Here is a 41,135-nt window from a genome sequence, read left to right on the forward strand (position 1 = left end):
GCAGACGCGCGTGGAGCGGGCGATGATCGGCACCGAGCGGGCGCTCGTCTCGCTGGCCCGTGGCCGGCTGACCCAGGCCAAGGAGCAGGCGCTCGCGGCCTTCGAGCTGGCCGGGGCGAAGCACGAGGAGGTCTTCACCCTGTCGTCGATGACCCTCGCCGCCTGCGCGATCCTCACCGGCGACCACCAGCTCGCCGACCGGCTGATCGCCGTCAAATACCGGGCGGAGGAAGATCCCTACGTGTGGTCGGGGCTGGCCATGCTGAAGGGGCAGAGCGCGGCGCGGAAGGGCGATCTGGACGCCGCACTGGGCTGCTTCCTCGACGCCGGGCGCCGTCTTGAGCAGTGCGGATGGCTCAATCCGGCGCTGCTGCCCTGGGCCTCGGCCGCCGCGTTCCTGCACCTCTACCTCGGCGATCACAAGCAGGCCAGGGAGCTGAGTGCGCTGGAGGTGGAACGGGCCCGTGCCTGGGGTGCGCCGGGACCGCTCGGCCGGGCGCTGCGCGTGCACAGCCACATGGTCGAGGGCCCGGGCAGCGTCGAGGTGCTGCGGGAGGCGGTGGACGTACTGCATGTGTCCGCCAACCGCTTCGAGCTGTGCCAGGCCCTGCTGGATCTCGGCGAGCACCTCGGCCCGGCCGACGCCCGTGGCCGTGCGGCGCTGCGTCAGGCCCACGCGGAGGCGGTCGGGTGTGACACCCCCTGGCTGGCCCGCCGGGCGGAGGAACTGCTCGCCGGCGCACCGCCGGACCCGGAGACCGCACGCGGTCAACTCACCCCCGCGGAGTGGAAGGTCGCCGAGCAGGCCGCCTCGGGGCGGACGAACCAGATGATCGCCGACGAGTTGAACATCACGTGCCGCGCCGTGGAAAAGCATCTGACGAATTGCTACCGCAAGATGTCAATTCCGGGTCGCGCGCATCTCGGCGCCGTATTGGAAGAACTCGACCGGCAGCCCGACTCGTCCGGCGCGGCGGCCCCTTCCTGACCCGCCCCGCCCTCGTCTTTGTGGTATCGGCCGGCGCCGCCGAGCGGCGCCGGCCTCTCTCAACAATCCGGTCATGACAAAGAGTTATTGCTACCGCACCGTATTGACACCGAACCACCGAACCCAGACACCACAGTGTTTTGCTATTTGCCACATGTCGCGTTGACTCCCGGGATGTGGCGTTCCTAGGCTCGGAGCAGCGGAATACCAATGCAAAGAAAGGCACTTCGCTCCGTGGACCGAAGGAGCGGGGACGACCAATGCCTCATTCGACGGCGTATTTTCCGGCGCGTCGACCGCAGAAAGACGGTAGCTCCCTTGACATCCCAGCACTACGCCGACCCGATGCCTCTGGCGGCGGCCCCTCACCCCCCGACCTCCCACACGCCGCGCGGGCCCGATCAGCCTGCCCTCGCGGCGGGGCGGCGCCCGCTTGAGCACCAACAAGCCTGTATGGCCAGCCTCGACGCCACGCTGGCGATCGTGGCCGCCGATGCGGAGTTCTTCCGGCTCTTCGGCCAGGACTCCACCGAAGCGTGTGGACGCAGCCTCTACTCGCTTTTGCACCCCAGCGCTCCCGCTCTGCTGAACCGGCACTTCGCCCGCCTGGCAGAGGGGCACCGCGCACGGTTCGTGGAACGGATGGTGGGCATCCGTGGCGAGGAGGTGCCGTTCTCGGGCGAACTGACCGGCATAGCGGTGCGCAGCGAATCGGAACAGGCACCGTCCTTCGTCGTGGTCGTGCGGCCCGACGACGAGTCGGCCTCGCCCACCGGCCAGGATGACGCGCCGGCCGGCCGCAGGCAGTTGCTCACCCAACTCGACGCGCAGATCCTCGAAGGCGTCGCGAGCGGCGCCTCCACCGTCCAACTGGCCGCCCGGCTCTACCTCAGCAGGCAGGGCGTGGAGTACCACGTCGGCCTGATGCTGCGTCGGCTCAAGGCGCCCAACCGCGCCGCGCTGGTCGCCCGGGCGCACTCCATGGGGATGCTCACCATTGGCAGTTGGCCGCCCAGGGTCCTCCCCGAGTTCGTGAAGGACACCGACAACCGCCGCAGCCGCAGCCGCCGGGCGGACGCTCCCCGGCCGCGCACCGCGGCCGCCTCCCGACGCGAGGCCTCGGTGCCTCGCACATCGCCGACCGTACCCGGCGCCCGGACCGCTCCGGGCATGCCCAACTCCCGGGCCTCATAAGGCTTCAGCACGGCCGGCAGCACAGTGGGGCGTCCCCGATGGGGCGCCCCCTCTCTGTTCCCCCGGCGCCCGATCTCCGTGCACCAGGGCGGCCGTTCCTCCTCCCCGCGCGGGAACCACTCCTCGGATGTAGGGAATTCCTCAACTGCCTTTGACGACAATGGAAATGTCGCCGACGCCGCCCTCGGGACCCGGGCCCCCGCGCTCCGAGGGCCTTGCTGGGACGGCGACGAGGCCGGCCTACGCCTCCGGCCGGAAGCACACCGGCTCCGTGTGGACAATCCCCCTCCTCACGGAGCCGGTGTTGCGTTGCGGGTCGGTGTTGCGTTGCGACGACCGGCGACTACGCGCGGTAGCCGGCCCATTCGCCTTCTCTTCACGGCCAGTTGTTGCAACGTCAAGTTCTTTCGCGCCCTGGTCGGCGCCGCCCCCGCCGCTGCGGCCGCAGAGCACCACTGGCGTCACCGCAGTCCGTCGAGCCGCACCGTGCACGGGTCTCACTCCTGGCCGGGCGCTCGGGCTAGAGTCAGCTCAGCTGGAAAGCGTCGTCGCCCGGGCTGACGTCACCGCCGGCCCGGGCACATTCCCCCGAGGGGAGATGTCCCGGCCCAGGTACGGGCAGTCGGCGCGTTGCGGCACGGCGCCCATGTGGCCCCGGGGAGACCTCTTCGCCCAAGCTTCGCCTGCCGGGCACCCGCGGAGGTCTTTTGTTCACCGCATATAGGAGAAACTGGAGAAAGTGTCCCTACGGGGAGAGGGCGAAGACACAGCCATGGACCGGCAGCATTTCTGTGCGCAGGGGCGCCGCCGCGGACCACGCGGGGGCTGTGCGGGGGCGGAGCGGCCGGTGGCCGGCGGCCGCGCGGATGCTGCACCCCTGCCCGTAGGGGACTGCCCGGCACGACCGTGCCGGGTGCAGATGCGGACAGAGGAGACTCCCGATGACCGACGGGATACCCACCGACGCGTTCGAATGCCAACGGGACCGGTTGACGCTCGTCAACCGCGAGGAGGAGATGGCCTCTCTCTCCGCCCTCGTGCAGGACGCCCGCGCCGGATCAGGCGGTATCGCGCTCCTGGAGGGCGTCGTCGGTATCGGGAAGAGTCTGCTGCTGGACAGGCTGGTGGCCACACTCCCCACCGAGAATCTGCACGCACTTGAGGCCCGGTGTGACGCGCTGGAGCGCGACTTCCCGTTCGGTGTCGTGCGCCAGCTCTTCGAACCGCTGCTGGCCACCCTCGACGAACCGCGGCTCTCCCGGCTGCTGGCGGGCAGTGCGCGGTCGGCCGCGCAGGCGCTGAGCGGTGAGACGCTGCCGGGCGACGCCATGCTGTCCAGCGAGGACATGTCGTACGCCGTGCTGCACGGGCTGTACTGGTTCACCTGCAATCTGGCGGCGGAGGCGCCGCTCGTGATCGTGGTCGACGACGCGCACTGCGCCGATATGGCCTCGCTGCGCTTCCTGACCCACCTCGCCCGCCGGATCGAGGGCCTGCCCATTCTGCTGGTGCTGTCCCAGCGCACCGGCGACGAGGCGACGGACGCCGCGCTCCTCGGTGACATCGCGGGACAGCCGCTCTGCCGGGTGCTGCGGCCCGGTCCGCTGGACTGCCACGGGGTCGGCCATCTGGTGAAGACCGTCTTCGGCCATGAGGCGGACGACGAGTTCCACGAGGCCTGCCGGGCGATCACCGGCGGTATCCCCCTGCTCGTGCACTCCCTGCTGAGCGTGCTGCGGCTCGGCGGCCGGCCGCCCACGGTCGACAGTCTGCAGTACATCTCCGCGCAGGACGGCGCCTTCTTGCACGAGGCGGTGCGGGCCGTCCTGCAGAGTCAGCCCGAGTCCACCGCGGCGGCGGCCCTCGCCCTGGCCGTGATGGGCGACGACGCCCTTCCGGAGGTGTGCGCACGGCTGGCCGGGCTGGATGACGCGACCCACTCGGCCGCGATGCGGGCCCTGCGCTCCAACGGACTGGTCTCGGAGGTCGACGACGGCCGGAGATGGTCCTTCAACCACGGGCTGATCAGGGAAGTCATCGTGGCGGACCTGGCGCCCGAGCAGCTCGCGCAGGCGCATCAGCGCGCGGCCCGTCTGCTGCTGGACGCGGGGGCGCGGGTCGAGCAGGTGGCCGGCCATCTGCTGCTGACCACCCTGCCGGCTACCGAGGACTGGGCGGTGAGCGTGCTGCGGGAAGCCGCCCGGGAGGCGTCGTTCCGTGGCGCCCCGGCGCTGGCGGTGGATCTGCTGCGGCGCTGTCTTCCCGCGCAGGGGCAGCCGCCGGAGGACACCTCGGTCCTGGTGGAGCTGGGTCTGGCCGAGGCGAGCGTGGACCCGCAGGCGAGCGTCCGGCATCTGCAGGCCGCACTGCCCCACGTCCATGAGCCGTCGCTGCGCTTCCGTGTGCTCAGTTCGCTGGCCAGCGGCCTGGTCCGCAGTGGGCAGTCCCTCCAGGCGGTGCGGCTGCTCGCCGATCAGGCTCCGTCGGTCCACGACGCCGATCTGCAGCGCCTTCTGGAGGGGCAGCGGCTGATGGCGTCGGCCGAGGACCTCAAGAGCCTCGCGGTGACCCTGCGGGAGTATCCGTTCGACATCAGCCGGCCCGGCAACACCCCCGGTGAGCGGGCCCTGATCGCCGCGGGCGCCGGCCTGTGCTCGGTGCGCGCGGACCGGGCTCAGGAGTCGGCCGCCGCGGCCCGCCGGGTGCTGGAGAGCAGCGTGCCCGGTATCGACTCGCCGTTCTTCCTGACCACGGCGGCGACGGCACTGCTGTACGCGGGGCTGCCGGACGAGGCGGACGCCGCCTATCAGCGCATCCTCGACGCCACCCGGCAGAGCCAGCGGCTGTTGCTGTACGGCCTGTGCCTGTCGCTGCGGGCCGAGGCGCGGTACCGGCTGGGGGCGCTGTCCGAGTCGCTGGCGGCCACCCGGTCGGCGCTGAATGTGGTGCCGCCCAGCCACTGGGGCCGCACGCTGGCGCTGCCGGTCGCGACCCAGGTGCATGCGCTGATCGACTGCGGTGACCTCCCCGGCGCCGATGCGGCGGCCTCCCAGGCCTTCCCGTCGACGAGTCTGGACACCTGGCAGTGGAACGAATTCCTGTGTGCGAGGGGGCGGCTGCGGCTCGCTCATCAGGATCCGAAAGGGGCACTGGCGGATCTCCTGGAAGCCGGCAGACGGCAGCAGGAGTGGACCCGGACGAGTCCCGCCGTGTCGTCCTGGTGGTCGTGGGCCGGCCGTGCCCATCTCGCGCTGGGGGCGCTCTCGCCCGCCCGGGAACTCGCTGAGGACGCGGTGGAACGCGCCCGGAAGGGGCGGCTGACCGATGCGCTGGGTGCCGGTCTGCGGCTCCTGGCGACGACCGAGAGCGGCCCCCGGAAGCTAGGCATGCTGGAGGAGGCGCTGTCCGCCCTCGACGGTTCCCCGGCGCGGCTCGAACTGGCGCACACGCTGGTCGACTACGGCTCCGCGCTCCATGCGTGCGGACACACGGAGTCGGCACGCGAGACGCTGCGCCAGGGGCTCGATCTGGCGTATTCGCTCGGCGCGGCCCGGCTGCGCGTCCGGGCCAATGACGCGCTGCTGGCCACCGGTGCCCGTCCGCGCCGGGTCACGTCGAGCGGGGTGGAGTCGCTGACCCCGAGCGAGGCCCAGGTGGCACGGATGGCCGCGGTGGGGGACACGAACCGGGAGATCGCCGAGGAGCTGTTCGTGACCCAGCGCACCGTCGAGCAGCATCTGACGTCCGTGTACCGCAAGCTCGGGGTGTCCGGGCGCCGGGGCCTGGGTGCGTTCCTCGACCCCGAACGGGCGGCGAAGTGACGTCGCGGCCGTAGGGCGTCCGGGCGCCGTGCCGCGGGGAGCGGTCCGCCCTCTCACCGTGCTCGGCCGTCCCCGGTCCATGGCGGCCGGGGCGCAGCGGCCGGTCACCGCGCGGTGTCCGTAGCGGCCCCGGACCCGTGCGCCGGGCTCGTCGGCCCTCCGTGGGCGGCGGGGACGACGACCGAGGTCACGATCAGGCCCGCCCGCACGGCCCAGCGTCCCTGGAAGCCGGTCAGCACCTCGTCGCCGAGCGGCCATCCGGGCACCAGCAGCCGCGCGGTGAAGGTCCCGTCGTCCGGGTCGAAGGAGAGGAATGCGTCCTCGAATTCCAGCGGGCGCCCGGTCATCGGGAACCACGCCTTGTACACGGACTCCTTGGCGCTGAACAGCATCCGGTCCCAGGGCAACGGCCGTGCACCGGACGGGCCGTGGGGAAGCCCGGCGCGTTCCCCGGGCAGCGCCACGGCCTCCAGGACCCCATCCGGCAGCGGCTGCGCCGGCTCGGCATCGACGCCGAGGGCGCGCACCTGTGTGGACCGTGCGACGACCGCGGCGGCGTACCCCTCGCAGTGGGTGACGGCGCCGACGAGCCCGGACGGCCAGCGCGGTTCCCCGCGCGGTCCCGGCAGGATCGGTACGGGCGGCGCGCCGAGCCCGGCCATCGCCCGGCGGGCACACCAGCGGCCCGCCGCGAATTCGTGTTTGCGCTTGTCGACCGCGCGGGAGACGTGCGACTCCTCCTCGGGCAGGAGCGCCCCGGCCGGCGGTTCACCGAAGAGCTCCACCGCGGAGACCGTCTCCGGCAGTAACTCGTCGATCATCGCGGTGTCTCCTGTCTGTGCGCCGGTGAGGATGCGCCTCGCTGGGCTTCGGCGTGGAGCAGTACCTCACGGCGCTGCAGGGCCCGACACTAGAGCGCGTGGCCGGACGGAACCACCGCACCGACCGGCCACACCTCAAGTCCCGGGGAAATGCCCAGACTTTCCGCGTCGTGCGGAGCCGTTCGGCAGCGCGGGCCGACGGCCGGCGTCGGTGCCGGTGGAGCACACCGGCCGGCGGTGCCCGGAGTCCGGCCCTTTAGGGGTTTCCCGAGCATCGCGCTGCTCCAATGGCGGCAGCGGTTCGTCACCCCGAAAATCGGTCGTTACGCAGTCGGACGGGCTCGAAGAAGGGCAGTTGACCATGCTGATGAACGAAATGAACGCACTGCTTCGTGGGGGCCCCACCACCTACGTCGCAGAAGAGGAGCGGGTGCGCTATGTGCCGGACATGACGTCCCCGCTCAAGCTGCTCTGCGGAAACCGCTATGAGCATTTCGAGCCGACGGCGGAACGGGTCCGGCAGGACGGTCATACGCTCCGGGTATTCGTCTGGACGGGCTGCACCTACGTGGCCGAGTAACTCCGCCGGCCGGAGGCGAGCCGGGTGCCCGAAGGACGTACGGGCACCCGGCTCGCCTTTCCGTGCCGGAACGGGCGGCGGGCGCCGCGGCGCTCCCGTCGCGAAGGGCGCCCGCCGTCCCACGATCTCCTCAGGGGCCCCGACGTCCCAGCAGCTCAGCGCCCATGGCGTCCCACGCGTTCCCTTCCTGGCCGGCGACGGTGTTCCCCCGGCCGCCCCGGCGACATGCTCGGTGGCGAGGTGAGCGGCGAGGTCCGGCTCGTACCGGCCGTCCGATGACGGTCCCCGCGGTGCGAGTCCGGCCGTGCCCGCCTCGAACCGTCCTCATGAAGGGAACTCGATGCTGTCCACACACCTGTCTGCCCGCGGCCGCCTTGCCGCTGTCGCGCTGACCGCGGTCGCGGTCGTCGCGCCCCTCGTCACCGCGGACGCCGCGGCCGCCAGCGGTACGAAGCTGACCCAGGCCCAGGCCGCCCGGAAGCTGCGGGCGGCCGGCATCAGCTGGACCTCCAGCGGTCACTGCTCGGACCGCAACAACCGCCGGTGCACGTCCTTCTCCCGGATCAACTCCGGCACGGTCAACGGGATCATCACCTTCAAGCGTGCCAGTCACTGTGCGGTCACCATCACCGGCGGCACCGAGACCGGTCATGCGTCGGGCAGGCTGAGCCACTGGAACGGCTACAAGGTCGACATCGCCCCGACCGCTTGTGTCACCAACTACATCAAGCACGCCTTCCGGTACGCCGGCAGGCGCGGGGACGGCGCACCCATGTACAAGTCCTCCGCGGGCAACATCTACGCCCGGGAGAGCAGCCACTGGGACATCACCTACCTGTGACGGGAGGACAAGACCTCATGAGCACCCGAATACGCCTCGCGGTCACCGCGGCCGCCGCCCTCCTGATGACCGGATCCCTGACCGTGCCCGTGTACGCGGCTCCCGCCGAGGTCACCGCGCAGTGCTCGGGCAGCGGTTGCGCCGGGAAGAGCCCGTCGAGCACCGGCTGCGACCGTCATGCGCGCACCGTCCGCCGCGACGCGATGCTCGGCCCGCTGCTCGAACTGCGGTACAGCCCCACCTGTCGTGCGGCATGGGTGCGCGTGACCCATGCGCGGGCCGGTGACCGTATCGAGGCGCGGAACAAGCGCGGTGCTGCCTGCCGGCACCCCTCGTGTTACGCGGCGAAGGTGGCCGCCGGCCGGACCTCCGCGTACACCGCCATGGTCAACGACAAGGGCATCAAGGCCTGGGGCTGTCTGGAACGGCGGAACGGCAACATGGTGTGCACGGACTGGTACTGATTCCGACCCTCCGGGCACGAAGACGGGCTCGGTGCCCCTCAAGTGAGGGCGGTGGAGCGGCTGTTGGCCGTGGATGATGCCGGGTGCCGGGGCTTCTGACGCCTCGGCACCCTCCCCTTTTCAGCGAGTTCTGCTTCGCCGAACGGCGTCCGGTCCATTCCGCCCCTGGAGGGCGGCAGGCCCCCGGGCCGACCTGTGAGCATTTCGAAGCGCGTTTGCCCGGTCACGGTCACGGAAATCCGCCGGGCGGGCGCGCCCTTTGTCACGGCATATCCTTTCGTTACACTTCCGCGGGATTGCTGCAATAGTGAGCAGCCACCATCGTGTGTCTCATGACCTTCCCGCTGAACCGACTGGAAATGCTGTGTCCCTCCCCCGCTCCCGGCCGGCTCCCGGTCGTATACGGGTCCTGCCGCCGGTTCTCGGCGTGGCGGTCGGGGGCCTGCTGCTGAGCGGGTGCACGGAAGGGACCGGAGAGCCCAAGAGCGCGGGGCGTACCGCGGCCGCCTCGGCTCCCGCGCGGCTGTGGCCCGACCGCTCGCCGGCCCCGCAGCCCTCCACCGACGAGGTGGGTGCGCGCGAGCGGCCCTCGCCGCTGCGCGGGGTGCCCCGCGTCCGGTCCGGTGACATCCGCACGGTGCCGCTGCTCACCATCGTCAAGGCGCAGGTCCATGCGGGCTCCGAGGTCAAGGGCTCACCGGAGTTCGACCCGGCCGTCACGGAGAAGATCGAGCACTGTGCCACGGACCGGAAGCGGTGCCCCGTACGGGCTCCTCAGTACCGGGATCTGAACGACGACGGCAAGGACGAGCTGATCGTCGGCATCGAAGCCACGAACCACGTCCTGGCGCTGTGGGTCTTCACGCTCAAGGACGGAGTGGTGACCCGGATCATGGACGCCGACACCACACCGCTGTCGGTGGAAGTGACCGGCGGGGACGTGATCCTGCGGGAGCCGACCGGGACGCCCGGCTACGACATGCGCACGGTCTACTCCTGGGACAAGCGCACCCAGTCCATGATCCTCCGGGTCATGGAATTCGATGAGGTCGCTCGGACCGCGTCCCCGAAGAGCGCGTCGTGAGCGCCGGTCGGTCCGCGCGCCGGCGGCTGTTCGCGTGGACGGCGACGCTGCGGTGGAAGGCCGCCTTCTTCACCGTCGTCATGTGCTGTTTCCTCGCCACGGTGCTCGGTGTACTGGTCCATGTCCTGGTCGGCCGGCAGACCGCGGACCAGGCGCGCGAAGCGGTCCTGGTCGAGCTGGACACGGCCGTCGAGGCGTACGTCGACGGTGAGTCCCTCGGCCGCAATGCGGCGGTGAACCCCCCGGATCTGCCGCCGGCGCTGCGCGAGATGGCGCGGCGGGGCGAGCGCGGCACCCAGCTCGGCCGGCACGGCGACCAGCAGGTGATGTGGGCGGTGGCGCCGGCCGACGGCACCGCGCTGGCCGTCCGCCAGGACTACACCCAGCGGGCCGCGGTCCTTCAGGGGCTGGACCGCGCCATCATCGGCTCCGCGGCCGTCGCGATCTTCCTGACGCTGCTCGTCGGGCTGTACGCGGCTTCGGGCGTCACCCGTCGGCTGCACCGCACCGCGCAGGTGGCGCGCAGGATCAGCAACGGGGATCTCGACGCCCGGGTGGACGACCCCCGCGGCCTGCGCCCGGGGTACGCGCGGGACGAACCCGCCGCCGTGGCCGCCGCGCTCGACGCGATGGCCGCGAGTCTGCAGACCAAGCTGAACAGTGAACAGCGTTTCACCGCCGATGTGGCCCATGAGCTGCGCACTCCGCTCACCGGTCTGCATGCGGCCGCCGAGCTGCTGCCGCCCGGCCGGCCCACCGAAATGGTGCAGGAACGGGTCGGGGCCATGCGCCGGCTGACCGAGGACCTGCTGGAGATCTCCCGGCTCGACGCGGAGGTGGAGCGCGCCGACCTCGATGTGCATGCGCTGGGGCCGCTGGCCGAGCGCGCGGTCCGGGCCACGGGGCTGGCGGCCGAGGTGCGGGTCGTGCGGGACACCCGGGTGGAGACCGATCAGCGCAGGCTGGAGCGCGTCCTGGGGAACCTCGTCGGCAATGCGCACAAGCACGGCCGTCCGCCGGTGACGGTGACCGTGGACGGGCCGGTGATCACCGTACGGGATCACGGCGACGGCTACCCCGAGGAGCTGCTCACCCACGGCCCCCAGCGGTTCCGGAGCCGGCCCGGCGGCGGGAAGCAGACCGGGCACGGTCTGGGGCTGACCATCGCCATGGGGCAGGCCCGGGTGCTCGGCACCACGCTGCGGTTTGCGAACGCGCCCGACGGCGGGGCCGTCGCCGAAGTCACCGTCGCCCCGGAGGAACCGGCCGCGCACTGACCGGGGACGCCGCGCGGAGGGGGCGTGCCGCGGGCCGGTCAGCCCGCGGCGGGTCCGGCGGGTCGTCCGGGCGCCGCCCGGTGAAGCTGCGGGAGCCACCGGTGTCGAGAGAGGATGAAGGCACCCCTGGTCTTCAGGGGTGTCGGGTGATCGACGCCAGAGGGGCCGTACGTCGTTGCGGCGGGCGGTATCAGGAGCGGCTGGTATGGACACCGAGGGGATCCCGGCCGATCGCGGCCCGTCCGAGGGCCGCTTCTCGGCCGGGCCGCCGCCGCCCCGTGGCCTGCTGGACGTGCTGGCCGTCGCGGCGGTCGTCCTCGACGCGTCCGGGCGGATCGTGCTCTGGAGCCCGCAGGCCGAGCAGCTCCTCGGCTACACCGCGCGGGAGGCGCTCGGCCGGTACGCGGCCCGGCTGCTGGTGGCCGAGAAGGACTTCGACCGGGTGCTGGAGCTGTTCGCCCAGGTGATGGAGAGCGGGGAGACCTGGGCCGGGATCTTCCCCGTCCGGCACAAGGACGGCAGTACCCGGCTGCTGGAGTTCCGCAATATGCGGCTCACCGATGGCAGCGGCGACGTCTACGCCCTCGGGCTCGCGACCGACCAGGAGACCCTGCGCCAGGTGGAGCGGGATGTGGCGCTCTCCACCCGTCTGGTCTCGCAGTCGCCCATCGGTCTGGCCGTGCTGGACACCGACCTGCGCTACGTGGCCGTCAATCCGGCGCTGGAGCGCATCAACGGCATTCCCGCCGAGGCGCACATCGGCCTGCGGGTCCGCGAGGCGCTGCCCTTCCTCGACGCCGAGGCGGTCGAGGCGGTGATGCACGAGGTGCTGGCCACCGGTGTCCCGCAGGTCGATCAGTCGGTCGTGGGCCGGACCCCCGCCGACCCCGACCACGATCATGCCTGGTCGGCGTCGTACTACCGGCTGGAGGCTCCGGGCGGCACCCTCCTGGGGGTGGCCGTATCGGTGATCGACGTCACCGACCGGCACCGGGCGGCCACCGAGGCGTACCACGCCCGCCAGCGGCTGGCGCTCATCGCCGATGCCTCGGTGCTCATCGGCACCACTCTCGATCTTGAGCAGACCGCCCGGGAGCTCGCCGACATCGTCGTCCCGGACCTCGCGGACCTGGCCGCCGTCGACATCCTCGACACCACCCTGCACCCCTACCCCGGCCCGGAAGCCTCCACGGCCGGACCGTCGGTGTTCCGTGCGCTGGCGGTGGCGGCGGCCTACGACACGGAAGCGGTCGCCGCCGCCGACCCCGTCGGCGAACCCGCCCGCTACGAGGCGGACCGGCTGGTCACCCGATGTGTCACCACCGGCACCCCCGTCCTGGTACCGCATGTCACCCCGGACGAGCTGCCGCGGATCGCCCGCGACGCGGAGGCCGCCGCCCGGCTGGCCCGTGCCGGGCTGCACTCGTACATGGCGGTGCCGCTGATCGCCCGCGGCACCGTGCTCGGCGCGCTCGATCTCAAGCGCCTGCGCAATCCGCTGCCGTTCGACGACGACGACCTCGTGCTGGCCGGCGAGCTGGCCAACCGGGCCGCGGTGTCCATCGACAACGCCCGCTGGTACCAGCGCGAACGCACCACTGCCCTCACCCTCCAGCGCACCCTGCTGCCGCAGCGTCCGGAGTCCCAGCCGGGGCTGGAGATCGCCTCCCGCTATCAGCCCGCCGGAGCGGCCAGCGAGGTCGGCGGCGACTGGTACGACGTGATCCCGCTGGCCGACGACAAGACCGCCCTGGTGGTCGGCGATGTGATGGGCAGCGGCATCAACGCGGCCGCCACCATGGGCCAACTGCGCAACACCACCCGCGCGCTGGCAGATCTCGGGCTGGACCCCGCGCAGGTCCTCCAGCACGTCGACCGCAGCAGCACCGGTCTGGAACAGGCCATCGCGACCTGCGTCTACGCCGTCCACGACCCGCACCGCGGCGAGTGCCGCATCGCCACCGCCGGCCATCTGCCCCCCGTTGTCGTCCGGCCCGGCCGGGCTCCCGAACTCCTGGAGCTGCCCACCGGTGCCCCGCTCGGCGTGGGTGACGTCACCTTCCACGCGACCACCGTCGCCCTGGCCCCGGGTGACCAACTCGTCCTCTACACCGACGGCCTGGTCGAAACCCGGGACCAGGACATCGACACCCGGCTCCAGGTGCTGCTCGGCCTGCTGGACACCCCCCGGCTGAGTCTGGAGGAGACCTGCGACCACCTCCTGCGCACCCTGCGGCACCCCGACGACTACGACGATGCCGCCCTGCTCATCGCCCGCGCCGTCGGCTGACCACGGCCCGGCCGTGGCGGGAAGTGCGCGCCGTACATGGCCGATTGTGGTGGGGCAAGCGTTCTTCTGGTCTTCACTTACCGGACCCGGCCGACAGCCCGCACGGCTTCTAAGGTTACGGCGCCCCACCCCCCGCGCTCGTCACTTCTGTCCAGGAGGACAGTCATGACCGACCACCAGGCTCCCCCTCGCCGTCGTCGCACCCTCACCGCACTGGCCGGGGCCATGGCCCTCACCGCCGCCTCGCTCGGCCTGTGGGCGGCCACCGGCTCCACCGCCCAGGCCGCCGGTCTTCCGGCCCCCGACCACGTCGTGGTCGTGGTGCTGGAGAACCACGCGTACTCGCAGGTGATCGGCAGCTCCAGCGCGCCGTACATCAACAACACGCTCAAGGCGGGTGGCGCCAACCTCACCCAGTCGTTCGCCCTGACCCACCCCAGTGAGCCGAACTACTACATGCTCTTCTCCGGCTCCAACCAGGGTCGTACCGACGACAGCTGCGTCGGCGTCGGTTCGCTGAACGCGGCCAACCTCGGTTCCGAGCTGATCGCCGCCGGAAAGACCTGGGCCAGCTACAACGAGTCGCTGCCCAGCCAGGGTTCGACGGTGTGCAGCAGCGGCCAGTACGCACAGAAGCACAACCCCTGGTTCGGCTTCTCCAACGTGCCGACGAGCACCGCGAAGACCATGACGCAGTTCCCGACGGACTTCACCACCCTGCCGAAGGTCTCCTTCGTGGTGCCGAACCTGTGCAACGACATGCACGACTGCTCGGTGTCCACCGGCGACACCTGGCTCAAGAACAATCTGGACGCCTACGCCACCTGGGCGAAGACCCACAACAGCGTCCTGGCGGTGACCTTCGACGAGGACAACAAGCAGTCGGGCAACCGCATCCCCACGGTCCTGTACGGAGAGCACGTCGCTCCGGGCAGCTCCGTCAGCACCACCTACAACCACTACAACCTGCTGCGCACGGTGGAGGACCTGGCCGGTCTGACCACCCACGCCGGCAACGCCGCGGGTGCCTCCGACATCACCGGCATCTGGAACTGACGCAGGTGGCCGCGGCACGGCCGTCGGCCGTGCCGCGACGCGTCACGCACCGGTCCCCGTACCGGTGTGGCCGGTGCCCCGGCCGGGCATCACTGGAGGTGCCGGGCCGGGAGCTCCACTGAACTCCAGCCGGTGGCAAGCCAGTTGGTGCCACCACCGCTCAACTCGCGGGCTGCCCTCCTGGTGCTCGCCGGGATCGCCACCGTGCCGGCCGCCGGCGCCGTGCGGGCCCGCTCGCGCTCCGTACCGACGATGAGGTGTCCGCATGAACCGCACCACCCGCCTGGTCATCCTGCTGGCCGCCGTTGTCCTGCTCGGGACGGTGGGCACCGTGGCGGTGCTGCGTGCCGCCGACCGGTCCGGCACGCGCGACCAGGACCAGGCGGGTGGTCCGCCGGTACGGACCGGTGCCGTCGCGCTGCAACCGTCCGGCGGGCGTGAGCTGTTGGTGCGCAACCTCGCCTGGGGCCCGCACCGTGACGAGATCGCCGCCGTACCCGCCGACCGGCCGGCGGGGCCGCGCACCGTTTCCGGCGTCAAGTGCCTGCGCTTCCACGCGGCCGCGGGCACCGGCATCTGCCTGCAGGCCGAGCACGGCGCCCTCCAGGACACCTACCGGGCCGTCGTCCTCGACTCCCATCTGCACGAACGCCACCGCTTCCCGGCCGCCGGCATCCCCACCCGCGCCCGGGTCTCGCCGTCCGGCCACCTGGTCGCATGGACCGTCTTCGTCAGCGGGGACTCCTACGCGGGCACGAACTTCTCCACCCGCACCGCCCTCGTCGACACCCGCACCTGGGCGATCGACACCAACCTGGAGTCCTTCGCCGTCACCAAGGACGGCCGGCCGTACCACGCCTCCGACATCAACATCTGGGGCGTCACCTTCGCCGACGACCACCGCTTCTACGCCACCCTGGCGACCGGCGGCCGGACCTATCTCGTCCGGGGCGATGTCACCGCCCGCACCCTGACCACCCTGCACCGCAACGTCGAATGCCCCTCCCTCTCCCCCGACGGCACCCGCCTCGCGTACAAGAAGCGGGTGGCCCACGCCTCCTCCGACGCCCCCTGGCGGCTGTACGTGCTCGACCTGCGCACCATGACCGAAACCGCAACCGCCGAGCACCGCTCCCTCGACGACCAGGCACTGTGGGCCAACAACTCCACCCTGGTCTACGCCCTTGCCGGCGACTACGGCTCCGACCTGTGGACCGTCCCGGCCAACGGCAAGGGGACCCCGCGCCGGCTGATGACCTCCGCCCTGGCGCCGGCCTATCTGGGGTGAGGGGGCCGTCGGCCGTCCGGCAGCGCTACGGGTTCCAGTCCTCCCAGGCGCGGGCCTGCGGGTGCCGTGTCTCGAAGGCGAAGCGGCCACCCGCGCGCAGCGCCGCCCGGATCGCGGCAAGAGAGGCCCGCAATTCGTCGTCGCTGACCAGGCACTGGAAGGCGTGACCGGTCATCGTCGCGAGGTCGAACGCGGCCTGCCGTGCCGCGTCCGCCGCGGTGCCCTCGACCCACTCGATGTCGGCGCGACGCCGGGCCCGGGCAAGCGCGGCACGGTCCGGGTCGAGGCCGGCGAGACGTCCGGTGTGACCGTGCTCGCGCGCCCAGTGCAGCATGGCGCCGGTCCCGCAGCCGACGTCCAGCACCGAGTCCGCGGCCCCCACCAACTCGTCGTAGAAGCGATCGCTGGGCCGGCTGTCGGGTTCCCACGGATTCAGCAGGTCATACAGCGCGGCGGCATCTGCGTCCGAGAACATCAGGACAGTATCCACGCGCCGTCGTCCGAACCCAACGGAGCCCACATTCCGTCCATGGAAAGGAACTTGGCGGCGGGCGAGGCGGTATCCGTCGCCTTCTCACCGGGTACGACGGCGGCTGGTGGTCGCAACACCAGGCTCAGCGCACACTCCCGTACAGCGAGCCGTCGGGTCATGATCACGGGCATGAGCCCACACACCACCTTGATCACCGGCGCGACCCAGGGCCTGGGCCGCGGTATCGCGCTCGACCTGGCCACCCGTGGCGGCACCCTGCTGCTGCACGGCCGCGACCGCACTCGTCTCGATGCCGTCGCGGAGGAGGTGCGGGCCGCCGCGCCGGACACCACCGTCCGCACCTACCTCGCCGACCTGGCCGACCTCGACCAGGTCCATGCGATGGCCGCCCGGATCCGCGCGGCCGAGCCCCGGCTCGACGCACTGGTCAACAACGCCGTCGCGGGCGGGGGCGCCGAGCCGCTGCGACGGGAGCTGAGCCGGCAGGGCCATGAACTGCGGTTCGCCGTGAACCACCTTGCCCCCTACGCCCTCATCCGCGATCTGCTCCCGCTGCTCATCGCCTCGGCCCCGGCCCGCGTGGTCAATGTCGCGTCGATCGGACAGGAGGCCATCGAGTTCGACAACGTCATGCTGGAGCACGACTACGAGGGACTGCGCGCCTACTGCCGCAGCAAGCTGGCGATGATCATGGCGACGTTCGAGCTGGCCGCCGAACTCGACGGCACCGGTGTCACGGTGAACACCCTTCACCCGGCCCATCTGATGGACACCGAGGGCGTGCGCGCCTACGGACTGACGCCCGCCGTGGGCGTCGAGGAGGGAGTGCGGCCAACCGTACGCCTGCTCCTCGACCCCGACCTCGAATCCACCACGGGCCGCTACTTCGACCGCTTCACCGACACCCGGGCGCACGACCAGGCATACGACCCCCGGGCCCGGGAACGGCTGATGAGTCTGACGCACGCCCTCATCGACTGAGTTCGCCCTTATGCGCCGTGATATGCGAACTCCCTCTCCGAACAGGTGAGTTGACCAACTCCTGCGAGGAGTACGGCCCAGAGCGCGGCGGTACGTCCAGGAGAGCTCGGGCCGGCTGCCGAAGAAGGGCATCGGGGGCGACGGGGGCGACCGCCGTACACCCGCCCGGCACTACAGTGAGCGGGTGACCGAGACCTGGAGAGCGAGCGACCCGGGAGTTCTGCGGCTTCCCTCCGGACGTCTGGTCCGGGGGCGCGCGCTGCGCCGACCGCTGCCGGACGGACCGACGCCGCACTTCACCGTCTGCCTTCTCGGCAAGCAGCCTCCTCCTCTCCCCTGGGAAGTCCGGTGGCTGCGCTGGCCGGACTTCCGGCTGCCCAGCAACCGTACGGAGGCGCAAGCGACCCTCCGCGAGGCGTGGGCCCGTGCCGAGGGCGAACGCGTGGAGGTCGCCTGCGGCGGTGGCCGTGGGCGCACCGGCACCGCCCTGGCCTGTCTCGCGGTCCTGGACGGCGTACCGGCCGGCCAGGCCGTGGAGTTCGTGCGCCGGCACTATGACGCCCACGCCGTCGAAACCCCCTGGCAAAAGCGCTACGTCCGCCGCTTCGCCGACTGACCACCCCCGCCGCCCCGCCTCGCGCCGGGAGCTCCGCCTGCGAGAAGCCGGCATGAAGGGCTGGCGCACCTCGCGGGCGGCCCGCAACGTGCGTATCGCCCGGGCCTTCTCAGGCGTCGCCGCCCGGCCCGGATGCCACCACCGGATGCGGCTGACGTCCTCCAGGTCGGCAGCTCTCTCCTCCGGCACCGCACCCGCAATGCCCCACAAGAGTGACCCAAACCCTCACGAGTGAATCGAACGCGGTGCTCTCACACGCCGCCGAACTCCCGCTTGGCTTTACACCTCCATGTCGAATTCGCATTCGATGATTCGCCCCTGAATCCCCGTTACGGGCACCGATCAGGGCCGTTTTCTCGATTGTCAGTACCACCCTCTCCGTCCTGGAGGAATCGTGCATCCCGTACCTGTACTCACCCGTGCTCACGCCCTGTTCGAGAACGCTCCCGGCCTCGCCTCCACGGGCCGGCTCACGGTTGACGCCGCCGCGCGCCACTGCTTCGGGTCAGCACGCCCGTCACCGCGTTGGTGGGCATGAGTAGCCGGCGCTTCCCTCCCGCGAGGCCGCGCGCGGGGGCCGGGCTCCGGCCCGGCTCGCCGTACGGCCGCCGCACGCTGACTCGACCGACGACGGGGGACCTCACATGAAACGGACCTTCAGCCACCACCTGCCACCCGCCCGCGCCACCGCTTCCGACACTCCGGGGACGGACCACCGGCCGTCCGTCGGCCGGCCGTCCGTCCCCACCGCCCGGCGCGAGCTGCCACGTACCACGCCGCCGCCGGAGCTGGACTACAACGGGCGCCGGCACCGCCGTGCGATGGACGACGCGACACTGCGGGAGATGGCCCGCCGGGTGCCCGCGGCGCTGCTCCAGACCGCCCGGCTCGCCTGGTCGGTCGACCGGCGCATGGTGCTCACCATCCTCGTCAGCCAACTGCTGTCAGGACTGGGCACCGCCGTGATGCTCACCGCCGTCGCACGAGCCATGAAGCCCCTGGTCGCGGGCGGTACGGCGGCAGCGAAGTTCCACGCGGCCATGCCGGCCCTGATCGTCGCCGGGGTCGCCATGGCGGTGGGTTCCGCGGCCTGGATCCTGGCCGACTGGGCCACCAGGCGACTGAACCCTCAAGTCGCCTCGGCGGCCGACCTGACCATCGTCGATCTGCACATGCGAGCCGAGTTGTCGGCCTACGACCAGGAGGGGTTCAAGGACCGCAGTCAGGCCGCCGAGATCGGTGCGCTGCGTGCCATGGACCTCGCCGACGACGCCAAGACCCTCACCAACGGGCTGGTCCAGTTGCTCTCCGCGGCATCCGTCCTGACGGTGCTGCATCCGCTGCTGCTCGGTGTGCTGATGCTCTCGGTCATCCCCCGCGGGCTGGGCGGAGTGATCGCTGCCAGGATCGACTACCGGGTCCACGACCGTACGCTCTCCGCCCGCAATGTGCGGGGCATGATGCGCTGGTGGCTGACCACCTCGGAACTCGCCGACGAGCTGCGCGCCAACACCATGCGCAGCTATCTGTATTCCTGGTACCGGACGATGTGCGACCGGGTGGAGGGGCGTGAACTGGCGGGCGCCGGACCGTACTTGAGGATCACCCTGGTCGCCGCGGCGCTCTCGGGGTTCTTCACGCTCGGGATGTGGGCGTCGCTCGCCGCGCTGGTCCTCACCGGCCAGATGGCCCTGGCCTTGGCCGGGACCGCCATCGTCGCCTCCCAGACGGCGGGCCGCGCCCTCAACAGCATCATCCGGTACGGCGCGGTGATGTTCCATCACGGCCTCTACCTCGGCGATTATCACGACTTCCTCGCCGAGGTACGCACGCTGACCACCGCGCGCGGAACCGCCACGGTCACCGCGCCGAAGGAAATCCGACTGGACGACGTCTCCTACACCTACCCGAACAAGACCTCCCCGGCGCTGCACGCCCTCTCCCTCACGCTCCGGCGCGGCGAGGTCATCGCCCTGGTGGGCGCGAACGGAGCGGGCAAATCGACACTGGTCCGGCTGCTCAGCGCGCTGACCCTGCCCACCCACGGCACGGTGTCCTGGGACGGCACCGATCTGGCCACAGTCGAGGCCGAATCCGTCTGGCGGCACGTCGGGCTGGTACCGCAGAAGAACGGCCACTGGCCCCTGGCCGCCCGCGAGAACATCACCCTCGGCCAGCCGCACGCCCATGACCACCACGACGAGGAGGTCTGGCGGGCCGCCGAGGAGGTCGGCATGGGCGATGTGCTGCGCCAACTGCCCGACGGGCTCGGCACGTTGCTGGCTCGCTCCGTATGGGGCGGACACGAACTCTCCGGCGGGCAGTGGCAGCGGCTGGCCTGTGCCCGGGCCCTCTACCGGCGGCCCGGACTGCTCATCCTGGACGAGCCCACCAGCGAAATGGACGCCCGGGGCGAGCACCAGCTCTTCCACTCACTGCGCCGGATGGCCGCCGACCGCATCACGCTCGTGGTCACCCACCGGCTGGACAACGTGAAGATGGCGGACCACATCATCGTCCTCGATGACGGCGGAATCCGCGAACAGGGCACCTTTGACGAGCTGATCGCCCAGGAGGGCAGTCTCCTCGGTGAGCTGTACGCCCTCTCCCAGGACCGCTGACCACCACCGCCGCGCCCCCATCGGGGGGCGCGGCCCGTCCCCCTCCGGCGGAAGGCCGCCCTGCTGCACAGCACGTCGTGCAGCAGGGCGTTGCGCTTCGCCATCGTGCCGGCGGTTCAGCCGACGTGCCGACGATTCAGCCGACGTGTGCTCCGGTGTCCTCCAGGGCCTCGCGCACCGGCTGGTAGTAGCTCTGCCCGTCCGTGGCACAGTCGCCCCGGCCGCCCGAGGTCAGGCCCAGCGCGGTCTCGTCGTCGAAGAGCGCGCCACCACTGTCGCCGGCTTCCGCGCAGATATTGGTCTGGATCAGGCCGTTGACCGTCCCCTCCTGGTAGTTGGCCGTCGCGTCGACCGCGAGGACCTCGCCCTCCCGCAGGTGGGTGGTACTGCCGCTGCGCTCCACCTGCTGGCCGACGATCGGGTCGTCGGCCTCGGTGATCTCCTGCGTGTCACCGTCGTAGAGGTCGACCTCGCTGGGGTGCTCGATGTCGTCGTCGGTGTACCGCGCGAGCCCGTAGTCGTCACCGGGGAAGCTGCCGGAATCCGTCACCGCGATCTCGGGTCCGCCCTGCTCGTCGGACCAGCTCCGCATGGCGCTGGTGCAGTGCCCGGCGGTCAGGAAGTACGGCTTTCCGCCCTTGGTGACGTTGAAGCCGAGCGAGCAGCGTGCGCCGCTCCCCCAGATGGCGTCGCCACCGGCGATCAGCGGCTGGAGCCGGCCCGCCGACCGATGGAGGGCCACGCGGTCACCGAGGCCGGCGACGACCGTCGTGAGCTGCCGCAGCTTGCGGCCCCGGACGGTGCGGTCCGCGACGACGATCACCCGGTTGGTCTTCGGGTCCATGGCCCAGGACGTACCGGGAATCGTGGCCTTCTGCTTGAGGGTCGCGCGGGCGGCTTCCAATGCGGCGAGGGAATGCTTGACGACCCTGGGCTCGGCGCCGGCCACCCGGACCGTGCCCGCGGCGGCCTCATTGGTCACATTGACGACGAGCCGGTGCTTGCCGGCGTCGTAATAGGCGCCGGCGCCGCGAGCGCCGAGGGCGGCGCTGATGGCCTTGGCGCGCTGGACGGCGGCGTCTGCCGATTGGGGGTCAGGGCCCCGGGCGGGAGCGGCTTCGGCGCTTTGCAGGGTGAGTGTGGCGGCGATCAGGGCCATCACACCGGCACCGACGATGACGGTGCGGGGCGTAGGTGCACTTCTGTGCTTCAACTCAACACCTCTGGTGGGGGTGGGCCAACGGGGCGCCCCGCCCTCATGGGTGTCGGCGCCACAAGCGGCCTGAGGGCGTGGCACGGCGGCGCGGAGCCATTCTGGCCTGCCGCCGCGCGCAGCACTGCGCCCACCCGGCCACGGGTCCGCAGGAATCACCTGTACGGCCGTGGGCGCCCGCCGTCGGCGCCGCGGACGGCGGCAGCAGCAGCGTCCGAGGAGCCGGGGTCGGCGTGCCCCCTGCGGCCGGGGACCCGTACGGCGGATCGGAGGGGGCGGCTGCCGTCCGGGGGCGACAGCTCGCGGGTGCCGAATACGGGCCTCCGCCGTGGTCTGCGCTGCCCGCGCGCATTCCGCGAACTGCGCATATTTCCAAGCGACTTGACGGAGAGGCCGACGCATTCTCCCCCGGAGGCTCATTTCCCGGGAAAGGGCTGTGCATGGCCGGGGCGCCGGCGTCAGGCCCGATACGGGCGGCCCGGCGCGGCGGTCCGGGTGCGGGGAAACGGGTCATGCAGCGATCGTGGCGCTCCTGGACGAATTCCCGTCGGCTTGAGCCGGAAGTGACGGCAGATAAGCGAGATGCTGCTTTCTTCCGCATTCTGTATGCATTGCGTAAAGCCATTGGTGTTGACCGGATTTGGCGGGCGCCGCAGGTGCATGGTCATTCCTGCCCGGCCGTCGGCAGGGCAGCTCGCACCATGGCAATGCAGAAAGGCACGATCCTCAATGATTGACGGATTCAAGCGCGCCCTCGCTCTCGGCGCCGCCACCGTTGCCCTCGCCGGAGGCACCGTCCTCTCCTCGGTGGGAATCGCCTCGGCCACGCCGTCGCACCACGGCGACCACACAGCCACCCGACACGTCGACCGCGGACGGTGTCACATGGTCCGCGGACACTGGACCCGCGTCTGGCGCCCGGCCTGGCGCGACCGGCACGGCGTGCGCCACGGAGGCCACTGGGTCAGGGTCTGGCACCGCGAGCGCCTGGTGTGCCACCACCGTCGCTGAGCATTCCGCCTCGGCAGTTGGCGGGCCCCCGAGCCGTCTCGGCTCGGGGGCCCGTGCGCTGCGCCGAGGCACCTCTCCCACGGTGTGCGATCTGCGGCGGCACCCCGTCCTCAGCGCACGCCGTGCGGCCGGAACTGGACGCTGATCCGCGGACCCGCCGCCCGTGCGGTCTTGGGGATCGCATGCTCCCAGGTCCGCTGGCAGGAGCCACCCATCACGATCAGGTCGCCGTGGCCGAGCGGCCGTCGCACGCTGCGGCCACCGCGCCGCGGGCGCAACAACAGGTCGCGCGGCTCCCCCACGGACAGGATGGCGACCATGGTGTTCTCGCGCCGGCCGCGGCCGATCCGGTCGCCGTGCCAGGCCACACTGTCGCGGCCGTCCCGGTAGTAGCAGAGCCCGGCCGTGGTGAACGGTTCGCCGAGCTCGTCGGCGTAGTGGGCGGAGAGCGCCGCGCGTGCCTCGGCCAGTACGGGGTGCGGCAGCGGGTCGTCGGACCCGTAGAAGGCGAGCAGTCGCGGCACGTCGACCACCTGCTCGTACATCCGCCGGCGCTCGGCCTGCCAGGGGACCTCGGCGGCGAGCCGCGCGAACAGGGCGTCGGCCCCGCTCAGCCACCCCGGGAGCAGATCGAGCCAGGCCCCGTCGCCGAGCAAGGTCCGGCGCGTCCCGCGCAGCGACCCGAGCCGGACCTCGTCGGTCTGGTCGAAGAGGGAGCCCTGAAGGTGATGCATGGCCATGCCTTCAGCGTACCTGTGTATTCGAATATGTGTTCGCTGTGGCGAGGGCGACTCCGTCACGCCCGCCCGTGCGCGTGGGGCGCCTCCCCGGCCACCCTTGCCTGAGCGGGGCGCCGGGAGCAGGCTGAACGTATGGGCACCGCGGAAGGCCCGACGCTCATCACTTCCGTCCAGCGAGCCTTCCGGTTGATGGAGGCCGTAGGTGCGCACGAGGGCGGCGCCCCGGCGAAGCAGCTGGCACGGGAGACGGAGTTGCCGCTGGCCACCGCCTATCACCTGCTGCGTACGCTCACTCACGACGGGTACATCCGGAAGCTGGAGGACGGCGGGTACGTCCTCGGCGACAGGCTGGACACACTGCAGTCCGGCGGCCGCGCGCAGGCCCTGCTCAACCGGGTCCGGCCGGCGCTCGCGGCCCTGCGCGACGATCTGTCGGCCGCCGCCTATCTGACCTTCTACGAGGACGGCGAGATCCGGGTCGCCGAGATCGTCGACGGCCCCCGGGCGCCGCGGGTCGACATCTGGGTGGGCTTCGAGGACGCCGGGCATGCCACGGCGCTGGGCAAGTGCGTCCTGCGCGAACTGGACGCCGAGGCCCGCGACGACTATCTGTCCCGGCACCCGCTGGCCGACCTCACGCCACGCACCATCACCGGCCGCGCCGAACTGCTCCGGAGGCTCGACATGGCGCCCGCGCCGGCGGTGGTCACGGACATGGAGGAGTACGCCCTCGGCACGTTCTGTGTCGCGGTGCCGGTGCACAGCGGGCAGATCCTCGGCTCACTCGGCGTCTCGCTCCGCGCGGACCGGATCTCCCGTCTCAACGAGGTCCGGGACCGGCTGCTTCCGACAGCGAGCCGCGTGACCAGGGGTTTGTCGCTCACTATCTGAAATCCAGGTCCTTGCGCCCGCCGCGCGGTGCCCGTTTCCTTGAGGAAACGGACATTTAGGTACGTAAGTGCCATGAGCAGGGAAGCGAGCTGCGGACGAGGACATGTACCAGGCCCGAATCCACCACCACGACCCCAGGCCGCGATGGCAGCTCACCACCCCGCTCTCCGCGCTGTGGGCGCCGGTGGCCCGCTCCGCGGACCAACCGTCCGGAACCACAGGCGTCCGCCGGCACTACACACACGGCGCGCCGGTTCTGATCATCGCCGTCGTCGCGTTCCTCGCCCTCGCCGGTGGCACCGGTATGAGCTGGCTGCCGCTGCTCGCCGTCGGCCCCGCGCTGGCCGCCGCGACCAGCGGACCGTGGGGAGTGCTGCGCATCGGTGCCCTGACGGTGGCGCTGGGCGCGGTGCTCGGCGTGCACGGCGGTGCGCCGGGGACCGAGCAGGCGATCGTGCTGTCCACGCTGACCGCCGTGACGCTGGCCAGCGCGCTGGCCAGCGCCCTGCGCCGGCGCCGGGAACGGGTGCTGGCCGCCGTCCGTTCGGTGGCCGAAGCCGCCCAGCACGCCTTCCTCAAGCCGGTGCCGTCGACCGTCGGGCCGTTCCAGACGGCGGTCCATTACAGCGCCGCCGCTGCCGAGGCGCGGAGCGGCGGCGACCTCTATGCGCTGGTGTCCACGCCGTACGGGGTGCGGCTCATCGTGGGTGATGTGCGCGGCAAGGGGCTGCCGGCGGTGGGGGTCGCCGCCCTGGTGCTGGGGGTGTTCCGGGAGGCGGCCTATGACGAGCCGGATCTCCTCGATGTGGTGCACAGGATCGAGCGGAGCCTGGCGCGCAATCTCGGTCCGGACGACTTCGTCACGGCAGTGCTCGCCGGGTATCCCGAGGACGGCCGCATGGAGCTGGTCAACTGCGGGCATGCCGCTCCGCTGCTGGTCCATGATTCCGGCATCCTGCCGGTCGAGCCCGTCCATCCGGCCCCGCCGCTCGGACTGCGGTCCCTCTCGGGCGAGTCCCCGGGCCTCCAGCACGTGACGCTGGCGGACGGGCACCAGATGCTCTTCTACACCGACGGGGTCACCGAGGCCCGCGACCACGAGCGGGCGTTCTACCCGCTCGGAGAGCGGCTGGCCGAGCACCTGTCGGAGGAGCCGTCCCGCACCCTCGCCGCGCTCCATGAAGATCTGCTCGCGCACGTGGGCGGCGAGCTGCATGACGACGCCGCGATGCTGCTCCTGCGGAAGCCGGCCGGCTCCGCCCCGGCGGCCTCGACCGGGCCGGTGCGGCCGCCGGGACGCGGCAACCGGTGTGGCGTTCCTCCGGTGGGTGCTGCCGAATGAGGCGCGAGGGTGCGTGCAAGAGGGGCCCGGGCCGGTCAGTTGGGCCGTACATCGTGCTCGACACGGCCCGGCCGGACGGAACGCCTGTCGTGCCCGCGCCGACGGCCCGTAGCGGGATCGCCTCAGCCCTCGGCCAGGAGTCGCTTGCGGAGCGTGGTGCAGGCGCGGGTCAGGAGGCGGGAGACGTGCATCTGGGAGAGGCCGAGTTCCTCGCCGATCTCCGCCTGCGTCATTTCCGCCCCGAAGCGCAGCTGGAGGAGGGTGCGGTCACGGTCGTCCAGATCGGCCAGGTGCGGCTTGAGGGCCTGGATGTCTTCGGCCAGCGCGAGGGCGGGGTCCTCGCTGCCGATGAGGTCGGCGACCAGTCCGGTCTGCTGCTTTCCGCCGCCGGCCTGGATGGGCCGGTCGATGGAGTCGCTGTCATAGCCGTTGGAGGCCACGAGTCCCTCTGCCACCTCCTCCTCCACCAGATCGAGGTGGGCGGCGAGGTCGGCGGCGGACGGTTCGTGGATGCCCTCGCACTCCAGCTCCTCCCGGGCGCGGGCCAGGTCGATACGGAGCTCCTGCAGCCGCCGGGGCACGCGCACCGACCAGGTCGTATCGCGGAAGAACCGCTTGATCTCGCCCTGGATGTACGGGACGGCCAGCGTGGTGAACTCCACGTCGCGGGAGGAGTCATAACGGTCGATCGCCTTGATCAGACCGATCGTGCCGACCTGCAGGACGTCCTCCATGGATTCCCTGCGGCTGGAGAAGCGGCGCGCGACGTAGCGCACCAGGGAGAGGTTCATCTCGATCAGCGTGTTGCGTACGTACTGGTACTCGCTCGTGCCTTCGTCGAGCTCGTCCAGCCTCAGCAGGAACTGCTTGGACAACTCCCGTGCGTCGGCGGGGGCGACGCGCTGCGGGGCCTGGATCTTCGGCAGCGCACTCGGGGCCGGTCCGGCACACCGCTTCGCCGTGGTCTTCGAGTTCCTTCCTGCCGTCAACGTGCTGGTGCTCGTCATGCTCTGGCTCCCAACCTCTTGCCGAGCCCCCGTCGGTCGGTCCCCTACCCGGCGCTGCGGACGGTATGTCCCTACGTCTGGACGGCGCTTGGGGGGTGATCGAGCCGTTGCTGCCGCCTGCCGGCCGGGCTCGTGGCCGATGGCGGGATCACTGCCAGGTGCTCGAAGGGATCGTGTTCAACTCTCAAGCGCGGTGCAGCCAAAGAACGAAGGTTGTCCCGCTGCCGAACTGTTCCGGTCGAGGTGTGCGGCTGGTGCCGTTGTCAGCCGGCCGATCCGTCGCTGCGGCCGATCAGTGCCATGACCTCCTTGACCGAGCCGGTGGAGTCCAGGGTGAGGACGGCGTCGCGCAGTGCCTCGATGGCGTCGTGAGGCAGTGCCAGCTGGGCTTCCAGCCGGAACTTGGTACCCAGTTCCTCGGCGGACAGCGGCCGGTCCGGCCCGCCGCGGTTGGTCTTTATGCGGATTTCATGCCGCTGCCCGTCTCGGGTGCGTGCCCGCAGGACGGCAGGGAAGTGCCGCGGGAACAGCTCGTCGCACCATGGGTCGGCGACACACCGGACCGTGGCCGCCAGGTTGCGCCGTTGCGGGTCGTGGGCTGCCTGGTCGGTGAAGTCCGACAGCCACACGCCGAGCCCGTCGCCGCCCGTGAGGGCGGCAGCGATGGTGTACGGGCCGGAAAACGCTGCCGCGTAGCCGGTCGAAGGGGCCGCCTTGGCCTCGATGGGCTGGGCGATGGTGCGCAACACCGCCGTGGGAGCGCCCAGTTCGAGTTCGGCGATGTCCTGTGGTTGCACGCCGCTGGCGCGTAGCTGGAGGGCGGCGTCGATGCCTGCGTGTGTGAAGTGGTTGCACGGGTACGGTTTGATGTGGATCTCTCGTGAATCCCAGGTTTCCCCCAGGCCCTTCACCACGTGCTCGGGGTGGGCGTCGTTGCCGCACCATGCCTGGAAGAAGCCGAACCTGCCTTCCAGCACGGTGGGTGGCCCGGTGATGCCGGCTCGTGCCATGTCCGCCGCGACCAGTCCGGCGTGCGCCGCCCAACCGGTGTGGATCTGCTTGACGGTGCCGCCGGTGCGGTTGGCCTCCAGCAGTCCGGAACCCATGCTGGCCGCGATCCCCGCTGCCGAGCTGATACCGGCCGAGTCCATCTGGTGGAGCATGGCAGCGGCCACCGCCGCACCCACGGCGCCGCAGATGGCGGTGGCGTGCTGTCCGCGTTCGAAGAAGATCGAGTTACGCAGGTCTTCGTCGTAGCCGGCCATCCCCAGTCGCACGCACAGCTCGGTGCCGACCGTGGCGGCGTCCAGCAGTGCGGTGCCGCTCGCTCCGACGACCTCGGCGGCGGCCAGGGCGGCGGGCACGATCGAGGCGCTGGGGTGCAGTACCGAGGGCAGATGGGTGTCGTCGAAATCCAGGGCGTGCGCGAGGGTTCCGTTGACGAGTGCGGCGCTCGGTGCTGGATAGCGCCCGCCGCCGACGGCCGTCGCTGCCGGGTGGCCGCCCCAGGAGTCCACCACGGCCGTGATCGTCCGGCTGATTGGGAGAGTGCTGGCGGCAAGCGCGTTGCCGAGCACGTCCAGGACTCGGTGGGCGGCACGTCGTCGCAGACCGGCCGGCACTCCGGAGTCGGTGACGGCGGCTGCGAAGTCCGCGAACTGTTCGATGGTGCCGGTCATGCCGCGTCTCCTTCCACGACGGCCAACGGCCGGACCGGCGATCCGGTGCCACCGACGATCTTCAGTGGTGACAGGACAAACAGGAACTCGGCCACGCCGGCCGCCGCCAGTGCCTCGAGGTTCAGGTGCTCGATGATGTGGATGCCGCGTTCGACCAGCAGCAGCCGGTGTACCGGCAGGACCCGGTGACCCGCTCCGGCGGGTATGTGCTCGAACGCGGTGGTGTCAGCACCGGCGGCGCGGATCGCGTGGTCGGCCAGCCATCCCGCGGCCTCCTCGATGACACCGGGCACGCCGCTGTCGGCGCCGAGGTAGGCCTCTGGGTCGGTCCAGTTACGTGCCCAGCCGGTACGCACCAGCGCCACTTCGCCGGGCCCCGGGCGCACGCCCGATCGTTCGGCGGCCTGTTCCAGGTCGGTTGCGGTGATCGGATATCCGCCGGGCAGCGTGTCGACCTCGTGTACGGCGGCGACGTCCAGAAGGACGCCGCGGCACAGGAACGGCGTGATGGTTTCCGCCCCGTGTACGGAAAATCGACCGCCCTGCTGGGCTTGCGCTGCGTCGTGCCCGCCGAACAGCTTGCCGGCGAAGGAGGCGTGGCAGAGGGCGTCGATGTGGGTCCCGACGTGCCCACCGGTCACGATGACCTCGTTGGCGGCCGAGCTGCCGTCCGGTCGGACCATGTCGCCGTGCCGGCGCTGTAGTGCGAGCCGGAAGCCGGGATGGTTCGATGAGCAGGGCATGCCGGTTTCCAGAGGCTGTGCCAGGTCGTGGAGGGTGATGCCGCGCCGCAGCGCGTCGAGCAGCATGGAGCTCACGAAATTTCCTTCCGGGAATGGCCGGCCAGTGCCAGGATCTGGTGGGCGGAGCGGACGGTGGCAGCGTCGACGAACCGGCCGTCTGTGGTGAGGGCGGCCCCGCGGCCGTCCTCCAGTGCGGCGCCCAGTACGTCCACAAGTGCCGCCGCCTCGGCGATCTCGCGTTCGGTCGGGGAGTAGATGTCGTTGATCAGGTCGAGCTGTTTTGGATGCACCGCGGAGCGGCCGAAGAAGCCCTGGCGTTTGCCGCGCAGACAGGACGTACGCAGTCCGTTGAGGTCGTCGACGGCCGTGAAGACCGACTGCACCGGACCGGGCAGGCCAGCGGCACGGGCTGCGATGACACAACGGGCACGTGCAACGTCCAGCGTCACCTCGTGCACTGCACCCAGGTCCGCGGCCAGGTCGGTCTCCCCGAGCGAGATCCCGCCCGTTATGTCGCAGGCCCGGGCCAGCGCGAAGGCGTTCTCGACACCGAGCGCCGATTCCAGCAAGAGGTGCACCGGAGCAGGGCAGTCGGCTTCGGACAGCCATCCGGCGACTCTCCGTACCTCTTCGGCATGCTCCGCCTTGGGCAGCCGGATCCCGGCAAGTCCCGGGCCGGCCACCGCCGCGATGTCCCCGTCGGTCCGCCCGGTCGCCAGTCCGTTGACCCGGACGAAGGTCGGCTTCCGCGGCCTACTCGCCACCACCGTCGCCGCGCCTTCGCGTGCGGCGTCCTTCGCAGGGGGCGGTACCGCATCCTCCAGATCGAGTACGACCGCGTCCGCGCAGCTGGCGTAAGCCTTGTCGATGCGGTGCGGCTGATGTGCCGGAACGTACAGGTAGCTACGCAGCGGCCCGGGCATCAGACCACCCCCTGCTGCTGCAACCGCTCCAGCGCCTCGGCTTCGAGGCCGAGCCCTTGGTAGACCTCAGCGTTGTGCGCGCCGAGAGCGGGGCCCGTCCAGCGGATGGCGCCCGGTGTGTCGAAGAGGCGGAAGAGCACGTTTTGCATCCGCAGCGGACCGAGGTCGGGGTCGGGCACAGTCGTGATGGTGTCCAGCGCGGCATACTGTGGATCGGCGAGGACGTCGCTGACGTCGTAGATCGGCGCGATCGCGGCGTTCGCGGCTTCGAACTCGGCGATGACCTCCTCGCTGGTGTGCCGCGCGATCCACGCGCTGACCGCGGCATCCAGCTCATCGGCGTGCTCGGCGCGCCCCGCGCCGGAGGCGAACCACGGTTCGGTGATGAACTCCGGGCGGCCCACCAGTTTCAGCACCCGTTCGGCAATGTTCTGCGCACTGGTGGAGACCGCGAGCCAGCGTCCGTCGCGGCTGCGGTAGACGTTGCGCGGTGCGTTGTTCGTCGAGCGGTTTCCGGTGCGGGGCGGGACGACGCCGAGCTGGTCGTAGGCGATCGGCTGAGGTCCGAGGATCGACAGCAACGGCTCGATGATCGCGAGGTCGACGACTTGACCGCGGCCGGTGCGTTCGCGTGCCCGTAGCGCGGTCATGACGGCGAACGCGCAGGTCAGTGCGGACACTCCGTCGGCAAGGCCGAAGGGGGGCAGGGTGGGCGGGCCGTCCGGTTCGCCCGTCATCGCAGCGAACCCGCTCATCGCCTCCGCGAGGGTTCCGAACCCGGGCCGCCCGGCGTACGGGCCTCGCTGGCCGAATCCGGTGACCCTGGCCAGGACCAGGCCTGGGTTGTCGGCACAGAGCACGTCGTAGCCGAGTCCCCAGCGTTCCAGCGTGCCGGGGCGGAAGTTTTCGATCACCACATCGGCCTCGGCCGCGAGCTGCCGGAACAGCTGCTGCCCCTCGGAGAGGCCAAGGTTCAGTGTGACCGCTTTCTTGTTGCGCGCCAGGCTCTTCCACCACAGAGGTACGCCGTCCTTGCTCGGCCCGTGGCCCCGGGCCGGGTCACCTCTCGGGTGCTCGATTTTGATCACTTCGGCGCCGTAGTCGCCGAGCATGGTCGCGGCGAACGGGCCGGCGAACAGTGTGGCCGCGTCTATGACCTTCAGTCCTGCCAGTGCCTGTGGTGTGGCTGCCATTGGTTACCGCTCCTGGTCCCGGATGGTGTGCGGTTCGGCGATGGCACGGCAGATCTCCGTGGCGGACGCGCGAACCATGGGCTCGTATCGGCGGACGGTGTCGGGGTCGAACCGGCCCAGTGGCCCGCAGAGGCTGATCGCGCCGAACACCTCGCCGGTCGGCAGCAGGATCGGGGCTGCGATCGCTCCGGCCTCCGGCAGCCGCTCTCCCAGGGAGATGGCAGACCCCCGGCGGGCGATCTCGGCCAGCTCCGTGCGCAGCAGATCCGCGTCGGTCACCGTGGTCGGAGTAAGGGAGCGCAGCGGGACGGCAAGGATGCGCTCCTGCTCGGCCGGGTCCAAATGAGCCAGCATCACCTTTCCGCTGGCACCGGCGTGCAGGGAGTGCCGGACGCCGAGCGCGACGGTCATCTTCACTTCGCGCCGGCTTTCGAACTGCTCGACGTACGTCCGCTCGGCGCCGACCAGCTGGGAGAGCGTCGTGGTCTCTCCGGTCTCATCGCGCAGCCGCCGCAGCACCGGCCTCGCCGCCGCGTGCACATCGAGCGCGGCCCAGGCACGCGCACCGAGCAGAGCCGCGGCCGGTCCGAGCTGGTAGCTACGGCCGTCGCGGGTATGGCGGATCAACTCCCGTGACGAAAGCGACCGCAGGATGCGGTGCACGACCGACTTGGGCACCTCCAACCTGCGGGCGATCTCACTGACGCCGAGCTCGGTGGATCCCTGCGTGAACAGCAGCAGGACGTCGCAGACCCGGTCGGCGACCGTGGTACCACCCTCCACAGCTGTTCCTCCTAGCGGAACATTTTCATTCATTGTGCGGCACCTCTTCATGTCGTCTGGATTTATGTAACGACCGGAATCACGTGTTCGTCAAGTATTGAACTGGGATCTCGTCGGTGCTAAACCAGAAATAAGCGATGCCAATTCGTTCCTCTCAGAGGAACAACATAAACCCGGAGGGCCAATGTCCAGAGAGATCCATGAATCCGAGGTTGAACCGGCCAGATCGCGATCAGCAGGTTCCGCCACCTCATGGCGCCACCAGATCGGTCCCACCGGCTGGCGGGCACTTCTGGCAGCCGCCATGGGCTGGACATTCGAGGTCTTCGATGTCGCCCTGCTCGCCCTGACAATTCCCGCCTTCCTGTCCGACTTCCACGTCAGCAAGGCAGAGATCGGCATAGTCGCGACGATTCAAGCGATCGGAATGATCATCGGCGGCATCATCGGCGGCGGGGCTGCCGACCGGATCGGACGGGTCCGCACGCTCAGCTACGCGATCGGCTGGTATGCGGTGTGCACAGGGATCACCGCGGCAGCGGGATCGCTGACCTCGGTGGAGATCCTTCGGTTCCTGGCCGGTCTCGGCATGGGCGCCTGCTGGACCGCCGGCGCCGCACTGGTCGCGGAGACCTGGCCGACCGCTCACCGCGGCAAGGGAGGCGCCCTGATGCAGAGCGGAATGCCGCTGGGCAACCTGCTCGCGCTGGGCGCCACCGCAGTCGTCGCGTCCGGACACGGCGGCCTGGAAGAAGGCCGTTGGCGCATGCTGTACCTGCTCGGCGCCCTGCCCCTGCTGTTCGCCGTCTACGTCCGCCTCGCCACACCCGAGTCCCCCTTGTGGCTCGCCCGGGACACCGGGCCGCGCACCCGCAGCAGCATCCGCTCGCTTGCCACCCCCGGCATCCGCCGGCCTCTGCTGACCGCACTGACCTTCGTGTTCTTCATTCAGTACCTGTTCTACTCGGTCAACACCTTCCTGCCGACGTTCCTGGTGGAGGTCGACCACATGGCCTTCGCCAAGAGCCTCACCTATCTGGTGGCGTTGCAGTTCGGTGCGATCGTCGGCTTCACCGCATTCGCCGCGCTCGTGGACGGCGTCGGCCGTCGCCCGACCTTCGTCGGCTACCTACTGGTCGGCGCGTGTGCCATCGGACTGCTCCTCACCGTCCGACTTCCAGGCGTGGTACTGGCCGCGACGTTCCTCGCAGGTGTTGGCATCTCCGGAGTCTTCGCCGGGGTAGGGCCCTGGGCAGCGGAGATGATGCACCGCGCACCCTCCCGCGGACTTGCCATGGGCGTCATCTACAACGGTGGCCGGGTAGGCGGCGCAATCGCCCCGTACGCGGTGGGCGTGCTGGCCATCGACACCGCCGGGTTCCGGCTCGGCCTGGGCACCGCGATCGTGTCCGCGGCTCTGGCCATCGTGATGATGCTCATCGCACCTGAGACCCGCGGCCGCGAACTGGCCGCCTGATACGCACGCCGACTCACAAAGGAATCCCGCACCATGTCACCTACGCCAGCCACTGCAGAGATTCGCGGCCCCTGCGTCGAGTCCCCACCGCGCCACGTCCAGCCCCAAAGCAGATCCACACCCTGCGCTGCCATCGCCGTACCAGGTCAAGCCCAAAAAGCAGGCACTGTAAGGCACTTCACCAAATCAACTCTCGACCGGTGGCACATAGCGTCCGATGACCTGGACTCCGCCCTCCTCGTCGTCGGTGAACTCGCTGCCAACGCAACCCAATATGGGCGAGGTGAACTCGCCGTCCTTTTCGTCCTCCACGAGAGTGCTCTTGATATCGAGGTTTCGGACTGCGGAACTCGCATTGAACCTCAGACCCGCTACATCGCCGCCGACGCCTTGGAGCATGGCAGGGGGATGACCATCGTCGATGCCCTCACCGACGAATGGGAAACACACCCACGAGACTCCGGGTGGCAAACCCGGGCCCGCGTTCGCCTCACGGACCGTCCCGTGCCCCGCGACAAAATCTCATGCTCATTAAAGACTCGCAGCCCGCACACGAGATTTCCCTGTCCCCTCATCGCGTAGGGCAACCAGGGAGATGTCCCATCGTCGTAGGGCCTGCCAACCATAGATCGACAGGCCTTCGTGAGATCAAGAAATGCATCTGCACCCATGCCGCAAATGGTCTTGTTTTCGCCGAGTGCTGTGGGCCGCGATGAGAAGGGACGGTGACAACGCCTGTGCCTACCGATTACGCCTGTCATACGGCCGCCTGGGCGGCGATCCGGAGCATCTGTCCCGTTCGGATGTTTCTTGCCGATGGCCCCATTGACAACGAGCACACAGAGGACAGCTTTGCCGCTGACGAGGCTGCAGGAGCAACCGCAGTGGTGATCTTGCTGGATGGTCTGCATGCGGAGTTGAGGGGTACGTTGGCGGCATGGCACGCGACGCTCGGCGACCGGCTTCCAGCCACCCTCGGCCCAGCCCGGGCCGAAGGGGCAGGAGGCTGGGAAGTTCTGGCGCACGTGCAGAGCAAAGCCCGCGAGGTTCTCGTCAGTCTGGCCGCTCAGGCCGGCGACGGGGCCTTCGGGGCAAGCCAACTCATGCGCCGACTGGCGCTGGTGGAAGACGCGTTCGCCGGTGCCCTGCGCAGGATCGCTGTGCCGGATGAAACGTCGGTGCGCTGCGCTGCCGACCTGGCAGCAGCCGTGGGCGCATTGTTCGGCCTCGTTCGTCCGGCTCAGCAAACACCTCCACGGCCCGCACACCCATACCCCGCAGAGTCTGCCGCTGCCGCAAACGATGTGACGCGTGAGTATTGGGGGTGGGCCGCAGGTATGCCGTAAACGGCGAAGCCCTGCACGGCCCAGGGATCGGCCGACAACTCAGGTCGGTGGGACCGCGATAGCGCCCTGAAGGGTTCGCAACGTCGCGCTGACGCGGGATTGAAGGGGCCCGACCTGTCGTCTTCAGCCCTGGAAGGCTCAACAGGACCCGCTCGCGAGCGGCGGCTCCGCCCGCGCTGTTGCCCCATGGAGTTGAAGTGGAGCCGACGGCGGTGTGCAAGGTGTCGCGGCCCACCTTGTCGAAATCGTGGCCAAGCAATCGGGTGTGGATCACGGGGAAGCCGTTCGCCTGGTGACCACGTCTTCACCAGCAACAGCGAACGCGCCCACCCGCTGGCACCGTGGCTGACCTTCTACAACACTCGACGCCGACACACCGCGCTCGCAGGCCAACCCCCGATCAGCCGACTGTCACCAAAGTCATGACCACCGAGTACACCTGGAGGCCGCACGCGGCCCGACGGTCGGCACGCGTCAAGAATCTGCCGCTGCGAGGTGTCGCTCTCGTGCCTCCCCGCGGTGTCGCTCCGGTCGAACTCCGTCTCGGTGTCACCATCGACAGCACACGCACCGTCACAGCGTCAGCCGGCGACCGGCGGTGCGACGAAGGGACAGCCCACAGGACGCACGGCTCGGCGAGTCGGCGCCCGAGGAAAGGTGCCTGAATGAGCGGTCCAGCGGCCCGCGGACGGATGCTGGGTGATCTGATTGCTGCCAGCCATGTGGTCACACTGGAGCAGGTCCCGGACATGGTGGCCAAGCATGCGGCCCGGGTCGGCTGGCAGGAGGTGCTGATCTACCTGGCCGATCTCCAGCAGGATGTGCTGTGCCTGCTCGCGGGCCAGGAGTCCGGGGCCGGCGGCGGGGCGGAGACCGTCCCCGATGAGCTGCGGATCGAGGGCACGCTCGCGGGGCGGGCCTTCCAGACGGGGAGCATCGTCGCGGGCGCCGCCTCCGAAGGCGGGCTGTGGTGGGTGCCGTTGCTCGACGGCACCGAGCGTCTGGGAGTGCTGCGGGCCGCCGCGGCCCCCGATACGGAATGGGACGCGCAATCGGCCCAGGACCTGCGCAATCTTGCCGGGCTGCTGGCATTGATGGTGGTCAGCAAGCGTGGGACGAGCGATACGTACGCACGGCTCGTACGGCGCCGGCGGATGAATGTCGCCGCGGAGATGGAGTGGCGCGTGATGCCACCGAGGACCTTCGCCACCGGCCGGGTACTGATCAGTGCGGTGATGGAGCCCGCCTACGAGGTCAGTGGCGATGTCTTCGACTACGCCGTCGCCCATGACATCGTGCACCTCGCGCTCTTCGACGCCATGGGCCATGACACCGCCGCCGGGCTGACCGCGAACCTCGCGCTCGCCGCCAGCCGCAACCACCGCCGGCAGGGCTCCGGGATCCTGCCGACCGCCGAAGCCGTGGAACGCATCCTCGCGGAGCAGTTCGACACCCACCGCTTCGCCACGGGCGTCCTGGCCGAGCTGAACACCGAGACCGGAGTCCTCATCTGGACCAGCCTCGGACACCCCCCACCGGTCATCATCCGCAACGGACGCACCGCCCTCAGCCTGCCCTGCTCACCCGCGCCTCCCATGGGCACCGGCCTGGGCCTGCCGCCCTCCCTCTGCCGGGATCAGCTGGAGCCCGGTGACCGCCTGCTGCTCTACAGCGACGGCATCACCGAGGCCCGCAACAGCGAAGGCCGGGAGTTCGGCCTGCCCAGCTTCACCGACTTCCTCATCCAGCACCATGCCGACGGACTGCCGGTGCCCGAGACGCTGCGTCGCCTGATGCGGCGTCACCTCTCCTACCACGACGGGCGGCTCGACGACGACGCCACGGTCCTGCTGCTGGAGTGGAGCGGCCCCGACCCCTACCGCCCGGCCCGCGTCGAAGCCCTCGCCGGCCTGCCGGAACACACCACCCCCGCCACCGCCCTGCCCGCCCGCTGGACGGAGCCCGGCGCCGAGGACACGTGAGGGTCCGGGCGGATGGTCTCGGTGCGCGGCAGCAGGCGCACGGGGCGGGCCGCGGCGGGGGCCGGGGCCGGACCGTCGTCCCGCGGCGGAAGCTCCGCACGGGCGGAGCAAGGGCACCGTACGCTGCGAGGCGTCACCGGGCAGACTCTCCGTATGCGCCGCCCTCCCCGCCGCACTCCCCGCGCCACGACAGGAGCCCACCCCGCATGACCGAGACCGACCAGAACACGCCGGCCGCGCGAGCCGTCTACCGCGCGCAGGCCTTCATCCGTCATGGCCGGTGGCACCTCGAAGTCGCCAGCCTCGACCGCGAACCCGACACCGGCGACACCGAAGCCCTGCTCGTCACCCTCTGGCCGGTCGGGGAGACCCCGGAGGGCAACGGCTTTCCGGCCGACTCGCTCCGCGCCGAACTGCGCGACAACGGCTTCGCCCTGGCCGACCCCGACCAGGGCACCGGCGGCTGGACACCCACCGGCGACCAGGATCGATACACCACCGCCTGCTATCGGACGGACGAAACGACGGCCTGACCAGGCCCCCACCGCCGCGGGAAGCACCGGAGGGGCAGGTCCGGTGCGGGCCTGCCCCTCCGGTCTCGTACGTCGCCGGGTCAGCCGGTCTGCAGGGCCGCGTCGTCGAGGACGAAGCTGCTCTGGAGGGTGGAGTCCTCGGTGGCGGTGAAGGTGAGGGTGATCCGCTGTCCGATGTAGGGACTCAGGTCCAGGGTGCGCTGGGTGTAGCCGGCGGCCGCGTCGGTGTTGGAGAGGGTCGTCAGGGTGGTGCTGCCCACCTTGACCTTGACGGTGTCGTAGGCGACGGAGCCGGTCTCAGCGGTGTCGATGTGCAGCCAGTAGGTCAGGGTGGCCTTGCGGCATCCGGCGGGCACGGTCACCGATTGGCTGAGGGTGTCGGTGGCCGAGTATCCGTAACCGCCGAGCCAGGCGAATCTGCTGCCGTCGTGGGCGGACTGGCCGGTGTGGGCGCCGATGGCGCCGGTGTCGCCGGTCCAGGGTGTGGTGCCGCTCTCGAAACCGCCGTTGACCAGGAGCTGTTGGCCGGTGCAGCCGCCGGCTCCCTTGACCGTCAGGGTGTAGGTCGTGGTGTGGGTGGTGGACCCGGTGCCGGTGACGGTGAGGGGGTAGGTGCCCGGCGCGGTGGCCGAGGTCGTGGCGACGGTCATGGTGGAGCCGGCGCCGGAGGTCACCGAGGAGGGGCTGAAGGAGACGGTCACCCCGGCAGGTGCGCCGGACGCCGACAAGGCCACGGTCTGAGGGGACCCGCTGGTGGTGGCCGTGGAGACGCTACCGGTGACCGACGCACCCGGGTCGACGCTGCCCGCCGTGGGGCTGGTGGCCAGCGAGAAGTCGTTCGCCGGGGTGGAGGAGCCGACGGCGAGCTGCCACAGGGTGGCGGCAATGCCGTCGACGCTGCGGTTGAGTCCGGTGGCGTTGATGTTGCCGGTGGTGTCACAGGACTGGTGGTAGCAGGAGTCATAGGCGCGGTTCGCGGTGCCGCCCCATTTGGCCGCCTGGGCCGTGGTCTTCCTCGCGTCGGCGCCCAACGCATAGCCGGAGGTGGGGATTCCTGCCTGCTCGAAGGAGTAGTCGTCGGAGCGGCCGGCGCCCTCGGTGTTCTCCTCCGGCTGGAGGCCCAGCGAGTCCCAGTACGCCTTCATCGGCTGGGCCGCGGCGGAGCCGATGTGGTTGATGAAGTAGCCGCCGTTGGCCGAGGCGATCATGTCGAAGTTGTAGTACGCCTTGATCTTGGCGCGCTCGGCGGAGGAGAGGGAGTTGACGTAGAAGTCGGAGCCGTTGAGGCCCTGTTCCTCGTCCGTCCACCAGCCGAACCGGACGCGGGCCGCCATGGCGGGGTGCCGCTCGGCGAGGGTCAGTGCCGTCTCCAGCAGTGCGGCCGAGCCGGAGCCGTTGTCGTTGATGCCCGGGCCGGCGCCGACGCTGTCGAGGTGGGAGCCGAACATGTACACCTTGGTGGCGTCGCCCTGCGGCCATTCGGCGATCAGGTTGGGACCGGCTCCCCAGGCGCAGCCGGAGGTGCAGGGCTGCTCGGTGACGGTGTAACCGGCCGCCTGGAGCTTGGCCTTGACGTAGGCGACGGAGTCCCGGTAGCCCTGTCCGCTGGATTTGCGGGTGCCGCCGTTGCGCGTGGCGATGTTGTTCAGCTCGGTGAGATGGGCCTGGACCTTGGCCACATCGATGTCCGGGGCATCGCCCAGTGCGGTGCGGCCGGAACCGGGACGTGCCGGCGGTACGGCGAGACGGTGCCCGGCCCGGTCGGCGGTGGCGTGCGTGCGGGACGGCGGAGTGGGGGGCGGGTCCGCCAGGGGCGCGGCGGCTGCGGGAAGGACGGCCGCTCCGAGGGTGACGGCCAGGGACATGCCGGCCACCACGAATCTTCGTATCACCATGGCTCCTTGAGGGGGCAGGAAGTGCTACCGACGGAGGTTCTGGTGGGACGCCGGGCCGGGTACGTCGCACCGTCCTGCCGGCTCCGACGACGTGGTGCACTGCGGGCGGGAAAGGCGACATGTCCATGACCCAGGCAGCCGCACCATCACACCGGGACAGTGCGGCGTCAAGGGATGTCTCCGAGCAGAGCGGGGTTTGTCGAAAAATGTCAGGCGCCGCCCGATATCCGGGCACTCGCCGCCGCTGCCCCGGCGACGCTCCGGCTCCGTGCCGCCGGCCCGCTCCGGCTCCGTGCCGAGGTCCCAGGACGCCGACAGCCCCCGCACCGGTGCGTGGCCGGTGCGGGGGCTGTCGGTACGGTGACGGATCCGGTCAGAGGAAGCTGACGTTCTGGGCGAGGGCCAGTCGGCTGGAGTAGTTGATGGTGTTGGTGGCGGACCGCATGTAGGCGCGCCAGGCGTCGGAGCCGGACTCGCGGCCGCCTCCGGTTTCCTTCTCCCCGCCGAAGGCGCCGCCGATCTCGGCTCCGGAGGTGCCGATGTTGACGTTGGCGATACCGCAGTCGGAGCCTTCCGCGGACAGGAAGAGCTCGGCTTCCTGCTGGTCACGGGTGAAGATGCTGGACGAGAGGCCCTGCGGGACATCGTTGTGCAGGGCGATGGCCTCGTCGAGGGTGTCGTAGGTCAGCACGTACAGGAGGGGCGCGAAGGTCTCTTCGCGGACGACCTCGGTCTGTTCGTCGACGCGGACGAGGACCGGTTCGACGTAACTGGCCCGGGGCGCTTCGTCGGTGAGGCGCCGGTTGCCGCCCGCGAGGATCTTGCCGCCCTCGGCCTGCACCCGGGTCAGGGCGTCCTGCATGGTCGCCAGGGCCCGGGGGGAGATGAGGGGGCCGACGAGGGTGGTCTCGTCGAAGGGGTCGCCGATGGGGAGCTTCTGGTAGGCGGCGGTGAGGCGGGCGAGGAGGGTGTCGGCGATGTCGCGGTGCACGATGAGCCGGCGCAGGGTGGTGCAGCGCTGCCCCGCGGTGCCGGCGGCCGCGAAGACGATGCCCTGCACGGCGAGATCGAGGTCCGCGGAGGGGGCGACCACGGCCGCGTTGTTGCCGCCGAGTTCGAGCAGGCTGCGGCCGAAGCGGGCCGCGACGCGGGGGCCGACCTCGCGTCCCATACGGGTCGAGCCGGTGGCGCTGACCAGCGCGACGCGGGGGTCGTCCACGAGCGCTTCGCCGACGCCGCGGTCGCCGAGCAGCAGCCGGTGGACCTCACGCGGGGCGCCGACCTCCTCGGCGGCCCGGGCGAGCAGCCGGTCGCAGGCGAGCGCGATCAGCGAGGTGAGTTCGGACGGCTTCCAGACCACGGTGTCACCGCAGACCAGGGCGACGGCGGTGTTCCATGACCACACCGCGGCGGGGAAGTTGAACGCGGAGATGACGCCGACCACGCCGAGCGGGTGCCAGGTCTCGGCGAGTCGGTGGCCGGGGCGCTCGGAGGCGATCGTGCGGCCATAGAGCTGGCGGGACAGGCCGACGGCGAAGTCGCAGATGTCGATCATTTCCTGGACCTCGCCGAGCGCCTCGGAGCGGATCTTGCCCGCTTCGATGGTGATGAGGTCGGCCAGGTCGTTCTTGTGGTCACGCAGCAACTCCCCCAGCCGCCGTACGAGTTCCCCGCGGCGCGGTGCCGGGGTGGTACGCCAGGTCAGGAAGGCCGCACGGGCGTCCGCGATGGCCTTTTCGGTGTCGGCGGCGGTGGCGGCCCGCAGGCCGAAGAGGTCCTCGCCGGTGATCGGGCTGCGGGCGGCGAAGTCGCTGCCTTCCTCGACGGTGACGTCGAGGCGGGCGAGGCCGGCGCGGGCGCGGGCCCGCAGGTCCTCGGTGGTGGGGAGGGCCGTGCTGGACATGGTGCTCCTTGGGGGAGTTGCTGCGTGACCACAAGAACGACCTGGCCGACCTCATCACC

At 70.7% G+C, this 41,135-nt stretch carries 35 protein-coding genes (1 of these 35 only partly in view); 23 read left to right on the forward strand and 12 right to left on the reverse strand.

Features of this window, described 5'->3' with window-relative positions:
• From EST54_RS09160 to EST54_RS09170, 3 genes are all read left to right on the forward strand, one after another.
• Positions 1–988, forward strand: partial view of an ATP-binding protein gene (locus tag EST54_RS09160; RefSeq protein WP_129246896.1) — the 3' portion only. 1,832 nt of this gene lie to the left of the window's left edge; 988 of the gene's 2,820 nt are visible here — the last part of the coding sequence; its start codon lies beyond the left edge, outside the window; the stop codon is at positions 986–988.
• Between the two features lie 345 nt (positions 989–1,333).
• Positions 1,334–2,182 (forward strand): helix-turn-helix transcriptional regulator, encoded by an 849-nt coding sequence (locus EST54_RS09165; RefSeq protein ID WP_275416012.1) that lies wholly within the window; start codon positions 1,334–1,336, stop codon positions 2,180–2,182.
• A 941-nt stretch (positions 2,183–3,123) separates the two neighbouring features.
• Positions 3,124–6,003, forward strand: a complete 2,880-nt coding sequence (locus EST54_RS09170; protein ID WP_129246899.1) for an ATP-binding protein — start codon at positions 3,124–3,126, stop codon at positions 6,001–6,003.
• Between the two features lie 104 nt (positions 6,004–6,107).
• Here the strand turns inward: EST54_RS09170 and EST54_RS09175 are convergent, their stop codons facing one another.
• Positions 6,108–6,824 carry a 4'-phosphopantetheinyl transferase family protein gene (locus EST54_RS09175; RefSeq protein ID WP_129246901.1) on the reverse strand — a complete coding sequence of 239 codons (717 nt, stop codon included), beginning with the start codon at positions 6,822–6,824 and terminating at the stop codon, positions 6,108–6,110.
• Positions 6,825–7,185: 361 nt separating this feature from the next.
• Between EST54_RS09175 and EST54_RS09180 the strand changes: the two genes are divergently transcribed.
• The 8 genes from EST54_RS09180 to EST54_RS09215 all read left to right on the forward strand — a co-directional run bounded on the left by EST54_RS09180 (position 7,186) and on the right by EST54_RS09215 (position 15,704).
• Positions 7,186–7,404: a DUF5988 family protein gene (locus EST54_RS09180; protein WP_129246902.1), complete on the forward strand. Its 219-nt coding sequence runs from the start codon at positions 7,186–7,188 to the stop codon at positions 7,402–7,404.
• A 340-nt stretch (positions 7,405–7,744) separates the two neighbouring features.
• On the forward strand, positions 7,745–8,245 hold the full coding sequence (locus EST54_RS09185) for a hypothetical protein (protein ID WP_129246904.1): 501 nt from the start codon (positions 7,745–7,747) through the stop codon (positions 8,243–8,245).
• Between the two features lie 17 nt (positions 8,246–8,262).
• Positions 8,263–8,709: a DUF2690 domain-containing protein gene (locus EST54_RS09190; RefSeq protein WP_129246905.1), complete on the forward strand. Its 447-nt coding sequence runs from the start codon at positions 8,263–8,265 to the stop codon at positions 8,707–8,709.
• A 427-nt stretch (positions 8,710–9,136) separates the two neighbouring features.
• Complete coding sequence (locus EST54_RS09195; RefSeq protein ID WP_244942481.1) at positions 9,137–9,793, forward strand: hypothetical protein; 657 nt, start codon at positions 9,137–9,139, stop codon at positions 9,791–9,793.
• On the forward strand, positions 9,790–11,070 hold the full coding sequence (locus EST54_RS09200) for a sensor histidine kinase (protein ID WP_129246907.1): 1,281 nt from the start codon (positions 9,790–9,792) through the stop codon (positions 11,068–11,070). The genes EST54_RS09195 and EST54_RS09200 overlap by 4 nt, the downstream gene beginning before the upstream one ends.
• A gap of 205 nt (positions 11,071–11,275) precedes the next feature.
• Positions 11,276–13,360, forward strand: a complete 2,085-nt coding sequence (locus tag EST54_RS09205) for a SpoIIE family protein phosphatase (protein WP_129246909.1) — start codon at positions 11,276–11,278, stop codon at positions 13,358–13,360.
• A 165-nt stretch (positions 13,361–13,525) separates the two neighbouring features.
• Positions 13,526–14,416: an alkaline phosphatase family protein gene (locus EST54_RS09210; protein ID WP_129246911.1), complete on the forward strand. Its 891-nt coding sequence runs from the start codon at positions 13,526–13,528 to the stop codon at positions 14,414–14,416.
• Positions 14,417–14,681: 265 nt separating this feature from the next.
• A complete protein-coding gene (locus tag EST54_RS09215; RefSeq protein ID WP_129246913.1) occupies positions 14,682–15,704 on the forward strand; it encodes a TolB family protein in 1,023 nt (340 codons plus the stop codon).
• A 25-nt stretch (positions 15,705–15,729) separates the two neighbouring features.
• Here the strand turns inward: EST54_RS09215 and EST54_RS09220 are convergent, their stop codons facing one another.
• Positions 15,730–16,179: a methyltransferase domain-containing protein gene (locus EST54_RS09220; protein WP_239012525.1), complete on the reverse strand. Its 450-nt coding sequence runs from the start codon at positions 16,177–16,179 to the stop codon at positions 15,730–15,732.
• 186 nt (positions 16,180–16,365) lie between these two features.
• Between EST54_RS09220 and EST54_RS09225 the strand changes: the two genes are divergently transcribed.
• The 3 genes from EST54_RS09225 (at position 16,366) to EST54_RS09235 (ending at position 20,415) form a co-directional block, all read left to right on the forward strand.
• Positions 16,366–17,178: an SDR family NAD(P)-dependent oxidoreductase gene (locus EST54_RS09225; RefSeq protein WP_129246915.1), complete on the forward strand. Its 813-nt coding sequence runs from the start codon at positions 16,366–16,368 to the stop codon at positions 17,176–17,178.
• A gap of 184 nt (positions 17,179–17,362) precedes the next feature.
• On the forward strand, positions 17,363–17,794 hold the full coding sequence (locus EST54_RS09230) for a protein-tyrosine phosphatase family protein (RefSeq protein WP_129246917.1): 432 nt from the start codon (positions 17,363–17,365) through the stop codon (positions 17,792–17,794).
• Between the two features lie 644 nt (positions 17,795–18,438).
• A complete protein-coding gene (locus tag EST54_RS09235) occupies positions 18,439–20,415 on the forward strand; it encodes an ABC transporter ATP-binding protein (RefSeq protein WP_239012526.1) in 1,977 nt (658 codons plus the stop codon).
• 136 nt (positions 20,416–20,551) lie between these two features.
• Here EST54_RS09235 and EST54_RS09240 read toward each other — a convergent pair whose 3' ends face one another.
• A complete protein-coding gene (locus EST54_RS09240) occupies positions 20,552–21,628 on the reverse strand; it encodes a S1 family peptidase (RefSeq protein WP_372448116.1) in 1,077 nt (358 codons plus the stop codon).
• 512 nt (positions 21,629–22,140) lie between these two features.
• Between EST54_RS09240 and EST54_RS09245 the strand changes: the two genes are divergently transcribed.
• Positions 22,141–22,365 (forward strand): hypothetical protein, encoded by a 225-nt coding sequence (locus EST54_RS09245; RefSeq protein WP_129246919.1) that lies wholly within the window; start codon positions 22,141–22,143, stop codon positions 22,363–22,365.
• Positions 22,358–22,639 (forward strand): hypothetical protein, encoded by a 282-nt coding sequence (locus EST54_RS09250; RefSeq protein WP_129246921.1) that lies wholly within the window; start codon positions 22,358–22,360, stop codon positions 22,637–22,639. Before EST54_RS09245 ends, EST54_RS09250 begins: the two co-directional genes overlap by 8 nt.
• Positions 22,640–22,749: 110 nt before the next feature.
• Here EST54_RS09250 and EST54_RS09255 read toward each other — a convergent pair whose 3' ends face one another.
• The gene (locus tag EST54_RS09255; RefSeq protein WP_129246923.1) at positions 22,750–23,379 is read right to left on the reverse strand and encodes an alpha-ketoglutarate-dependent dioxygenase AlkB; all 630 of its coding nucleotides are present in this window, start codon (positions 23,377–23,379) and stop codon (positions 22,750–22,752) included.
• Between the two features lie 132 nt (positions 23,380–23,511).
• On the opposite strand from EST54_RS09255, the gene EST54_RS09260 reads away from it, so the two are divergent.
• Positions 23,512–24,270, forward strand: coding sequence for an IclR family transcriptional regulator (locus tag EST54_RS09260; protein ID WP_129246925.1), 759 nt, complete (start codon positions 23,512–23,514; stop codon positions 24,268–24,270).
• 103 nt (positions 24,271–24,373) lie between these two features.
• On the forward strand, positions 24,374–25,612 hold the full coding sequence (locus EST54_RS09265) for a PP2C family protein-serine/threonine phosphatase (RefSeq protein WP_129246927.1): 1,239 nt from the start codon (positions 24,374–24,376) through the stop codon (positions 25,610–25,612).
• Between the two features lie 122 nt (positions 25,613–25,734).
• On the opposite strand, the gene EST54_RS09270 is transcribed toward EST54_RS09265, so the two are convergent.
• From EST54_RS09270 to EST54_RS09295, 6 genes are all read right to left on the reverse strand, one after another.
• A complete protein-coding gene (locus EST54_RS09270; RefSeq protein WP_129246929.1) occupies positions 25,735–26,619 on the reverse strand; it encodes a SigB/SigF/SigG family RNA polymerase sigma factor in 885 nt (294 codons plus the stop codon).
• Between the two features lie 263 nt (positions 26,620–26,882).
• Positions 26,883–28,298: an MmgE/PrpD family protein gene (locus EST54_RS09275; protein ID WP_174857419.1), complete on the reverse strand. Its 1,416-nt coding sequence runs from the start codon at positions 28,296–28,298 to the stop codon at positions 26,883–26,885.
• Entirely contained in the window at positions 28,295–29,107 is an 813-nt protein-coding gene (locus EST54_RS09280; RefSeq protein WP_129246957.1) for a cyclase family protein, read from the reverse strand. Before EST54_RS09280 ends, EST54_RS09275 begins: the two co-directional genes overlap by 4 nt.
• A 5-nt stretch (positions 29,108–29,112) precedes the next feature.
• Positions 29,113–29,964 carry an HpcH/HpaI aldolase/citrate lyase family protein gene (locus EST54_RS09285; RefSeq protein WP_129246931.1) on the reverse strand — a complete coding sequence of 284 codons (852 nt, stop codon included), beginning with the start codon at positions 29,962–29,964 and terminating at the stop codon, positions 29,113–29,115.
• Entirely contained in the window at positions 29,964–31,157 is a 1,194-nt protein-coding gene (locus EST54_RS09290) for a CaiB/BaiF CoA transferase family protein (protein ID WP_129246933.1), read from the reverse strand. Before EST54_RS09290 ends, EST54_RS09285 begins: the two co-directional genes overlap by 1 nt.
• A 3-nt stretch (positions 31,158–31,160) precedes the next feature.
• Positions 31,161–31,940, reverse strand: coding sequence for an IclR family transcriptional regulator (locus EST54_RS09295; protein ID WP_203525327.1), 780 nt, complete (start codon positions 31,938–31,940; stop codon positions 31,161–31,163).
• Positions 31,941–32,244: 304 nt separating this feature from the next.
• On the opposite strand from EST54_RS09295, the gene EST54_RS09300 reads away from it, so the two are divergent.
• The 5 genes from EST54_RS09300 to EST54_RS09325 all read left to right on the forward strand — a co-directional run bounded on the left by EST54_RS09300 (position 32,245) and on the right by EST54_RS09325 (position 37,278).
• A complete protein-coding gene (locus tag EST54_RS09300) occupies positions 32,245–33,417 on the forward strand; it encodes an MFS transporter (RefSeq protein WP_161989270.1) in 1,173 nt (390 codons plus the stop codon).
• Positions 33,418–33,450: 33 nt separating this feature from the next.
• The gene (locus EST54_RS36135) at positions 33,451–33,999 is read left to right on the forward strand and encodes an ATP-binding protein (protein ID WP_129246939.1); all 549 of its coding nucleotides are present in this window, start codon (positions 33,451–33,453) and stop codon (positions 33,997–33,999) included.
• 221 nt (positions 34,000–34,220) lie between these two features.
• Positions 34,221–34,763: a hypothetical protein gene (locus EST54_RS09310; protein WP_129246941.1), complete on the forward strand. Its 543-nt coding sequence runs from the start codon at positions 34,221–34,223 to the stop codon at positions 34,761–34,763.
• A 692-nt stretch (positions 34,764–35,455) separates the two neighbouring features.
• The gene (locus EST54_RS09320) at positions 35,456–36,745 is read left to right on the forward strand and encodes a PP2C family protein-serine/threonine phosphatase (protein WP_129246960.1); all 1,290 of its coding nucleotides are present in this window, start codon (positions 35,456–35,458) and stop codon (positions 36,743–36,745) included.
• 206 nt (positions 36,746–36,951) lie between these two features.
• On the forward strand, positions 36,952–37,278 hold the full coding sequence (locus EST54_RS09325; protein WP_129246943.1) for a hypothetical protein: 327 nt from the start codon (positions 36,952–36,954) through the stop codon (positions 37,276–37,278).
• Positions 37,279–37,358: 80 nt separating this feature from the next.
• Here EST54_RS09325 and EST54_RS09330 read toward each other — a convergent pair whose 3' ends face one another.
• Entirely contained in the window at positions 37,359–39,173 is a 1,815-nt protein-coding gene (locus tag EST54_RS09330; protein ID WP_129246945.1) for a M28 family peptidase, read from the reverse strand.
• Positions 39,174–39,546: 373 nt separating this feature from the next.
• Positions 39,547–41,076, reverse strand: coding sequence for an L-piperidine-6-carboxylate dehydrogenase (gene amaB, locus EST54_RS09335; protein ID WP_129246947.1), 1,530 nt, complete (start codon positions 41,074–41,076; stop codon positions 39,547–39,549).
• Between the last annotated feature and the right edge of the window lie 59 nt (positions 41,077–41,135).

Source organism: Streptomyces sioyaensis, assembly GCF_004122735.1.
Classification (GTDB): domain Bacteria; phylum Actinomycetota; class Actinomycetes; order Streptomycetales; family Streptomycetaceae; genus Streptomyces; species Streptomyces sioyaensis.

Bases quoted from the DNA above. Each gene is read 5' to 3' on its own strand.
- EST54_RS09220 (WP_239012525.1), bottom strand. From the start codon at position 16,179: ATGTTCTCGGACGCAGATGCCGCCGCGCTGTATGACCTGCTGAATCCG.
- EST54_RS09290 (WP_129246933.1), bottom strand. From the start codon at position 31,157: ATGGCAGCCACACCACAGGCACTGGCAGGACTGAAGGTCATAGACGCG.
- EST54_RS09250 (WP_129246921.1), top strand. From the start codon at position 22,358: ATGATTGACGGATTCAAGCGCGCCCTCGCTCTCGGCGCCGCCACCGTT.
- EST54_RS09280 (WP_129246957.1), bottom strand. From the start codon at position 29,107: ATGCTGCTCGACGCGCTGCGGCGCGGCATCACCCTCCACGACCTGGCA.
- EST54_RS09255 (WP_129246923.1), bottom strand. From the start codon at position 23,379: ATGGCCATGCATCACCTTCAGGGCTCCCTCTTCGACCAGACCGACGAG.
- EST54_RS09225 (WP_129246915.1), top strand. From the start codon at position 16,366: ATGAGCCCACACACCACCTTGATCACCGGCGCGACCCAGGGCCTGGGC.
- EST54_RS09245 (WP_129246919.1), top strand. From the start codon at position 22,141: ATGCAGCGATCGTGGCGCTCCTGGACGAATTCCCGTCGGCTTGAGCCG.
- EST54_RS09185 (WP_129246904.1), top strand. From the start codon at position 7,745: ATGCTGTCCACACACCTGTCTGCCCGCGGCCGCCTTGCCGCTGTCGCG.
- EST54_RS09310 (WP_129246941.1), top strand. From the start codon at position 34,221: ATGTTTCTTGCCGATGGCCCCATTGACAACGAGCACACAGAGGACAGC.
- EST54_RS09270 (WP_129246929.1), bottom strand. From the start codon at position 26,619: ATGACGAGCACCAGCACGTTGACGGCAGGAAGGAACTCGAAGACCACG.
- EST54_RS09210 (WP_129246911.1), top strand. From the start codon at position 13,526: ATGACCGACCACCAGGCTCCCCCTCGCCGTCGTCGCACCCTCACCGCA.
- EST54_RS09175 (WP_129246901.1), bottom strand. From the start codon at position 6,824: ATGATCGACGAGTTACTGCCGGAGACGGTCTCCGCGGTGGAGCTCTTC.
- EST54_RS09215 (WP_129246913.1), top strand. From the start codon at position 14,682: ATGAACCGCACCACCCGCCTGGTCATCCTGCTGGCCGCCGTTGTCCTG.
- EST54_RS09180 (WP_129246902.1), top strand. From the start codon at position 7,186: ATGCTGATGAACGAAATGAACGCACTGCTTCGTGGGGGCCCCACCACC.
- EST54_RS09170 (WP_129246899.1), top strand. From the start codon at position 3,124: ATGACCGACGGGATACCCACCGACGCGTTCGAATGCCAACGGGACCGG.
- EST54_RS09260 (WP_129246925.1), top strand. From the start codon at position 23,512: ATGGGCACCGCGGAAGGCCCGACGCTCATCACTTCCGTCCAGCGAGCC.
- EST54_RS09235 (WP_239012526.1), top strand. From the start codon at position 18,439: ATGAAACGGACCTTCAGCCACCACCTGCCACCCGCCCGCGCCACCGCT.
- EST54_RS36135 (WP_129246939.1), top strand. From the start codon at position 33,451: ATGTCACCTACGCCAGCCACTGCAGAGATTCGCGGCCCCTGCGTCGAG.
- EST54_RS09275 (WP_174857419.1), bottom strand. From the start codon at position 28,298: ATGACCGGCACCATCGAACAGTTCGCGGACTTCGCAGCCGCCGTCACC.
- amaB (WP_129246947.1), bottom strand. From the start codon at position 41,076: ATGTCCAGCACGGCCCTCCCCACCACCGAGGACCTGCGGGCCCGCGCC.
- EST54_RS09265 (WP_129246927.1), top strand. From the start codon at position 24,374: ATGTACCAGGCCCGAATCCACCACCACGACCCCAGGCCGCGATGGCAG.
- EST54_RS09300 (WP_161989270.1), top strand. From the start codon at position 32,245: ATGGGCTGGACATTCGAGGTCTTCGATGTCGCCCTGCTCGCCCTGACA.
- EST54_RS09320 (WP_129246960.1), top strand. From the start codon at position 35,456: ATGCTGGGTGATCTGATTGCTGCCAGCCATGTGGTCACACTGGAGCAG.
- EST54_RS09205 (WP_129246909.1), top strand. From the start codon at position 11,276: ATGGACACCGAGGGGATCCCGGCCGATCGCGGCCCGTCCGAGGGCCGC.
- EST54_RS09325 (WP_129246943.1), top strand. From the start codon at position 36,952: ATGACCGAGACCGACCAGAACACGCCGGCCGCGCGAGCCGTCTACCGC.
- EST54_RS09165 (WP_275416012.1), top strand. From the start codon at position 1,334: ATGCCTCTGGCGGCGGCCCCTCACCCCCCGACCTCCCACACGCCGCGC.
- EST54_RS09330 (WP_129246945.1), bottom strand. From the start codon at position 39,173: ATGGTGATACGAAGATTCGTGGTGGCCGGCATGTCCCTGGCCGTCACC.
- EST54_RS09285 (WP_129246931.1), bottom strand. From the start codon at position 29,964: ATGCCCGGGCCGCTGCGTAGCTACCTGTACGTTCCGGCACATCAGCCG.
- EST54_RS09190 (WP_129246905.1), top strand. From the start codon at position 8,263: ATGAGCACCCGAATACGCCTCGCGGTCACCGCGGCCGCCGCCCTCCTG.